The following is a 57,671-nucleotide window of genomic DNA, read 5'->3' as shown; positions in this document are numbered from 1 at the left end:
GAAGGAGATATGGTACTCACGGGACCTGATCTACCACACCTGTGGAAGAATGACAAAGCCTACCATAATCCTGACAACAACCTGAGCGTCCAAGGAATTGTGATCTATTTTCCTGATAATTTTCTGAATAATTCTGTTTTTTCTTTGGTGGAATTTGAATCCATCGCACTGATGCTGAAAAAGTCAGTGCGAGGAATCGAGATTTCTGGTCAAACTAATCAGCTGGTCAAAGCAATGATGATCGAGCTCTTGGACCTGAAAGGGGGATGCAGCTTGATTCAACTGCTAAAAATCCTACAGACCGTGGCCGACTCTACGGATTGCAAACTGATCACCGGCGCTGCCTATATCAATACCAACAAAGAATCCGAACGGGATAGGATGGGGCAGGTGTATGAATATGTCATGCAGAATTTTCAGGGGAAAGTCAGCTTGGAAGAAGCCGCTCAGCTATCAAATCTGTCGGTTTCGGCTTTCAGCAGGTTTTTCAAATCCAGAGTTAATAAATCTTTCTCAGATTTTCTGACTGACGTCCGGATTTCCCATGCCTGCAAATTACTTCACGAAACGGACCTGAATATCAGCGAAGTATCCTATGATTGCGGCTTTTTTACGCTTTCTAATTTCAATAAATTATTCAAGGAACGGATGAACATGACTCCGGTTCAATACCGCAAAGAGTTTCTGAACACATTCGCTGGAGGGTAAAAAAACGACCTAGGTTTTCAAAACAGCGACAACTTGGTCTAAATACGATGAACTCACCGGGACCACAAATCCATTCAAATGGAGTTGGTGTTTTTCTGCCTTTTTCACCAAATTCTTATTCGCAAGAAATGATCGGTGTGTCCGAATAAAGGATGCGGGCAATAGTTTTTCGCATTCGGAAAGGGTCATTCTGGAAATGATTTTTTCTTTTTCCAACTGAAAAGTCACATAGTTCCCTTGCGCTTCGCAAAACAACAAATCACTGAAATCAACCCGGATCTGCCCTTCACTTGTCTTTGCAAAGAGAAAAGTCGGTTCATTTTTGGGCTGGAGCTCAATCCATTCTTGGGCTTTTTGGCAAGCTTTCAGAAAGCGACTGAGATTAAACGGCTTTAGCAAGTAGTCTAAGGCATCAAGTTCAAAACCTTTGACTGCATAATCCGAGTAGGCGGTAGTGAAGATGACGAGGGTTTCTTTGGGGAGTAAAGCCGTCATATCGATCCCTGAAATATCCGGCATATTGATGTCCAAAAAGACCAATTGGATTCCTTCATCTTTCAGATATTCAAGCCCTTGGATAGGATTGGTGAAAGTTGCTTTGAGATCTAAAAAAGGCACTTTGGAAGCGTGCGACTTGATCACTTCCAAAGCGTAGGATTCATCATCAATGGCGATAGCCGATATCATTTATTCTGGAGTTGGATAGAAAGGTGAACAAAGAAATCTGTGTCGTTGGCAATGATATTGAGCTGGTGCCGGTCAGGATATACAAGTTGAAGTCGGCTTTTTACATTCTCCAGACCGATTCCGGACTCTTCTCTGGATTGCTCGGAGGCAGGCTTGTCGGGATGGACGCTGTTGACCAAGTCGAGGTGCACCGAACCGGCAATACATCTTAAATTAAGTCGAATCCATGATTTTTCCTTGGAAGAAATACCGTGTTTGAAGGCATTTTCCACAAATGGAATCAACAGCATTGGAGCGATTTCTCCGGAACATTGGTTTTCATTGATTTGAAAATCAGTTTCAAGATTTGCCTGAGCCCCGAAACGGAGCATCTGCAAGTCAAGGTAATTCTTAAGATAGTCAATTTCGCGTGAAAGGGGAATTCGCGGAAGTTGATTTTCATGAAGCATGAAGCGCATCATATCTCCGAGTTTCTGGATGCCGTCGGAGGTTTTCTCCGCATTTTCAATCAAGGAACTGGCATAGAGCGTATTCAGCGCATTGAAGAGAAAGTGCGGATTGATCTGCGAGCGCAGGAAATCCATACTGGCATTGCCGTGATTGACCTGGCTGGAAAGCGAGGTGATCTGGCCGATATAGGAATCGTATTTTTTGAAAATAAGTGATGTCAAGGGGAAAAAGATCAGTTGGATAAAAGCCACCGTTCCCAGGCCTCCAATGAAAAATATCTCCTCCTGGTTAGATTCTGCAGAAATGATAAAGAAACCTATCAGAATTACCGCCATCAAACCCCAATTGTACCAACGGGATTGCTTGATTTTTCCGGCTTTTCTTTTTCCATAGACCAGGTAAAAATTAATCAAGCTAGCGCTGAATATGACTGGAATAAAGAAGGCGAAAATAATCGCTGGACCATGACTCGCAATAGGCTCGATCTGTATCAGACAAAACAAAGTGAACAAATAGGCGATAATCAACCTAATGATATTGTAGAGCTGAAAATCCCGGACATTGGGAGGAGTAAGGGACTGGGACAGGACATGAGAGGCCAAGAAATAACAGATATACAAGACCACGATTCCCAAGTAAAATGCGGGAAATGGAGCATTGATCAGCTCAGTATTGAATCCGAATAGCGCTATAATCCCGAAGGAAACCATTCCTGTCAACAAGGTCCAAATTATGATCAGCCACTTTCGGGAGGCAATTTCATACTTGGGAATCAGCACCATATGAATCAGGTGAAAAGCCCCGTATATCGTAGCCAAAATGAGCAAACGACTGGAAAATCTAAATATGGCAAAACCTGAATCATCATAGAATGAAGGTCGGTGGCCGAAAAGCACAAAGAGAAATGCGGTCAAAATTGCAGTGGTGACCATCCACCATTCGACTTGTCGAAAATCTAAACTTTTGGATTGCATGGTATAAAGTAAGGAGGATTTGGGTTGGGAGATTTTATTTTTTTGATGGAAAAGAAAACTTCTTAGCCAAATACCAAAATCAGATTATAAACAATCCCTGCTGCAATAAGGATGTGATAGGCTGTTTTTCGGTTCATGTTGTGCTCAGAAGTTTTCAAAAGTTGGTTTAGTTTTTAGGTTGTCTAAAACTTGAACCAAGATTAGGGTAGCTTCCAACGGGTATCAAAAAAATGTGACGAATGAGCTGGTTTGAGGGGTGGAAAATGAAAGAGGGTTTGAAATTTGAAATTTGGGATTTGAGATTTTGGGCTCCTTCAGTCAAACTGGATAGGTAGTTGTGTTAGACTAAGTGAAATTACATGTCAGGTTGAGCACCTGAGCGACGCGAGTCGTGAAGTACGATACCAGACTTCGACTACGCTCAGTCTCACACCATCAAGCAGCTTAACCTGACACACATTCCAGCATTCTAACTTTAGCTTTCTGACTTAAAAAGGATATTTCTCCAGCTCAATACCCCAAATCAAAGGCAGAATGAAGTACACCATAAGAGTGATGATGGCAATGGAGACTAAGTTGAGGCGGAAGCCCGCCTTCACCATATCTTTCATCTGAAGATATCCCGAACCGAAAACCACGGCATTTGGTGGGGTAGCTACAGGTAGCATAAACGCACAACTGGCAGCCAAAGTAGCCCCAATCATCAACCCAAAAGGATGCAAATCAAGCTTGAGTGCAACGGAGGCTAATATCGGAAGCAGCATCGAAGCGGTCGCAACATTGGAAGTGACTTCGGTGAGGAAATTGACCGAGGCCACGATAATCAGCAGCAAAACGATAAATCCAATGCCGTCAATCGATTCAAATCCGCCGCCAATCCACTCTGCAAGGCCTGTTTCCTTGAAGCCTTCGGCCAAAGCCAAACCACCGCCAAAAAGAATCAAAACGCCCCAGGGAATCTTTTCGGCAGTTTTCCAGTCTAGGATCCGCTCGTTTTTCTGAGAAGAGGGGAGTATAAAAAGTAAAACCACTCCAACCAATACGATAATCGTATCATCAATTTGAGGTAGGATTTTAGCAAGTAAAAAGCTTCGGGTGATCCAAGCGAAACAAACCATTCCAAATACTGCCAAGACTACTTTTTCCTCGAAACTCATCCTTCCGAGAGAGTTTAGTTGATTTGCAATCACGGATTTGATATTTTCCAGATTCAGCTTTTTGGGCAATGGATTGGCACTTTTTACCAAATAAATCCAGCAATAGACCAGAAGAAGTACTGCAAAAGGAAACCCAAAAAGCATCCATTCATTAAACCCAATGGAATAGTTATAGAGTTCTTTCACGACAGCAGCCAAAATTGCATTGGTAGGGGTTCCAATCAGCGTTGCCATACCACCAATCGAAGCAGAATAAGCTATTCCCAGCATAATATTTTTTCCCAGATTGGAAGCAATGCTGTCATTCTCGGGACCAAGTTGGGCCTTAAACTGATTAACCACGGCCAAACCAATCGGCAGCATCATCAGGGCTGTGGCGGAATTGGATATCCACATGGAGAGAAATCCTGTGGCCAAAATGAAACCCAAAACAATCCTCCGAAGATCTGTACCCATCAGATTGATGATATTCAAAGCAATACGTCGATGAAGGTTCCATTTTTCAATTCCTGTTGCCAAGAGAAATCCACCCATATATAGGAGAACTGTGGGGTGCATGTAATTATCCGAGACAGATTCAATAGTCAGGATTCCTAGCAAAGGCATCAGGATCAGTGGCAAAATCGCCGTGGCTGCAATGGGTATCGCTTCAGTGATCCACCAGATGGCCATCCAGCAAGCCAAACCCAGCATAGCTTGAGCCGCTGGGGTCAATCCCACAGACTGCACAAAAAAATAAATCAGCAGAAATGAGATCGGGCCGAAGAATAAACCAAGTCGGGGAAGCCAATTCGACATGTAGGAGGATATAGTGGGTTGGAGGATTAATTGAGAAGGAAAGATAAAAAAGAATCCCGAAAGGACTTCGGGATTTTATATTTAACATAATATAAATTATGTAACTCTATTGTGGTCAGTTGGAACAGAGATCAACCAGGGATTCATCAATTCTTGGAAATTGAAACTTATAACCTTCATCCAGTAACCTTTTTGGTATCACCTTACGACTTTTCAAAACCAATTCAGTTTCGGTTCTAATAATAACGGCACCAATCTCTAATAACCATCTAGGCATAGGAATACCAAGTCTAACTTTATAAACCTTTCGTAATTTCATCATAAACTCCTCATTTGGGATAGGATTTGGACTACTCACGTTTATTGCTCCATGTATTTTTTCATTCTGCATCACGAAATCCAAAATATTCAAAAAGTCTTTTTCATGTAACCAGCTAAAAAATTGATTTCCCTTTCCCTGCTTACCACCCAAACCAAGTTGAGCAAGTGTTTTCAACGGTGAAAGAGCCCCGCCATTTTTGCCTAAAACAATTCCTGTCCGGATTGCAACTTTCCTAGTATCCTGCAAATGGAAAGAATTGAATACATCTTCCCATTTTTTGCAAACATCTACTGAAAAACCGGTACCAAATTCTCCAGTCTCTTCATCCATGGATTTATCGAGGGAATGCCTGTAAATAGTTGCTGATGAAGAATTGATCCAGAGTTTGGGTGGGATTTTACATTGTTGAATTGCCTTTCCTAAAACTTCGGTGGAATCTAATCGAGTTGAATATATCAAGTCCATATTTTTCTGGGTATATCGACAATCCACTGATTTACCATTCAAATTTATTAATACATCAGCATTTTCTAATGCAGTGCTCCAATTACCCAATGTCTTCCCATCCCAGTTTAAATAGTGGACATTATTAACATTACGCGTTGCTCCCCTAGTGAGGACAGAAATTTTGGAATCACTTTTATGATGATCAATAATACATTGTCCTAGGAAACCTGTGCCACCAGCTAATACTATATTTTTCATAAATATTTAAGCTATATGTTGTTTGGAGTTTCTTCTCAATTTGAAAAAGACAAATAGGTTAAAGAAATGCATAGCTCCAAGAATAAGAATTATACCACCTATTTTGAGACTCAAACTTTCTATCACTTCCTGCACTGAATTGATTTCCGAATAAATCTGGAGGGTATATACTGCGTATCCAATGTTAATCAGATAGAAACCGACCACAAGTAATTTGTTAACACTGTCGGCCATTTGTTCATTTTGATGGAAAATATCTATTAAGAAAACTCTTCCATTGTTAAAGAGGGTTTTTGCTACCCAGATAGTCAAGGCTATCGTGACTAGTAAATAGATTGTGTAAGAAACAACAATGTAGTTCATAATTTTTGGGATTAAGTTGAAATATTTGTTTTCATTATTTTCAAATCGTTCAATAATTTTTGAAAGTTAAAAATCAAAAAAAATTATATTTTGAGTAATAATTTAAAAAACCAATTCTGATCCGAATTTGTAAATTTAACTAAGGTGTTATCAACCTTCTGAGAAAAGTCAAACAACTCAGCAGTTACTTTTTTAAATTCTTCTACTTCCTTTTTATTCTCACCTGAAACTCCCTGAACTTCTTTTAAAATACTCAGAATTGGTTCTATTTCTCTTCGTCGTCTTTCTCTAGAAACCTGTTTAGCTAGCTCCCAAACGTCTTTACTTGTGGAAAAGAATTCTTTACGTTCTCCAACTTTAAACTCCTTTTTTACAATACCCCAGTCCATCAATGCGCGGAGGTTCATGTTTGCATTTCCCCTAGATATTTGAAGTTCTTCCATTATTTGCTCAGCAGAAAGTGGCTCTGTGGCCAACAATAAAAGCGCATGGATTTGAGCCATAGCTTTATTTATCCCCCAGTTAGAGCCTAATGTTCCCCATGCCTGGATAAACTTATTTTTCCCTTCTAAATATTCCATATTTCAAATGTATTCTATATTTCTATACTTTCAAATATTATTGAAACTTATTTTTCATTCTAGGGATCGAATCAAAAAAAAATTGTCTTATTTATTTCCTACCAAATCTTAATCCTTTCACCTTCTGCCTTGAAATTCTTTTCTCCTGGCTGCACATTGAATGCGGTGTAGAATGGATCAAAGTTCATCAGCGGGCCATTTACACGCCAGATTGCTGGTGAATGGGAATTGGTCGTGACATAGTTGCGCATGTACTCATCCCGGGTTTTTACTCTCCAGATCCGGGCAATGGATAGACAAAAGCGTTGATCCGGTGTGTAGCCGTCGATTTTGGTGGTGTCTTGTCCCTGTTTGGTCAGCTTGAAGGCTTCGTATGCGATATATAGCGCGCCATTATCGGCTGTGTTTTCACCGATGGTCATTGCACCTTTCAGCGGTACGCTATCCAAGACGGTAAAGGAATCGTATCGCTCGATCAGTTGCTGGGTTTTGCCTTTAAACTTCGAATAATCGGCATCAGTCCACCAGTTTTTGACGTTGCCGTCTTTGTCATATTGCGCACCCTGATCATCAAAGGCGTGTGTCAGTTCGTGGCCTATGACCATGCCGATGCCTCCATAATTGATCGCGTCGTCCGCATAGAGATCAAAATATGGGTATTGCAAGATGCCGGCAGGGAAGACGATTTCATTCAGCGAAGGATTGTAATAGGCTGTCACTGTCGAAGGCGTAGTCCCCCACTCGTCCTTGTTGGGTGCTTTTCCGAGTTTGTCAGCTTGGTACCGATAGTCGTTTTCCATCAGTGCGACGACATTTTCGAAGTACTTTTCACGGTCGATCGTCACGGCATCATAGGTCCTCCAAACATCCGGATAGCCCACTTTCTTTCGGATGGCGTAGAGCTTTTCGATGGCTTTGGTTTTGGTGCTGTCGCTCATCCAGTCCAGCTGTTTGATGCGGGTTTCGAAGGCCCTCTGGAAATTGTCCACCAGTTCGGAAATCCGCTTTTTGGCATCTTCGTTGAAATAGCGTTTTACATACAATTGACCCAGTGCAAATCCCAATTGACGATCCACTTTGCTGACCATTTGCTGTGCTCGGCTGAGTTGCTTGACTTGACCCTGGACTACTTTTTCGTACTCAAAACTCGCTTTTTCGAATGGCTCACTCAGGACATTTGCATAAGTATTGAGTGAACTTGCTTTCAAATACATCTTCCAATCGGCCAATGAACCTGTCTGAATAAGTCCATTCAGCTTTTCATAGTAGGCAGGCTGACGCACATCCACCGAATCAGCAGCCAGATTCAGTTGCTTAAGCATCTTCCCAAAGCCGATATTCGGCATTTTTGAATCCAGTTCAGAAACTGCCATTTTGTGGTAGTTTTCTTTCACTACCCGACGTTCGATTCTTGTTTTGTGAGATTCGGCCAAAGCTTTTTCAATCCCATAAACTACTTCAGCGCTCTTTTGGGCATCTGTTTGATTTGATCCCGTCAGTGAGAAAAGTGTGGCAATGTAGGTTTTGTAAGCTTTTTGGATGCCTAAAGTGGCAGAATCGGTTTTGAAGTAGTAATCCCGATCCGGTAAGCCCAATCCCGATTGGCTGAAATGAAGAATATTAATGCTGCTGTTTTCCTGATCTGGGGAGACATTCATTCCGATGATGGAATTATTGCCACGGCTGATCTGCTCTGCTACGAATTCCAGCATCGCAGCCTTATCTTCGATCGCCTCAATCTTTTGCAAAAGTGGCTGAATGGGCTCAAACCCTCTGGCATTGATCACGTCTGTCGCCATGCCAGATGCGTAGAAATCCCCTACCTTCTGCTCATTGCTGCCCTTGGGATGCGATTGTGCAGAGACTTCTTCGAGGATATTTTCCAAAAGCTGTCGCTGTGGAATATTCAAAAACGAATAGGACCCCACTCCTACCTGATCATCAGCGATAGTCGCTGTATCGTACCACCTGCCATTGACATGCATGAAAAAGTTGTCGCCGGGCTTGATACTAGGATCTATTCCAGAAACATCGACAAATTGGCGATTGGGTTGCTCTTCTTTGGTTGCAGATTTTTCGCAAGCGGAAAGGGAACAAATCAACAGTGCTAAAAACAGGTAATTCTTCATGTGAACGATTGGGGTTTGATTGAATTTGGTTAAAAAATTTTGAGCTTCAAATGCCGTTTTGGGATTTTTCCAATTATTCTTTCAAGTGGATGAATTGGGAGTTGAGAGGTCGGAAAGTTTCTCAGTTGATCTCTAAATCTTCTCAATCTTTAAGAAAATACATCTCCCAAGTACCTCGATTTTTGATGTCAATACTGCCACGGAATTCGCAGTCAAATTCATCCTGAATCAGCTTATAGGTGGTCTCTGACAAGTTGATTTTCCCGGGAACGGAGTTAGACTCCATGCGCGACGCGATATTGACCGTGTCTCCCCAGATGTCGTACTGCCACTTTTTGATGCCCACGATACCAGCTACCACCGGTCCGGTGTGAATCCCAACTCTCATCTCGAACGAACAAATCCCTTCTTCCTTTTTACCATTGACAAAGGCCATCATCTCTTTAGCTGCCAAGATCACATCACGCGGGTGTGTATCATTTTGCTTTGGCAAGCCGCCCGCGCACATGTAAGAATCTCCGATCGTTTTAATTTTTTCCAGATTGTGACGGGTACAGATTTCGTCGAATTCTTTGAAATAAAAGTCCAAACTGCTGACGAGCTGCTCAGGTGAAGTGTTTTCAGCGACCGCTGTGAAATTTTTAAAGTCAGTAAATAAAACGGTCACAGATTCTGACCGTCTAGCTTTCACTTTGCCGTTGAGTTTAAGTTCTTCGGCGGTTTCGTGAGGTAAAATATTCAGCAAAAGTTCTTCAGATCGATTCTTTTCCTCTTCTATTATTTTCTTGGTCTGAGCCTCATAGCGATAGCGTCTGTAAGCGGCAAATGCCAGAGAGGCAATCAACAACATCGCCAACACCACACCATAGATGATAAACTGCTGTCTTTTGGTCTGCAAATCCTTGATGAAGGCTTCCTTTTCCAGCAGGTCTACTTCAATCTGTTTTTGAGAAACTTCGTAATCTGTTCGCAGATTCGCCATCTGCTGTACGGCACTTATATTATTGACACTGTCCCGATAGATGATGTGTTTTTTGTAGAATTCCAGTGCTTTCTCCGAGTCCCCTGCTCGCTCATAGATTTTGGAGAGAATCAGGTTTGCATTACTGATTTGGTCTTTGAGACCATAGTGATTGGCTAGTTCCAAGCTTCGATTGGCATAATTCAAGGCCCGGTTACGGTCTCCATTTTCGAGGTAGATCGAAGACATGAATTCCAGATAGACGGATATGGGATAAAACTCCCTGTACATTTCCAGCATTTCGATCGCAGTATTGAGATTTTCTTCTGCGGCTGAATTGTCCCCATTTTGTGCATAGATCATACCCAGATTCCCAAAACAATATGCTTCACCGATTCGGTAATTCACCTTTTGGAAGATTGTTTTAGCTTCCAAAGTATAAAGCAGGGCGGAATCCAGTTTACCCAAATTCAGGTATTCGTCTCCGGCATTGAATATGCCACTGGCCAACGCTAGGGAATCCTTGCCGTTTCGGAGAATTTCAATACTTCGGCCGTAGTAAATGGCCGCGTTCTGACTGTTTTGGCTTTGGGAATAGGTGTCAGCTATCGCCAAAAAGACCTTTCCTCTCCCCTCTTGGTAATTGGCTCGGTCTGCGAAAGCCAGACTTTGGAAATAGTAATCCAATCCTTGAGATAGTTCCCCTCGTAAGACGTGCCCGTTACCCAGCTGCAAATACCCGTAATAGGCCCCGATGAAGGCAGAGTCGGTCAAGGATTTTTCTACTAGGATTTGTGCATATTTTAGGATACTGTCCGGATTGGGTTCGTTTTGAAGGATGTGCTCCAATAGCATTGGATCCTTAGAATCCTGCTTGAAATAGCGTTCTTTTAAACTATCCAAAAGGGTTTCCCGCTTTGCCAGATCAATCTCAGTCTGCGAAAATCCGCAATGGAGATTTAAAAAAAAGAAGAGAACAACCAGGAATCTTTTCAAATCCTATTTTCAAAAGAATGTAAAAATCAAATTACCCTAATTTTTGGATCGATTTTAAATTTCCGCTCAACGCCTCCGGAATTGACCAAAAAGTGTATTCGGTATTCCTCCTCAGAGCCTGATTTTGCCTTGTTGACATAGCCATCTTTATGGGTTTTGCCCGAGCTCTTTCTAGAATCATAGATTTTGATCATCGATTTCTTCTTTTTCACCAGAATCTTGGTGATAATCACAAAATCCTGAACACTATCCATGATGTACATCGCAGCACCCACCCAAGCCAGTTTGGATCGGTCATGGATTTTACTGGTAAAGTCTTCTCCTTTTGGTAGATCGTTGTGATTATCTCCAAGCAGAATACAGCTCAATACTTCTTCAGGTGATGGTTTTTCAGGTAAACCTATGATTTTAACAGTATCTACATACAAGGTGATGATGGTATCCTTCATGATGTTTTGATTTTGGGGTTCGATGGGGAAAAATTCAATTTGGTCAAAAGTGTAAGTCCTTATCTCAAAGTACGGGTAAAATTGGTAAAATACAATAAATCAATTTTTTACATTTGAATAGTGATAGAATCATCAAGATTGCATATTATCTGATTTTTAGGCTTCCTACATAATAATCCGGATCAATGATGAGCTCAGTTTTTCGGTCTACAGCTACTTGAGACCATTTGGTACTTGGTTTTATTCTCAGCTTCTTTTCGCCCATTTCCACATCTACCGGCATAGTAAAATCAGCATTGCAATTAGCCCATCGGAAGTTCAGAGTCTGATCATCAGAAAAGTAGTATTCCAGTATCGGCACCGTATTATTCCTCAGGTATTGATCAAAAAATGGTCTCAGGTCCATTCCTGACTTCACAGCGATGTAATGCTCAATTTGATCTGTGCTGACGGTCTGGTGATAAAACTCTTGATTGAGCCCCCGAAGGATCATTCTCCACTTTTCGTCGTCATTGAGTATTTCCCGGAGGGTATTGAGCAGGTTACCGCCTTTGTAATACATATCTCCCGAACCGCGCTGATTTACCCCATAAGTTCCGATGATGGGTCTATCATTTAGAATGTTCATTCGCGTGCCACGAACATACTCCTGACCGGCCTCTTTTCCATAGTGGTATTCCAAAAAGAGGCTTTCCGAATAATTAGTAAAACTCTCATGAATCCACATGTCAGCCACGTCTTTGTAGGTGATGTTATTGGCAAACCACTCATGTCCAGCTTCATGGATGATGATGAAATCAAATTTCAAACCCCAGCCCGTTCCACTCAGATCCCTACCGAGATAGCCGTTTTGATACCCATTGCCATAAGTCACCGAACTCTGATGCTCCATTCCTAGGTATGGCGCTTCCACCAGTTTGAACCCGTCTTCATAGAATGGATACGGCCCAAACCAATGCTCAAAAGCCTCCATCATCCGTCTGGCATCCTGAAAATGGACTTTTGCTTTCTCCAGATTATCTCTCAGGACAAAGTAATCCATGTCCAGCGTGCCTTTCTCTCCTTCGTATTTCTCCCCAAAAGTCACGTAATCTCCAATGTTGATATTGATTCCATAGTCATTGATGGGATTCACAACTGACCAGTGAAAGGTATCGGCGGTACTTCCGACATCAATTCCCACCAAGCGCCCATTTGAAATATCCATCAGGCCTTTTGGGACAGTCACGCTGATTCGTGCACTATCCACTTCATCTGCCGGATGGTCTTTGCTTGGCCACCAGATGCTTGATCCGATTCCCTGATTGGAAGAAGCGATGAAATGATTCCCATTGCTGTCCTTTTGCCAAGTGATTCCTCCATCCCAAGGTGGTCGGATGGCTTCTTTGGGTTGACCTGAATAGCTGATGATGACTTCTTCGAAATTGCCCGGCAGCTGCTTTTTCACCAATGAGATAAAGTGAGCGGCTCCATCTTTTCGGATTTTCAACTCTTGGCCGTCTTGGGTCACTGAGGTAATTTTCAATGGTTCCTGAAGATCAATCTGTAAAACCTGAGCTTCATTTATAACTTTGTATCTTACAATATTTGAACCTTTTATAGATTTTGATTCGGGAAAAATTTCTACGTTCAATTGATAAAAATTCAAATCCCACCACCCTCGCTCTGGTGTGATACTACCACGCAGTGTATCGGCACGGGTGAATTTCTGCTGGGAAAATACAATTAAGGGAAACAGGGAAATCAAGAATACTAGAATAGATTTAATCGAAGTGTTCATGGTATGAATCGGAGTTCTAATTTTTCTGTCAGAAAAGTATACCTAAAGTATATAATTGAGCATACAAGTTTCTACAGAATCGGAATAGTTTGGATTTTTATCAAAGGTCTTCTATACGGACTTCAAAATCGCTCTGAAGATCTTCGTGAAGCGTGGAAATCAGCTTTTTCGATTTTCCAATTTGAACTTCATAGAGGTTGGAAATCACCGGATAGCGGAAACTAAGATAGCTGTACTTTTTCATCAATTCGCAGAAGTACACTATCAGCTCAGCCTGATCTGCTTTGTTTTTACTCAGTTTGAGTGCTTTGTTGAGTTTTCTTCGGGTAGTTTGAGCAGCCTTTTTAGCCAGGTGATAGTTTCTGGTATTTGCAGTTTGGAATGCTTGATCCAATTCCTCTTTGACCGAATCCACAAAGAGATTGGGCTGATCTCGTTCGTTGAGTTTGAAGTAAAGAAAAGCCTTATTATCTCTAGAAAATTTGGCTAAATCAACGATCACTTCGGTCAGTTCTTTCTCGGAGAGGTAGCTGAGGTCTTTTTTGAGTTGGGCTAAACTGGGGATTTCCATGGAGTGAGGCTTAGATTTCAAAGATATAAGATCAGGTACAAAGCGTTGTAAAAACCAGTGGCTTTGATTCAAATCAAATAGTTTGCCTTTGAAAGCTGATTCGAGTCATTTTAAAATATCTTTTTGATTTGATTGGGGTTAATTTTTAAGTTTAATGCAAGAACAATAAACCCGATGGAAGCTTACGGACAAATCTTATTAATCGCCATGCCAGCCTTTTTTGTTCTGGTCCTATTCGAGAAATTTTGGGGAATATGGAAAGGCAATGACACCGTGCCACTCAATGATATGATTTCCAGCTTGAGTTCGGGCATCACCAATGTGACCAAAGATGTGCTAGGTTTAAGTATTGCAATTATTTCCTACGATTGGCTGGTGACCAAATTTGGTCTGGTCCAGTTTGAGGCCACATGGATTACGTATGTGATTGCCTTTATTGCATTGGATTTTGCGGGATATTGGACACATCGTATTGCTCACGAATACAATATTTTTTGGAACAATCATATCATCCACCACAGCAGTGAGGAGTTTAATCTAGCCTGTGCACTGCGACAAAGCATCTCTTCCATTGTTCGGATTTTTGGGATTTTCCTTTTGCCGGCAGCACTGCTTGGCGTACCTCCTGAAGTAATCGCTGTGGTAGCCCCTTTACACTTATTTGCGCAGTTTTGGTACCATACGCGCCATATTGGTAAAATGGGTTTCTTGGAAAAAATCATTGTTACTCCCTCCCACCATCGGGTTCATCATGCGATCAATCCACAATATTTGGACAAAAATTACGGTCAGATTTTTATCATTTGGGATAAAATCTTTAAAACCTATCAGGACGAATTAGACGATGTGCCCGCAGTCTACGGAGTCACTAGACCTGTGCAAACCTGGAATCCTGTCAAAATCAATTTTATGCACCTTTGGCTGCTGATCAAAGATGCCTGGCGGGCAAAAAAATGGTCTGACAAAATCAAAATCTGGTTTATGCCGTTAGGTTGGCGACCTTCGGACGTTGCTGAAAAATATCCCGTGCACAGAATTGAGGACGTATACCACTTCGAAAAATATAATCCTCCTTTGACCAAAGGAATGGTCATTTGGAGTTTTGGTCAGCTGATTGCCTTACTTCTATTGCTTAGCTATTTATTCGGCAACTTAGCTGCGATCGGGGCTCCCGGAATTTTCTTTTATGGCGGCTTTGTTTTCCTAACTGTCTATTCGTACACAGAACTCATGGACCGAAATCCTAACGCATGGGCATGGGAAGTATTAAAGACTGCCTATGCGATGTATTTTATTTTGACTTCCGGTGATTGGTTTGAGATGAATACCTTTTTGCCGGGTTCAATCTATATTTTGGTAGGGTACTTGGTGATTTCCGCCGTATTTTCGGTTTGGTTTTCCTTCAAAAAGGAAAAGGTTGAACTCACCAATAATCTCCGAATGCAATAAATGAAAGAGCTCCAAGAGATCATCAAAGCCTACGAAGTATGTAAATCCACTAGAGAACCTATAGCTTTGGCCACGGTAGTGCAGGTAGATGGATCAGCCTATAGGAGGCCTGGAGCCCGAATGCTGGTCACTCAGGAGGGCAAGCTTACGGGTGCGATCAGTGGAGGTTGCTTGGAAGGCGATGCGCTGCGCAAAGCCCAAACGGTGATTTTTCAGGGAAAATCCATGCTGGTCACTTACGATACGACGGATGAAGACGATCAGAAATTTGGGGTCGGGTTGGGTTGCAATGGCATCATTCACGTCTTGATCGAACCCATTGATTTTGAAAATTCGGAGAATCCCATTGAGTTGATCAAAGCAGGATTTTCGGATCGGCAAACTTCGCTCCTGCTCACGATTTTTTCAGTTAAACATTCCAAATCAGAGCAGATCGGCACCATCTTCCTTCAAAAAGGTGAAAATGACTTTGGATCTTTTTCAAAAGTTCCTGAGGATTTCAAATCAAAACTACAGCAAGAAATTCAGGCTTTCGATAGTCCACAAAGCCAAATTCGGGCCTATGATGAATTTGACCAACTTTCAGTTTTCTTCGAAATTCTAAAACCGGCCACTCGGATTTTACTTTTTGGGGCGGGAAATGACACGATCCCTTTGGCTAAAATGGCTGATATTCTGGGTTTTGAATTGATTTTGATTGATGGACGAAAAAATCTGGCCACACCAGCAAGATTTCCTTTTGCGAAGCAGATCATTCAAGGTCCTGCAGAGGAGGTGATCGATCAGATCCAGTCTGATCTAGCCACAGTTGCGCTGCTGATGACACATAATTTCGAGTATGAAGCGGTAGTCCTTGAAAAGTTGTTGACCTTTATGATTCCGTATATCGGGATTTTGGGACCAAAGCGAAAGACTGAAAAACTGATTCAAAGACTAGAATCAAAAGGAATTCAAGTTCACATCGACAACATTTATGCACCGGTAGGTATTGAGATTGGAGCCGAGACCTCTGAAGAAATTGCCCTTTCAGTTTTGGCAGAAATCAAAGCTGTGTTGAATAAAAAACAGCCCATTTTCCTACGGGAAAAAATCGGTCCTATACACTAAAAAATCTGAAATGAAGACTGGAATCATCATATTGGCAGCCGGCGAATCAACCCGACTTGGCTACCCCAAACAAATCGCCAAATACAAGGATAAAACTTTGCTTCAGCTGGCAATAGATGCTGCAAATGGATGTGATGTACATAAACGAGTGCTTGTACTCGGTGCAAATCGGGATGAAATCAAAAAGACTTTTCCAGGAGCCAGTATCCCAAATATTCCCAATCCGAACTATCAAAAAGGAATGTCCTCCAGTCTTAAAATAGGCCTGGAATACATGCTCAAGTTCGATGCCCCGGATCAGATCATCATCATGCTCTGTGATCAGCCTTTTGTGGATGCGAAGATATTGAACAAGTTGATTGCAACTCAGGAGAAAGAAGGAAAAGACATTGTAGCATGTGCCTATTCCAAAACGATTGGAGTGCCTATTCTTTTTGGAAAAGCGTATTTTCAGGAATTGATGGAGCTAAAAGGGGATGAAGGTGCCAAGAAAATAGCGCAAGCACACGAAGAGGGTTTGGTGACAATCTCTTTTCCAAAAGGCAAAATCGATATTGATACGGAGGATGATTTGCAACAATTAAAAAATTGAGGCCAATAGCTTTTCAATATCCTCCGAAACCAACTTAACCTATATTTTCCTTAAATCGGCATTGTTTGATATAGACTACTATTCCAAAATGAAATTCTTCTTTGCTGCATTAATTCTGCTTTTGTCATTCAGTTGCAAAACGACAACTGAACCGGAAGATTTCAAAATTATTTCAACTGTGCTTTACGAGCTTGAACAACGCGAATGGTTGGCGAAAGATATTTACCCAATTATGCCCCCACCGCCAGAATCAAGAAAATATTTTATAGAATCACAAGACGATTTAACACCTGGAGTAGCTAGTGTTCGTTTTGACACTCTCGTGATAAGATATCAACAATACCTGACTCGAATCTCTCAACGTATTGTGGATAGTACATGGATATTCATGGCAACTTCAAACTACCTAACCGGTGGACCTTGCAAGGGATGTAGAATCTCACCAGATTCTTTAAAGTCCAAACCAAATTATAAAAGATATGAAAAGGTACTTTCAGACTTCCAGACGACCGAACTAGCGGAACTTGAAATTTCGTTTGAGCAAATTGAGTATTTCGGAAAATATCACTTAAAGTCAATCGATGATTTCCCTCCAAGAGAAGACATGTACAACGGGACTCTGAACTTTTTGAGTGGTGGTGAACTTGACTTTACTAGATTTTACCAACAAGACAACCTAGGTTTGATTTACTTTTCAATATCCAATTGTGAAATGGACTGTGGCGCAGGTTATTTGGTACTCCTTGAACGAAAGAAGGGAGAATGGAAAATCTTCGATATAATACTCCAATGGACATCATGAAAGACCCATAATTTCATCTAAGAATGAATGTCACTTCAGTAATGTAAATCAGCGGCTCTTGGAAAGTCCACAACTAAGTGTAAACTAAAAATCAGTTTGGCTATGTGAAGATTGAAAAAACAGTACTTTTTTATCCGAACTCATTATAGCCAAGCGATGTAATTCTCTGACTTCTCAATTCCAAAACTACTCTTTTCACCCAACCCAAAGTCAAGTCAATATCGGATTCAACTGTACTTTTCCCCAAGCTAAACCGAATTGAAGCCCTTCCCAAATCAGAACTTAGTCCCATCGCTGCAAGTACATGACTTGGTTTGGGAGAGATTGAAGTACAGGCCGAACCCGAACTCACAGCGACTTTCTGATTGACTTTTTTGAGCAACTCCTCTCCTTCTACTCCACCAAAAGTAATATTGCTCACATGTGGCAATCGGCATACTTGACTTCCGTTCAAAAACGTGTCGGGGATTTCTAGAAGCCCATTTTCAAGTCGGTTTCGAAGGATTTCCAATCGTCCTCCTTCCGATTTCATATCGGCTAGCCGAAGTTCTGCAGCCTTACCAAAACCGACGATTCCAGGAACATTGAGTGTTCCTGATCGTAACCCTTTTTCATGTCCTCCTCCATGGATCTGAGCCAGAGGTTTGGGCAAGTCATGATTATGGCGCACATAGAGCGCCCCGATTCCTTTTGGTCCGTAAAGCTTGTGCGCAGAAATGGCCATCAAATGAATACCCTTTGTCGAAACTGGGATTTTCCCAGCAGCCTGAACTGCGTCAGTAAGGAAAATGATATTTCTCGATTCGGCTAATTGTGCGATTTTTTCTATCGGGTGAATGATCCCGGTTTCGTTATTGGCCCACATCAGGCAAATCATTTTTGTATGGGGTAGAATGGAGTTTTCCAATTCATCCAAACTGATATTTCCTCCAGCATCTACTGGCAAAAAAGTGACTTCAGCACCTCTTTTTTTAATTTCAGCAAAGGTATCCAAGACAGCTTTGTGCTCGGTTTGGCAGGTGACGTAATGTTGCTTTTCTCCCAAATACCTTTCAAAAGTTCCTTTGATGCCCAGATTGATGGATTCGGTGGCACCTGAGGTAAAGATGATTTCCTTGGTTTTGGCTCCGATCAAATCTGCTACTTTTTCCCGAGCTTCTTCGACAGCATTTTCTGCGATCCAGCCATAGGGATGGCTTTTGCTAGCGGCGTTGCCAAAATGATCTCCAAAGTAAGGAAGCATGGCCTCTATGACTTCAGGAGCACATGGGGTGGTTGCGTTATAATCTAAGTAAATGGGGTAATTCATGGGATTAAGTTGCTCATTTTTTCCCACCCACACCAAACTCTTCCATCAGCTGAAGGCCATAATTCCGGATGGTTTCAATAATCGGAATGGCCGAAAGTCCCCGCTCGGTAATGGAGTATTCCACTTTAGGAGGAACTACAGGATAAACTTTTCTAGTGATAAATCCTTCCTCCTCCAATTCCCGCAACTGACTGGTCAGCATCTTGTGGGTGATATGCGGAATGTCTTTTTTCAATTCCCCATAGCGCATGATCCGGTCTTGAAGTCTCCATAAAATTGGCATCTTCCAAGTACCTCCAATCCGATCCATCGCAAACTCAACTGGATTGTAATACAGCTTTTTGTCAAATAAGAAATCAGGCATAGCAGTTCAGTTTTCCATTTCTTACCAAAAGGTGCATATCATAACATTTGGTAAGTATATTTTCAAAGATAGCATTCATTTCAATCTTTGATTCAATCAACTATTCCAAGACAATCATGAATCAGATTTTAGAAAAAAACGATTACGTACATTTTCACGGGGCACCCAGCAAAGGAAAGATCATGATGGTGGCTAGCTCTCCAACTGTTTCTAAGCAAACCGGTTGGCCGATCGGTTTTTGGGCTGCCGAGTTGACCCACCCACTATGGGTATTTCAAGAGGCGGGTTATGAAGTAGAACTGGTATCCACCGATGGAGGAAAAATCGAAATGGATGCCTACTCCAATCCCACCGATCCAAGCGGATATTCCGCCCATGATGTGATTTCTCTCGGCTATCTGCAACAGCCTCAATTTGTAGCCATGCTAGAAAATACAAAAAAACTGACCGAAGTAAATCCAGAAGGTTACGCAGCAATTTTCCTGGTGGGAGGCCAGGGTCCTATGTATACTTTCCGGGGAAATAAAGAATTGGAACAGCTTTTTGCTTCCTTCTATGAATCCGGAAAACCCAGTGCTGCAGTTTGTCACTCCACAACCCTGCTTTTGGAAGCCAAAAAATCAAACGGAGAACTATTGGTGGCAGGCAAAACCTGGACAGGTTTCGCCGATTCAGAAGAAGAGTTTGCAGATCAGTCAGTTGGAATGAAAATCCAGCCTTATCGCATTGAAGATGAAGCTAAAAAATTAACTGGGACCACTTTTAAAGTGGCTGCTCCATTTTCTTCTTACGCCATTCAGGATGGAAATTTGATCACGGGGCAACAGCAAAACTCAGGGGCCGCTGCTGCAGAGCTTGTGGTGAAATCCTTGAGTAAATAACAGAATGCCGGGATGAAAAGGTGGAAGAAAAGAGGAAAAGTCACTTTGCCAAAAGCTAGTCTGCTACTTTTATTATTCCACTTTTTTACCCTTTCTTCTTTTGCCCAATTGAATGAAAGCGATACATCAAGATTTCAGTTGAGAGCTGGATTCACTGCTGTAAATCAAAAGGGAAATGTGGACTTATTTGTGATTCGGGGTAGACTGGAGATCGTCAGCAATTCGCAAAATGCCTTTGTTTTCAAGTCCCAAGCCAATAGCCTGTATCAGGAATTCGGCGGATCCAAAGCGGACAATGACCTAAACAGCAGAAATTACCTCTATTACAGGCCATTCCGAAAATTCTATCCTTTTTCCATGCTCTATGTTCAAACTAACTTTCGCAGGGAGATCGATTTCAGGTGGTTTACAGGGCTGGGGTACACCTGGCAACTGATCCAAAAGCCAAGAACTACGCTCAAACTATCCGGAAGTATGGTTTATGAAACGACCCGATTTCAACAGAACCAATACAGTGAAGCCAAATACAATGGCAGTAATACCATTTCTCTTCCCCGCGCTACACTCTATTTGACTGGATGGCACAAGTTATTGGATTCCAAATTGAGACTGTTTTACAGTGGGTATTGGCAGCTAGGACTGGATATCACACCAAATAACCGCTTTCAAATGGATTTGGGATTGGATTTACCAATTTGGAAAGGGTTAAATGCCTCTGTTCAATACAGTTATAGCCGGGAGCAAGTGGTGGCAATTTCAGTACTTCAGGAAGACCGGATCTTAACTTTTGGGCTTAGCTATCAACTCAAGCAATAGATTATGATCATTAAACGAAATTTCAATCCCATCAAGGTGGTCCACTATGTGAAAACTAAGTTGCTATTCTCAGCGCTTGTTTCTTTAGGGGTTTGGTGGACGTATACACATGAAATAGCCCAAGTGCCCCTGCCTTTTTCCATCGTAGCGATTTTGGGGAGTGCTTTGGCTATTTTTATTGCCTTTCGAAACAACAGCGCCTATGGACGCTGGTGGGAAGCCCGGACTGTTTGGGGTGGGATTGTCAATTCCAGCAGGGTTTTGGCCAGATTGATTATCACGTTTACCGACAGCCATGCCCACCAGGTCAATTATGAGCATGAGCGAAGTGAAGGGTTTAAACGGCAGCTGGTTTATATCTGCATCGCTTGGGTACATGCGTTGCGAATCCAGCTTCGGAATCAGGATACTTGGCAAGAACTCAATTCATTCCTTACAGAGTCGGACTATTCAGAAATGGTTCAAAGCCAAAACAAGCCCAATTTTCTCCAGCTTCTGATCGGGAAAAAAATCTACCAAGCCATGGCAAATGGCACATTGGGAGGTTTTGATTCTTTCCAAATGGAAGGCCAGTTGTTGGCTTTGGCCAATTATCAGGGAAGTTGCGAGCGAATCAAAAACACCCCCCTTTTGCGCCAATATGATTACTTCACGAGGCTCTTTTTGTACGTTTTCATCTTCCTCTTACCGATTGCACTAATCGACGATTTTAGCCGTATAGAAATTGCCGGCTGGATGATACCGGTTTCGGTTCTGATTTCTTTCGTATTTTCCATTCAGGCCAAAGTTGGGGAAGTCAATGAAGATCCCTTTGAAAACCGAATCACGGATGTCCCACTTTCTGCACTCTGCAATACCATTGAGCGGGATCTGAAAGAGATGCTTGGGGAAAAAGAATTGCCTCAAAAAACTGAAGTAATTGAAGGATATTTATTCTAATCAATTTGTAAACAGGAAATTATGAAAATAGCAATCATCGGAACAGGAAATGTTGGTGGTGCCTTGGCTACGCAATGGGCCAAAGCAGGACATGAGATCCATCTCGGAGTAAAGGACCTTTCTAATTTCAAAGGTAAAGAGTTACTAAAAAATCCCAATACGCAGGTTTTTCCGATAATTGAAGCAATACAAAAATCAGACATAATCCTTATGGCCACACCTGCACCTGCTGCGGTAGAAGTAACCAAAAGTCTGGGTGACACTACAGGCAAAATAATAATTGACTCCATGAACATCGTAATGGGAAGAGGTCCGGTTGGTTTCAAAACTACCGCTGAAGCCATCTTAGCCCACACCCAAACCACTGATGTAGTCAAATGCTTCAACACCACCGGTTTTAATAACATGCAAAACCCTAAATATGGTGAGACCGATTTGGATTCGTTTGTAGCCGGAGACAGCAAGTCAGCAAAGGAAGTCACTAAGCAATTGGCCAAAGACGCAGGATTTGGGGAATGTTATGATATTGGAGGAAATGACAAATTCGAGTTAATGGAACAGTTTGCCTGGTTTTGGATCAACCTGGCTATGGTCCAAGGTCAAGGAAGGGAGATAGGATTTAAGTTGCTCAAACGGTAAATTTGAAATCACCTAAGCCAACCCAGTATGCAAGAAACCTGGACTTTTGATTTTCCAACACCACAAAACTCAGAAAGGGATTTAGAACTTCTTTTATCACAAAAAGAAAAAGATCTTGGCATCTTCCTCTCCTACTACTACAAAAAAGAAGGAGCGGTCGCAGAAAAAGTTCAACTAAAATCCGGGCCTGAATTCGAGTCAAAAACTGCTGGTTCACTCATACTCAGTTTCGATTTGGTTCACTTTAACGCTTGTCTGGCGATTCACGAGCAGGCGAGAGAAGAAATGAAAATTACTTTTGAACTGGATGAGGCCAATGAAAAAGTGAAATTAACAGGTGCCTATTGGCCTGAGCGGGGTATGGATGAGATTTAAAATGACCGAATCATGAAATAAGATCAGGCAGGCTCCTTCCTTTTTTAATTGCAAATCCTATCAATTGAAGTATTTTTGGGCCTTTAATCTGATTATGAAAGAATCCACCGAGTCACTGAATTTTATTGAACATATCATTGAGGAAGATCTGGCAGCGGGCTTTTCTCAGGAAAACCTTCGCTTTCGTTTTCCTCCTGAGCCTAATGGCTACCTACATATCGGACATGCAGCCTCTATTTGTCTCAATTTCGGATTAGGTGAAAAGTACAACGCTCCCGTCAACCTCCGCTTTGACGACACCAATCCTTCGAAAGAAGAACAAGAATACGTAGATGCCATCAAGCGGGATATTGCTTGGTTGGGTTTCCGTTGGGCAAATGAATGCTATGCCTCGGATTACTTTCAGCAACTTCATGACTGGGCTGTACAACTGATTAAGGATGATAAAGCCTACGTCGATCAGCAGTCTTCTGAGCAAATAGCTGCGCAAAAAGGTACGCCTACCACTCCCGGTACTGACAGCCCTTTCCGAAATCGACCAGCGACAGAAAGCCTAGCGCTTTTTGAGCGGATGAAAAATGGGGAATTTGCTGCTGGAAGCTATGTCCTTCGTGCCAAAATAGATATGGCTTCACCCAACATGCATATGCGTGATCCGATTCTTTATCGAATCATCAATGCACATCATCACCGCACCGGGAACAAATGGTGCATCTATCCGATGTACGACTGGGCACATGGCGAGTCGGATTATATTGAGCAAGTGTCACACTCTCTTTGTACGCTGGAATTTAAAGCCCACCGGGAACTGTACGATTGGTATCTGGATCAAATCATCGATCCTACCAAGCTTCGACCAAAGCAGCGTGAGTTTGCTAGAAGAAATCTGAGCTATACCGTGATGAGCAAGCGTAAACTTCTAGAACTGGTCCAGAATAAAGTCGTGTCAGGATGGGATGATCCTCGCATGCCCACTATCTCAGGTCTCAGAAGAAGAGGCTACACTCCCACCTCCATCCGTAAATTCAGCGATTTGGCTGGGATTGCGAGACGGGACAATGTAACTGATGTTTCGCTCTTGGAATTTTGTATCCGGGAAGATCTGAATAAGACATCCACTCGGGTAATGGGAGTCCTGAATCCGGTCAAGCTGGTCATCACAAACTATCCCGAAAACCAATCAGAAATTCTTCATCTTGAAAATAATCCCGAGGATCCCAATTCTGGAACGCATGAAGTGCCTTTCTCCAGAGAATTGTATATCGAGCAGGAAGATTTCAAAGAAGACGGAGGTAAAAATTTCTTCAGGCTTTCCCTGGGTAATGAAGTTCGTCTGAAAAGTGCCTATATCATCAAAGGCGAGACTGTGGTTAAAGATGCGGCAGGAAATATCATGGAAATTCACTGTACTTATGATCCGGAAACCCGATCCGGTAGTGGTACCGAAGGTAGCGAGCGCAAGGTGAAGGGAACATTGCATTGGGTTTCGATAGCTCATGCGATTCAAGCAGAAGTCAGAGAATACGATCGTTTGTTTTTGGATGAAGCACCTGACGCACATGAGGAGAAAGGTTTCATGGAGTTTATTAATCCTGAATCGCTCAGAGTGATCAAGTCTGCCTATCTGGAGCCTTATCTAGCCAAGGCAACTCTCGATGATAAGTTTCAATTCCAGCGCTTGGGATATTTCACTTTGGATCCGGATTCCAAAGACGGCAAGTTGATTTTCAACAAAACAGTCGGACTGAAAGACACTTGGGCTAAGCAAAATACCCAGGCACCAACTCAGAATCAACCAAAACCTCAGGCCCAAGCAGCTCCACAAGGCCAGAAAAAAGCCTTGAACGAGATTCAGCAAATAGGTAAAAAACTGACCAACTTTTCAGGAGATAAGTTGGAAACAGCAATGGATTCGATCCGTGAATTTGCAGAGGAAGTAAGCTATGAGGAATTGGAACCACTATTTGGGACAGCCGCGAAAAAAACTGGAACCCGAATCGGAGTAATGATTGCTTTGGGGGTTTTGCTAAAAAATGGACAAGAAAAAACTCAAGCTGCCATGGATTTTATTGCTGCTGGAAAAGCAGATGAAAACGAGATCCTAAGAGCTGAAGCGGAAAAGATTGATTGAAAGTTTGGAAGATTATACTATTGAAAAATTAGCTATCCTTTAGTTTTCGATATTTGGATTTTAAAAAAAAGCCTCTAAAATGAATTTTAGAGGCTTTTGTTCATTTTATTGATTCCACTAGATCGAATCAATTTTCAAATTTTTCAATTTTAAGCTCTTCGAATCTCCAGCTTGATATCTGAAAACTCCTTCTGCTCAATAAATGGCTGACTTCTCAGTCTTCTTCCTGTTGCAGAGAAAATCGCATTGGCAATCGCTCCTCCTGTTGGTGGAAGCGCCGGCTCGCCCAATCCAGTCGGATCAAATCCGGAGTCCAGGAAGTGCGTATCGATCTCAGGCACTTCTTTCATTCGGATCAAGCGATAGGAATCGAAGTTTTTCTGCTTTGGAACTCCGTTTTCAAAGGTCAGGTTTCCATACATTGCATGGCCCATACCATCCACAATACCGCCTCTGACTTGGTGATTTGCACCAGTTGGATTGACCACCATTCCGCAATCAGTTACCGCAGTGACTTTTTTGAGTACTGGAGAACCGCTCTCCATTTCAATATCCGCTACCTGCGCTACGTACGATCGATGTGAATAATACACGCTGAAACCTTGTTTCACATTTGGATTTTTACCCCAATTTGATTTTTCTGCTGCGGCTTTTACCACATTAATCATTCGATCTACATCGTAGCCTAACTCTCCTCCGACTGGTGAGTTTTTAGCCTGCTCAAGTAAATCCAAGCGGAATTGAACCGGATCTTTGCCTGCGGCAAGGGCTACTTCATCCAAGAAACTTTGCTCAGCATAAGCCAAGAAATTGGTAATCGGCGCTCTCCAAGCATTGGTTGTGATGCTTGACTTGTGTTCAATACTTTCGATCAAGACATTTTCAACAGCTCCGGAAGGGAAGTTATTTTCACGGGTGCAATTCCCTGCATTCATTCCCACCCCTTTCAATTTGTAAGCGATCATTTTTCCCGATGCATCCAATCCTGCTTCAAATCGATACCGTACAGCAGGTCGATAGGCTCCACCAGTTAATTCATCTTCTCGACTCCAGGTTACTTTTACAGGTGCATTCATTGCTCGAGAGACTTCCACTGCTTCTTCTACATAATCAGCTCGAAGTCTTCGGCCAAATCCACCACCCAACCGGGTGATTTCAACCGTAATATTTTCTGGTGGAATACCCAAAAGTTGTGCTGTTGCCTGTCTTGCACGATCCGGTGTTTGAGTTGGCCCGATCAGCTCCACTTTATCTCCCTGTACATGGGCGAAGAAATTCTCCGGTTCCATTGGAGAGTGTGCCACAAATGGACACTGATATTCAGCAGCGATTACTTGTGCGGCTCCTTTAATTGCCGAAGCAAAGTCGCCGTCTTTTCGCTTCACATCTCCTTTACCATTAGCCATCAATTCAGCAAAAATCCGGTCGTGATCTGCTGTGCTTTCTACATCACCATCCGGTTCATAGTCAATGCGAAGGAGTTTTTTAGCTTTCATCAAGGGCCAAGTAGATGTACCTACTACTGCCACGCTTGTACCGAATGTAACAACATCCTTCACTCCTGATACACCTCTAGCTTCAGAATCATCCACAGACTTGATTTTCATTCCAAAAGGTGCCCGCTGAATCATGGCATGCAGCATCCCTTCTCTATAAAAATCCAATCCATACATTGGCTTGCCGGTATACATTTCTTTGGCATCCACGTTTTTCACCGCAGTACCAATGATTTTGAAGTCCTTTTTGTCCTTGAGCGTGACTTCTTCGGGAGCAGTCATGGTAGCTGCTTCTGCCACAAACTCGCCGAAATGGCCGCTTTTACCAGAACCTTTGTGAGAAATGATTCCCTTTTCGACTGTAACTTCAGATGCGTCCACATTCCAAGTCTTTGCGGCAGCGGCCACCAAGACATATTTTGCAGTTGCCCCAGCTTTGCGTAATCGCTCCCAGCTATGGGGCATGGCACCGGAACCACCAGTCAACTGGCGGTCGTACTTTTCAGTATCCAGATTTGCCTGTACGACTCTTACTTTTTCCCAGTCCGCCTCTAGTTCTTCGGCAACAACCATCGGGAAAGAAGTCTTGATATTTTGTCCCAATTCCGGATTTGGAGAATAAATCACCACGTCACCTGTTGGAGAAATAGCCAAATAACTGTTGAAAGTTTTAGCCTGAGCAAGGATCTCATCCGTGCTAAGCACTTCCATTTTTGGAGAATCACAGCTATACCAGCTGAATCCGATCACCAATCCACCTACTGAGGTTCCTGCGATTTTGAGGAAGTCTCTTCTGCTTGCTTTCGTTAGTGTTGCCATGATTAGTTGGATTTAGCGGCTAAAGCGACTGCTTCTCGGATCTTGTGATACGTGCCACAGCGGCAGATATTTCGGTTCATCGCATTGTCAATTTCATCCATACTTGGATTCGGATTGTTTTTCAACAAAGCCGCAGCAGTCATGATCTGACCTGCCTGGCAATACCCACATTGCGCAACGTCGACTTCAGCCCAGGCTTTCTGAACAGGATGATCACCGGATTCGGAAAGTCCTTCGATCGTCACCACTTCAGAATTTCCAACACTGGAAATAGGAGTCATGCAGGAAAAAGTAGCATTTCCATTAATATGAACGGTACAAGCACCGCACTGCGCGATACCGCAACTGAATTTGGTGCCGACCAGTCCCAAGTGATCGCGAAGCACCCACAGAAGTGGAGTATCGTCTTCTACATCGACGGATTGGGACTTTCCATTGATTTTCAGATTAAAGTTTGCCATGTGTATTGAGTTTATTCAGACTAGTAATGTAGACTTTTTTTTCTTCATATTGAATTGTAATTCAGCTCAATCCCCATCATTTGGGATGAATTGCAATACAGTTGGATGAGTGAATATTAAAAGATTGAACCTGCGAAAATTGTTACTAAGGTTTTCGATTTTTTTGAAAAAATGAATCCAAACTTGGCTTTCCCATTCCGGTCAAGGAAAGCACTAACCCCATTAAAAAATAGTTGAAAGGCAATTCGGCTTCTGAATAGATCTTTCCCGAATGGGCAAAAATGACAGCAATGCCTAAAGTAAAAGCCATGAGCCAAGCCCCATACCGAATGCCTAACAAGATCAAAATAGCTGCGCAAAACTCAGCGATTTGGGAAGAAAAAGCCATCAACAATGGAAAAGGCCAATTTAATGATTCTAGAAAAGCGGCAAGCTCAGGCACTTTTCCTTGGAAAAGATAAGTTCCGCTGTGTTTCAGCATGACTGTTCCTAGCCAAATTCGAATCAATAAAATGCCAACGTTTGCAAATTCAATTTTTGAGGTTCCGGAAAAGTTTTTCATTTCAAAGCAAGTAGAGGGTAACAATAAAAAGGGTGAACCGATAGATCGTAATGACTAAAATCAAAGAAGAAACCAAGAGAAATCCCCCAAAGACACTTCGCCACCAAGAGAATCCAATTACTCTGTGAATAGCCGGCACGAAATAGCAAAAGATAAGAAGAGCAAGAAATAAAGAATAATAAACATCACCAATTTCACCATTCCAATTGCTATTGATTGATTCCAGAATCACAGAAATTCCTCTCGTAACCAATGACATACCCACCGTAGGAACAATCAGGATAAATGTCACAAACTCCAAGCTGAGGTGAAAATACTTTACAAAGTTGATCCGATCGGAATAATTGGTAAGGATGATAAATGGTAGAAGATACAGGACAAAAAGGAATAAAATCAGTTTGGAATTTCCGGTGGAATTCAGATCATAAATCGAGGAAAAATCTGAAAGACTAATGTTGGCTTTACTTAGGTATTCATCCACTTTTCCCCTCGCAAAACCACTATATGGCATCTTGTTTAGTTGATTGTATAGATTTGTATTGAATGTCTGAATGACCGGAAAGAAAAAATAAATGAAGTTGGCCAAAAAGAAAAAAGAGATCGGCTGCATGTAGGGAACCGTGATTCCCTCTGAAATATCTGAAGTAATTTTCCCTGGTTTTAGTAAAAGTGTACGAAGACTATTGAAAAATTTACCGTCAACAAATGTGTAGGCGTTAAGTAGATTCAGCAGGTAATTTTTAAAGTTTTGGTCCCGTTTCTCAAGAACTTTTTCACCGCAACGATTGCAGTATTTCCCCTGAAAAGTATTTCCGCAGTGTTTGCAGACTCTGCTAATTTGAAAATCAAATTCTGCGGGCTGTTTTCTCCAAAAATTCATTTTTAAAACTTGGTAAAGCTATAAGTTCAGGAATTTTAGGCTCAATTGTTTGATTTTTCAGCCTGATTCTTGAAAATTATTTATTTATCTTCGATCCAATTGTTTTGTTAACAAAACCCTAAACCTATGTCCCAAACGATTAAAGCTGCCATCGTAGGTACCGGATTTATCGGTCCTGCTCACCTTGAGGCACTTAGAAGATTACCGAATGTAGAAGTAGTAGCGCTTTGCGAGGTCAGCCAAGAGCTAGCCAATGAAAAAGCAAAGGTCCTTGGTATTCCAAGAGCTTACACTTTTGATGAAATGTTGAAGCAGGATGACATTGATGTAGTTCACATTTGCACCCCAAATTTCCTGCACTTTGCGCAAGCAAAAGCTGTTCTTGAATCTGAGAAACACGTCATCTGCGAAAAACCACTAGCCGTCAAAATCGAGGAAGCTGAAGAATTGGTGAAAATAGCTTCCGCCACTGGCCTAGTAAATGCCGTCCACTTCAATCTGCGCTATTATCCGATGGTCCGACAGATGAAGACCATGCGGGAAAAAGGAGATTTAGGAGACGTTTATTCAGTAATGGGCTCCTATTTACAGGATTGGCTTTTCTTCCAAACTGACTACAATTGGAGATTGGAGCCAGACAAATCAGGCGATTCCCGTGCAATTGCAGACATCGGTTCTCACTTGCTTGACATCACCGAGTATGTCACCGGTTTGAAAATCACAGAGGTCATGGCTGATTTTTCCACCGTACATAAAACCCGCTTAAAGCCACTGAAAGCGATCGAAACGTATTCCGACACCAAATTGCAAGCTTCAGACTACGCCGAAGTTCCGATCAATACCGAAGATCACGCAACTGTTTTACTTCGTTTTGACAATGGATCCAAAGGCTCAATCACTGTGTCTCAGGTGAGTGCTGGTCGTAAGAACAGACTGAATATCGAGATCGCAGGCTCCAAGTCCAATTTTGAATTCAATTCAGAACGTCCAAATGAACTGTGGATAGGCAAGCGCGAAAAAGCAAACGAGCACCTGCTAAAAGATCCAGGATTGGCTTATCCAGAAGCTTCTGCGCTGATCAGTTTTCCAGGCGGTCACAACGAAGGTTTCCCAGACACGTCCAAACAAATGTTCAAGGAGGTCTATGCAGCGATTGCAACTGGCAAGCAGCCTGAAAATCCTTCCTACCCAACATTTGCAAGTGGTTTGAGAGAATTGATTATCGGGGAGCGAATCGTGGAAAGCAACAAAAAGCAGGCTTGGGTGAAAATCTAAAAACCTTTTGGTAAAATTGTCAGTACCAAGACAAGAATCGAAATCTATTTACCCTTAATTCCATAAAAATTTCACTATGAAAACCATGAATTTGAAAAAAAGTCTATTTGCATTAATTGCAATGGCATTTGTGGCCTTTGCAGCAAATGCTCAGGAAAAAGCAAGTCCAGCCATGACGGCGGAAGGAACCGCAGGTGGTTCAAAAATCACCATTAATTATTCCTCTCCTGCAGTAAAAGGCCGGACAATTTGGGGAGATTTAGTTCCACTTGGCCAAGTATGGAGAGCAGGAGCCAATGAGGCAACTACCTTCACCACTTCTAAAGATATCAAAGTAGAAGGCAAAACTTTACCAGCCGGAACGTACAGCTTCTTCATTATTCCTGGTGAAACTGAATCCACCTTTATCTTCAACAAGGTAGCCAAGCAGTGGGGAGCTTTCAATTATGACGCTAAAGAAGATGCCCTTCGAGTAAGCGTGCCTTCGATGCAAACTTCCACGATGGAAGAGCGATTGGTTTACGAAGTGAAGCCTGACGGCTTTGAAGTAAGATGGGAATACGGAAAAGCTGCGGCTAAAATCGGTTCTTGATTTTGAATGACAAATCATGAAGCCACCAAGAGAAATCTTGGTGGCTTTTTTTTGTTCTTTTTTCGGAGGATTTAGATACCGAGCGCTGATCGATTAAATTTGTGGTCCATGTCTGAATTCAATCCTTATTCCTTCGATCTTCCTGTAGCGGAAATCATCCCTCAGGTCATCAGCCACCTCTCCGAAGCAAATTCCCTGATAATTCAAGCTCCTCCCGGGGCTGGGAAAAGTACACTTTTACCTTTGGCACTATTGGAGCAACCCTGGCTGGAAGGCAAGAAAATCATTATGCTCGAGCCACGCCGATTGGCTACCAAAAGTATCGCAGAGCGAATGTCGAGCATGCTTGAAGAAGACCTTGGAGGGACAATAGGCTATCGGATTCGCTTCGAATCGGCCATTTCTGCCAAAACCAAAATCGAAGTCATCACAGAAGGAATCCTGACCAGAATGATGCATTCGGACAATGCGCTGGAAAATATCGGCTTGGTGATCTTTGACGAATTTCATGAGCGAAATCTCCATTCGGAAGTTGCTTTGGCACTTTGTCGGGAAATTCAGCAAGTGTTGAGACCCGATCTGCGGATCCTCCTGATGTCTGCGACTATCGATGCTGATCAGCTTTCCAGCCTTTTGGGTGCCAAGGTCATCCAAAGTCAGGGAAGACAATATCCTGTCGAGGTGAATTACCTGAACGAAGTAGATGAATTTGCGATCGGTGAAGATGCTGCAAGACAGATTATCCCATTGACTAAAAAGCACGATGGTGATTTTCTGGTGTTTCTACCCGGTCAGGGAGAAATCAAAAAAGCAGAAGAAATCCTCAAAAGAGCTTTGCCCGACACCGTCGTTTTACCGCTTTTCGGTCAACTCTCACCGGCTGAGCAAAACCGTGCGATACTTCCTCACCCTTCGGGAAAGCGAAAAATCGTCCTTTCCACAGACATCGCAGAGACCTCATTGACCATTGAAGGAATCAAAATAGTCGTGGATTCCGGCTTCGCCAAATCAAACCGATTTGACGCGAGATCCGGACTTTCTCGTTTGGTTCTGCATCGGATCAGCCAGGATTCAGCAGATCAGCGAAGCGGTCGTGCGGGCCGTTTGACCGCCGGTCATTCTTATCGACTCTGGACCAAATCGACACAAGCTCAGCTGACTGAATATCGAGTTCCTGAGCTATTGGAAGCTGATTTGACAGCTTTGGTTTTGGATATGAAAGCCTGGGGAAAGCAAGATATCCGCTCTATGACCTGGCTTACTCCACCTCCTGCGGGTACCTTGGCCTTGGCAGAAAAAACACTGGAATCACTCGATGCTATCATCGATGGAAATTTGACAGAGCATGGAAAAGAAATTCACCAAGTACCCTGCCATCCTCGGATTGCCCATATGTTGATCTTTGCAAAGCGAATGAATCAACTCGGTCTAGCCACGGATATTGCAGCAGTGCTGGAAGAACGGGACCCACTTCCACAGGATTCAGGAGTGGATTTGAACCTGAGAATAGAAGCGCTTCGAAGATTCCGAAGCAGAGGGGTAAACATGGCGCGAATCAAGAAAATCGAAAAAGTCGCGGCCCAGTATCGACGGATGTTTTCGGTCCAACCAGAAAATGATCCGGTGGATCCTTGGCAGACAGGTTTGCTTTTGGCTTATGCTTATCCAGAACGAATTGCAGCCGCAAGACCTGGAAACAATGCCCAATTCCAACTTTCCAACGGGAAAATAGCCCAAATCGGACATCGGGACGACTTAGCCCATGAATCATGGCTCGCGGTAGCTCATGTGGATGCCAGAGAAGGTATGGGGAAAATCTGGATGGCAGCACCACTGAACCCAAAGGACCTAGCTCCTATGCTTAAGACCCGCGAGGTGCTGGAGTGGGATCGGAAAAAGGGTGGTTTGATTGCAGTTTCTGAAATTCGAATTGGCGCAATCATACTAGGAACACGTCCCCTTCAAAAGTTTGATAAAGGCTCAGCCAAAACCGCGATCCTTGAAGCAATTGCATTGGATGGAGAAATGCTCCTTGATTTCAGTGAAAAGGTAGAACAGTTGATCTTTCGGGTTCAATCCCTCAAAAAATGGAATCCCGATCAGGAATGGCCTTTTTGGACTACGGAATCCTTGTGTCTGAGTGCCAAAGACTGGCTGGAGCCATATTTGGAAAATATCTCCAAAAATGAAGATTTGAAAAAACTTGATTTGAACTCGATTCTACTTCAAAGTCTTTCTTTTGAACAACAAAATCTCCTGAACGATTTAGCGCCTACCCACTTAAATGTCCCCTCGGGAAGTCAAATCGCTATTGAATACAAGTCAGAAGGAGAAACTCCACTCCTATCGGTTCGGCTCCAGGAGCTTTTTGGACTTTTGGAAACGCCAAGAGTGAACGGAGGGAAAATCCCCATTTTGATCGAATTGCTCTCTCCTGGATACAAACCGGTACAATTGACTCAAGACTTGCGAAGTTTCTGGGCGAATGGCTATTTCGAAGTTAAAAAAGAGCTCAAAAGACGCTATCCCAAACACGAATGGCCTGAAGATCCGATCAGTGCTGAAGCAGTCCGAGGCGTAAAAAGGAAATTTTGATCACACCTCTAGATGATCCAAATAATTCAGAAGCTGAAGAAATGAAGCTATGGTAAATGGTGTCATTTCGCGCTGCCGGATGGTTTCCAGATAGATTTGACGAAGAATAGGATAATCGGATGGATTGTAAAACTTTGCCAAAGTGGCTCCCCGAAACGAATTATAGACAAAATTCTGGGTTTTAAAGGCTTTGTCCTTTCGCTCTGCAAAAGCCCTTTCCAATTTCTTGGGTTGGATCATTTCGTCCAACCAATGAAACCCATGCATCACGAAGAACTTCTCCGCGGCCATGATCGCCTCTGCCAATTGCCCGTCATTTTCGAGAACAAAACGTTTGGGAATCATTTTTCCGATTTTGTCAGGAGTCTGGATCAAAGTGATCGATCGGTCTGAATAATCACTCAAAGTGGGCAAAAATCGATGGATAATCTCCTCTACTTTATGAATCCGGATTCCCAAATTATACTCCAGATAGCAAGCATCAGGATATTCTACAAAATGGACGAACAATACCTGCCTTCCGTGTTGAAAATCCTTTTGGAATAGCAAATTGGAAGCATGGAACTTAAATCCAAAATCATCAAAAAATTGATGGTGCAGTTCAATGACTTCCAGCTTCCTCATAACTTTTTAAACTGAGGAAATGAAAATTTGTTGTATCAACCTAGGAAAATAATTCCCTCATTTCCTGCAACATAGGCTCCACTTCTGACTTTTTTACCGCTACGCTACCTTCATCCTCAGGATTATGCAGGTAATGATTCCAGTGTTTTTCAGCCTTTCGGATAGTCCTGGGACTGACGTCAAATTCCACTTCATCCAAATAGACTTTTGCCAAGGTGGAAGCCTTGTAATTGCCAAAAAGAAACACCTTGAAAATATCCACAAATCGTCGGCTCAAGTCAAAATGTTCTAAAATCTGCACAAAAGCCCCCTGAACTGTTTTGTTCTTTTTATCAAAAATAGTCTCGAAAATCACATCCAAAGCTTCCTCTTGGAACTTAGTCTTGGAAAGTGATCGACACGCCAAATAAGCCAACTCCCAATTATCTCCCCTCACCAATTCCAGAAGCTTGTCTTTGGCTTCCTCATCTGCCAAAGTGCCAAGTTTGTCAGCGAAAAAGTACGCCTCTGATTCCTTGGGGTCGCACATTCGGTCAAAAAGTTTTTGAATATCTTCCTGCATGATTTTTTCTTTATTTGCGTAAAGATAGCCAATAGTTTTTTCCCAGAAATGAATATTCCCCAAGCCCGGATCATCAACCGTCAATTTGCTGAGGAGCTTCTTTCGGATTCGATTAAAAAGGACTTTACGCTGATTTTTGATCCAAAAAAGCACCAACTCCGCATCGAAGACAATCAGGAATGGCTTGCAAAAATCTATCTGCCCTGGACGATAAATTGGTCGGAAGGAGCTGGTCTTGCGGATAATTCAGACTCCCATTTTTCATTGGCACTGATTCGGGCAGGACAGGCTGTGACTGGCTATTTTCATCAGGGAGTTTTGATGGACCATAAGGTATTTCGCGCTTATATGGTAAGGCAAAAGCAGGGAAAATCTCAAATTAAACACCTCAAAACCAAGGGGAAATCACGGGCTGGCTCACGCATCAGATTAGCTGAGACCAATCAGTTTTTTGAAGAAATCAACGAGCGCTTGACGAGCTATGCTGATCAGTATCCGATAGATTTTTGGGGAATCAGCTGCGCAAAAACGATGTGGCCCTTTTACTTTTCCTCGGCCATCGCACCTCCTTTTTCACCTAAGTCGAATAACCTGATCGAAGTCCCCTTTCACATTTCTCAGGCCTCTTTTGAAGAATTGAAAACGTCAGGGGAATTAGTGCAAAAGTTTCATCTTATCTTTTCAGAAAAGGGAAAAACCGTAATGCCATCTTTCGGTGGTGAGGAACAGGAATCAATGAACAATGAGAATTGGTGATAAACACATGGCATAAAAAAGCCCCGATTTCTCGAGGCTAGTTTTGCTTATAATATTCAATTAACTGAATGAACTTCCTCCTCCCATATTTGGAAAATGATTGGAAATCATTGCTAGGGTCTCATGTGCCATTTTCACGTTGTATTCGTAGGCTAGGCTCTTATAATTCACCAAATCGACTATCGTACCGATGAAACAAAGACCTATGGTGAGGATATAAAGAATACCCAAGCCAATCTGTCCAAGAATGAATCGGTGAAGGCCTGCAAATCCGAAGAATCCAAGCAGTGTCAATATCAGGATCATTTGGGAGTCTTTTCTTCTGGCACGGTAAACCTGTGCGAAAAGTGATGCTTGGTCGTCATCCATGTTTTTCAATAGACCCTGAATATACCCGAGTTCCATTCCTTCCAATTCTGGAAGGTGTCTTAATACATTAGCCATAATTGTGTGTTGTTTTTAGGTTTTTTATAAGATTCCAGATTCTGTGAAAGATCACCACATATGCTACCATTCCTAATGGGTGCATGGACCAAGAGGCCTTAAAATCCCCGTGCGCCAAGAGATTCATCGACCGACCCAATCCACAACCCGGACACCAATCGAAGCCCAATTGATTGAGTGGACATAAGCTGAAGTGGCTTTCTGCATGCGGTTCCAGCATCAAAATGGCCACTAAGCTTCCTATCCAGAAAATCAATTCGAGCGGGATACGATTTAGCAATGCGGTAATCTGCTTCATGGCTCTGAAAGTACGAAAAAGGTGCCATCTGGCAAATGTGGCTTAAAAACGCCAAAATCCGCACTCCTGTAATTTTACTGCATGATAAATGAACAAAAAAGTGTTCGCTTATGAACGCTTCATCTCAGGAAGGTTAATCGTCAGTACCTTTCCAAACTGTTGAATCTGCTGTTGGTCCAAGTTCCTTTTCAGGTTGGAATAACTCTTTTTCTTTCCAAAATTCTTAAATCCATTCAACTTGAAAACCAATCCCAATAAATCTCCCTGAATCCTTTGGTTGGATTGAAGATTAAGCGCGGTGGATGCATCTTTCCCCAGAAAAAATGAAATAATCCCTTCGACCTGACTTGAAAGCACAGGATCTGGGATGCTTTTACGATAAAAATTCATCAAAGCAAGGATCAATTTTTGGCCAGCATCAGAAGCCCGAATATGTCTCCGGCGAATGTGCTTGTCCAATTCAAAGGCTTCCTTAGAGGTCTCGGGCCAATAACTAACATCAATTCCTATCAGCTCCCCGATCCATTTCCAGTAGGCCAACACAGTCTGATGCTCCTCCTCACTTATGGTTATTCCCAATTTCAATAATCCTCGCAAAACAATCTGACTAAATGCAATATTGGTTCCTAGCATATCTTCCTGATTGACCGGCTTGCCAAAATCCGTATTCCAGTCTTTGGCATAATTCACAATGAAATACCTGCTGAAGGCATGAATCAAGCGGACTTTGGCACAAATCAAAAATGCGGATTTAGCGGTGAGAAATGCGCCGGGTTTGAAAATTTCCATCACAAAACTCCCTGTTTCTCCCAATCGCTCTCCGATAGCGTCAATGATCCGCTTTGACCTGACCAACACTTCCGCGCCATCTGCAAACGCATAGCAATAAGGCAGTGAATAGAATCCTAGCATAGCGGTATACATGTCTCCATTTTTCTCAAAGAAATCCTGCCCCCGCTCTAGTGTGATCGGATCAAATGAATCTTCCTTTTGCTGAAAGAATTCAAAAAAAGAAATCAATTCCGTGGGAAATGTAGCGGGAAGCTTATCAGGAATGACGTCCCAGGTATTGATCAATGGAATCAAGTCTGGCGCTTGAATCAAGCTTGTCACTGCGTCATCTGCCAAAGAATCTTGCCTTTGCCGAAGTTGGTCAAACAAAGAATCGGTATATAGATGTAATTTCTCCACGCCATTCTAACCTTGATTTTGTAATTTGGTTGGCTTAGAACTTATTTTGATGAAGAAATTAATTTTCGCGCTTTCGTTTTCCCTTGGTATTTTCTCTCAAACTACTCTGGCTCAGGGTGGTTTTGATATTTGGGTGATGGATACTCAGGGGAAAGGCAAAAAATTTAAGGTACTTACCGAAACTGCTAACCCCCTAACAAACCGTCCTGAATACGACAATCAGCCAAATTTCATCAACGAATACCAACTGGTCTTCTCAGCAGCGGATGAAAAGGGCAACCATGATATCATCGTATATAATTTCAACTCAGAAAAGTTCACCAATCTGACCAAAACCTCAGATCGAAGTGAGTTTTCCCCTACACTTACAGATTGTGGACAGTATGTTTCGGCAGTGGTCATGGAGCCGGACAGCACGCAGCGACTATGGCTGTATCCCACCAATTTTGGAGAACCTGAGCTACTTTATGATGATATTGCTCCTGTGGGATATTATGATTGGTATGACAACAAAGCGGCAATGTTTATCCTTGGTTCACCGAATAAACTTATCTATGCCAGAGGCAAAGGGAATCTTTTGGAGATCGATGAGCATATCGGTCGGGCTGTAAAGCGAAGACCAAAAACATCTCAAATCAGCTATTTGTCCATGAAGTCGCCGAAAGAAACCGCTGATGGTAGCGAGTTGGCGATAAGAACGTATGATATTGAAAACGGCTCCACTGAGGTATTGGGATTTGGATTGGCCGGATCTCTGGACTTTATTTGGCAGGATAATAATTACCTGCTGATGGCCCGAGGCAATTCAATTTTCCAAAAAAAATCAAATGCCTCCGAATGGGAACTGCTCGGGACGATAAATTCAACTACCCATCAAAATATCACGAGAATGGCCTATAGCCCAGATTTGAAAAAGCTGGTGGTCGTCATGAATCGAAAATAACCCCTAAAACCTACGATAATGAATTTAAAAAGTATTCTTACCCTATCGGGAGTTCTCCTTGCTTCAGTTTCGCTCTTTGCCCAAATTGAAGACAAACGTGGAATTGTAGCCAAAAACGCTGAGCTGGTCAAAGTCCAGGATGGTTTTAGCTTTACCGAAGGGCCTGCGGTCAATCGAATGGGTGATATTTTCTTTACCGATCAGCCCAACGACAAAATCTACAAATGGTACGCGGGAAGCAATAAAATCGAACTATTCAAAGAAGGTGCTGGTCGATCAAATGGATTGTACTTCCAGCTAGATGGGACGATGATTTCAGCAGCGGATTTGAAAAATGAGTTGTGGGCTATTGATCAAACCACAGGTAAGGAAAAAGTCATTGTTCCTTCATTTAGGGGAAAAAGACTCAACGGACCAAATGATATCTGGATAAAACCAAGTGGTGGTTTGTTTTTCACCGATCCGCTTTACCCAAGGCCTTATTGGGAAGGTATCAGAGGCAAAGAAATGGAACAAGACGGTCAGCATGTGTACTTCCTCTCTGCCGATCGATCGGAACTCTTCAGAGTCACAGAAGATTTGACTCAGCCAAATGGTATCGTAGGGACTCCTGACGGAAAAACACTCTACGTGGCTGATATCGGAGCAAAAAAAACCTGGAAATATGACATCAATGAGGATGGCTATCTGACCAATAAGACCCTATTCTGTGAGATGGGTTCAGATGGAATGACCATCGATGAAAAAGGCAATGTTTACCTCACAGGAAAAGGAGTTACAGTCTTCGATAAAAATGGGGAGCAGATCGCTCATATTCCTGTTCCTGCAAATTGGACTGCAAACGTGGTCTTCGGAGCATTGGACCGGAAGACGCTATTCATCACTGCTATGGATGCCGTCTATACACTGAAAATGAAAACGAGAGGAGTTTGGTAAGAAAAAATTTGGCTCACAGATGACACCGATGAACACAGATTATGAAAAATCTGTGCGAATCAGTGAAATCTGTGAGCACTTTTTAAAAACAATTTTTGCCATCCACATCACAGCTCTCCGCATCGGAGTCACCAGCCATGTCAAGGACAGGATTATTTTTCGCAAATTCAGCCCAGGCTTTCTCCAAAGTCTGATCAAAAACCTCATCTGGCTGAGCTCCTGAAATCCCAAACTTTCGGTCCAACACAAAGAAAGGAACTCCTCTTACACCAAGCTGTCTGGATTCATAAATATCCTGTTCTACAGTATCTTCATACTGATTAGATTCAAGCATTGCTTTAATTTTTTCTTCTTCTAGCCCGACTTCTTTTCCTAAAGCAATCAAGGTAGAAAAGTCATCCACATTTTTTCCCTCTGAAAAATAGGCCTTAAGCAAAGCTTCTTTCATCACATCTCCTTTTCCTGAAGCTTTAGCCAGATGAATCAGTCGATGGGCATTTTTGGTATTGGCTACTACTGCCTTTTCGAAGTCAAATTCCAGCCCTTGAGCTGCAGCCATATTCACCACATTGGAGGTGATCTCACGGGTTTGCTCCATTGACCAGCCTTTAGAATTCGCTAGATGCTCCAAAGTGCTAATGTTTGGATTTGTTTCTTGCTCAGGATTAAGTTGAAAGCTTTTCCATTCGATTTGTACTTTGTCTTTGAAGGGAAACTTAGCGATTGCCTTTTCCAGCTTTCTTTTCCCGATATAACAAAAAGGACACACCACATCAGACCAAATCTCGATTTTCATATTACTTAATTTTTTTGATTTTAAGCGAAATGAAATCATCCTGTATTCTTTCTATTCGGCACTTGCCAAAGGGAAACATGCATGATTTCACGGTATTTTTTATTTACTTAAAACACAAATGAGATTTTAACCCAAAGAGTTCAAGTCCAAACCGTGAAAACTAAAGAATGTCCCTCCTGTGCGATGGAAATTGATTCCAAAGCTTCGGTATGTCCGATCTGCAAATTTGAGTTTCCGCAACGAAAACCCTGGATCGCTTGGACAGCTATCTTACTGGTCATCATTTGGTTACTTTCTTATATTCTCTAAAAAACCACCCAACACATGAATAAGCGATCATTTATCAAATCTCTGGCAGCTCTGGGAATAGGGAGCGCTTCCATATTCCAATCTAAGGCCAAACCACTGATGCTGGAAAATCTGGATTTTTCTGCGCCTGATATTTGGGATCAAATTCGTGCCGGGTATCGCTTGAAGCCAGATTATATCAATTTAGAAAACGGGTACTATTGCTTTCTGCCAGAGGAAACCCTAGAAAAGTATATTGAGCATATTCGTGCTGTAAACTACCAAGGAGCCTTCTACATGCGAACAGTGAAAGTAGCGGACAAAGCTAATTCCGCTGCCAAAGTTGCGGAGCTGGTAGGTGCAGATCCTGAGGAGGTAGTGCTGACTAGAAATACCACTGAATCACTTGATTTGATTATTTCGGGATATCCTTGGAAAGCAGGTGACGAAGCAATTTACTCCAATCAGGACTATGGCAGTATGCAGACGATGTTTGAATTGGCTTCAAAACGCTGGGGAATCAAAACCGTCAAGATCGACATTCCGCTCCATCCTGAAAGTGATGAGGAAATTGTAGAAATCTACCGAAAGGCGATCACTCCCAATACCCGATTGATGATGGTGCCGCACATCGTGAATATTACCGGCCATATCCTACCTGTGCGAAAAATTGCCAATATGGCCCATGAACATGGAGTGGAAATTATGCTCGATGGTGCGCATGCAGTGGGTCATTTTACCTTTGATCTGCACGAATTAGACTGCGATTACTACGGATCCAGTCTTCACAAATGGCTAAGTGTTCCGCTGGGCTGTGGAATGCTCTATGTGAAGAAAGATAAAATCGGCAAACTGGAACCGCTCTTGGCTCCTTTTGACCTCAAGTTGAAAACGATGGATTACCTCAACAATACAGGAACCCATCCCGTGGCGACGGATTTGGCCGTATTGAATGCGATAGAATTTCAAGAAAAGATCGGCGGAAAGCGAAAAGAAGATCGACTAAGATACATTCAGCGATATTGGAGTGATCAGGTGAGAGATATTCCAGGCTTGACAGTAAATACTCCAAAAGACCCAAGTCGATCCTGTGGCATCGCAAATGTGGGCGTGGACCAAGTCACACCAGCAGAAATGTCCAAAATTCTCATGGACAAGTATCAGATTTTTACTGTAGCCATAGATGGCGCCGGGGTGAGAGGTTGTAGGATCTCACCGAATATTTATACATCCACAGTAGAGCTAGACAAGTTCGTTTCTGCATTGAAAGAAATGGCGAGGTAGATCCGAACACGGAATAAAATTTCAATATTTCTGGATTTTTAAAATCTTCATTGGAAAGCCTAGTTTAGAGTGGTTTAAATCCACATTTCAGGTAAATTTTTATACTGTTTCCTTGTAATTTGTTTATTGAGGTATAACATTTGCATCCTCAAAAGCATGACAAAGAATAATTACATAGCTGCAGTAGTTTTTATTTCCTTCGCTAAGGAAGTGAAAAGCCGTGCTGTGTCATTTTTTGCTCCTTCAAGGAGAAATAGGTTTACCTATAGGGTTTGACCCTGTAATATTTTCTGTTTTCCTACGTGGAAAACGTTCTCCGCACATTCCTTGAATTCCTAGTTTTAATCTTCACCCTCCATTTCATTATGGAGAAAATTCATGCAGTCCATTATGGAAGACATTTCTTTCAAAATCATTGTAGCAGATTCATCTCACAAGCAGTTTTCCTCCATCATTGCTGATGAAATGGAAAATTCCGCCAAAGCCCGCGGAACTGGAATTGCTAAGCGAAGCCCAGCCTATTTGGAAACAAAAATGGAAGAAGGAAAGGCTGTCATTGCATTGACTACTGAGGGGGTATGGGCTGGATTTTGCTATATCGAGGCTTGGGGACATGGGAAGTTTGTGGCCAATTCTGGCCTGATCGTCTCTCCTGAGTTTAGAAAGTACGGTTTGGCCCGCAAAATCAAGCGTGAAATCTTCAAACTCAGCCGTACCAAATACCCGGAATCTAAGATTTTTGGCCTGACTACAGGAGCTGCAGTGATGAAAATCAACTCTGAATTGGGCTACATTCCGGTATCTTATTCCGACCTTACAGACGATGAAGAGTTCTGGAAGGGCTGTAGAAGCTGCGTGAATTACGAGATTTTGATGGCCAAAAACCGTCAAAACTGCCTCTGCACCGCAATGCTTTATGATCCGAATGCCAAACGAAATCATACTGAAGAATTGGCGCTTCGTGATGATTTCAAAAAGGAAATCAAACTATTTGACCGATGGGTCAGACTCAAAAAATATGTAATGCTCAAATTGAACAAATCCAAAGATTCGATCACGAGCATTTTTCTTTAATCCTATCCTGCGGGATATAAACCTCATTATTCCATGAAAAAAGTTGTTTTAGCCTACAGTGGAGGCTTGGATACCACATTTTGCGCGCTTCACCTTACCAAGGATCTTGGTTATGAAGTCCATGCCGTAATTGTAAATACTGGAGGCTTTTCTAAAGAAGAGCTGGCAGCCATCGAGGCTAGGGCAAATACACTTGGAGTAGCATCTTTCCATATTTTGGAAGTTCTTGACACCTATTACGAAGAGGTGATCAAGTACTTGGTTTTTGGGAATGTACTGAAAAATGCCACTTATCCTCTCTCTGTTTCTGCAGAGCGAATCCTTCAGGCAAAATCTTTGGCAGAATACGCAAAATCCATAGGTGCCAAAGCTGTAGCGCATGGCTCGACTGGAGCTGGAAATGATCAGGTGCGTTTTGATATGATTTTCCAGACGATTGTACCGGATATCGAAATCATCACCCCGATTCGTGATCTGAAGCTTTCCCGTCAGGAAGAAATCGAATACCTGAAAAAGCACGGTGTTTCGATGAATTTTGAAAAGGCCGCCTATTCTATCAATAAGGGAATTTGGGGAACCTCCGTCGGAGGAAAGGAAACGTTGACTTCTTCAGATTTCCTTCCGGAAGAAGCTTGGCCAACCCAGGTGACTGAAACTGAAGCCAAAGAAATAAAATTGACCTTCGTTCAAGGTGAGTTGAAAGGTGTTGATGGAGAAATTTTTGAAAATCCGGTACATGCCATTCAAAAGGTTCAAGCTTTGGCCGGACCTTATGGAATTGGTCGGGACATTCACGTCGGAGACACCATCATCGGGATCAAGGGTCGTGTGGGTTTTGAAGCTGCTGCCCCGCTTATTATCATCAAAGGACATCAACTTTTGGAAAAGCATACTCTGACCAAATGGCAAATGTTCTGGAAAAACCAGCTGTCGGAGTTTTATGGTAATCACCTGCATGAAGGTCATTATTTGGATCCTGTCATGCGGAACTTGGAAGCATTTCTAGCAGATACCCAGAAATTTGTTTCGGGTGATGTTCGAGTCATGCTCCAACCTTATCGATTTACCCTGCTTGGAATTACTTCCGATCATGATTTGATGTCATCCAAATTTGGAAGCTACGGCGAAATGAACAAAGGATACACCGGAGAAGATGTCAAAGGATTTACCCGAATTTTGGGCAATCAGACGGCCATTTTCCACAAAGTAAACAGCAATGACTAAGATCAAAACGGCGGTTATCGGAGCAGCTGGCTATACCGGAGGCGAACTCCTTCGCATCTTGGTACACCATCCTGCCTGTGAACTGGTCTGTGTTCATTCCAATTCCCAAAAAGGAAAAAATGTAGCAGAAGTTCATCCGGATTTGATTGGTGATTGTGACTTAGTTTTTACAGACCAAGTTCCTGCTGAAGGGATTGATGCTGTTTTTTTGGGTTTGCCTCACGGCGAAACCAAGGGATTTCTCGAGGCCCATCCTTTCTCTCCAGAAACTGTCATCATCGATCTTTCCACTGACTTTCGCAATGAATCTGATGGATTTATCTATGGCCTTCCTGAGGTCAATGCAGCCAAAATCCAATCCGCAAAGCGCATCGCAAATCCAGGATGTTTTGCCACAGGCATTCAGTTGGCTTTAGCACCCGCAATCGCAAAAGGTTGGGCGAAAGACACTGTCCAGATTTCCGGAATCACAGGAAGTACTGGTGCTGGTAAAAAGCTGGGAGAAACGTCCCACTTCAGCTATCGAACGGGTAATATGTCTGTTTACAAGCTATTTACCCATCAGCATCTCAAGGAAATTGGGCAGACTTTTAGGCAGATCAATCCTGACTTCGACTCCGAACTTCTATTTGTCCCATATCGAGGGAATTTCTCAAGAGGTATTTGGATCACCGCTCATTTTCCTTTTACAGGAACTGAGGAAGAAGCATTAAAGGCCTATCAGGAGTTCTATCAAGATGCCGCTTTCACCTTTGTCTCCACACAGGATATAGACTTGAAGCAAGCGGTCAATACCAATAAATGCTTCCTCTTTGTCCAAAAAGAAGCGGGGCAATTGGTGATTTATTCGGCAATTGATAACCTTCTAAAAGGCGCCTCCGGGCAAGCAGTCCAGAATTTCAATCTCGCCTTTGGGCTGGATGAAAAGATGGGCTTGAATTTGAAGTCAATCGCGTTTTAGAAACGAGAGCCAAGACACAAGAAGCAAGACTTTAGACAAAGAAAAAATCAACAATCGAATTTGAATTTAGCGACTGAAATCAAAAAAGAGGTCGTAAATCGTTATTCGTAAATCAACAATCGAAATGAATTTATTCGACGTATATCCCTTGATTCCCGTCACTTTGGTCAAGGCCGAAGGTTGCAAACTTTGGGACGATCAGGGTCAGGAATATTTGGATCTCTATGGCGGTCATGCGGTGATTTCCATTGGACATACCCATCCACACTATGTAAAGCGAATCAAAGATCAACTGGATCAAATCGCTTTTTACTCCAATTCCATCCAGATTCCTATCCAAAAGGAATTTGCAAACAAACTTGGTCACCTGTCTTGCCTGCATGACTATGCACTCTTTCTCTGCAATAGCGGAGCAGAAGCAAATGAAAACGCAATCAAAATGGCTTCGTTTGCAACAGGAAAAGCCGGTTTCATTGCCTTTTCGGGATCATTCCATGGGAGGACTTCCGGTGCGGTTGCTTTGACTGACAATCCTAAGATAGTGGCTCCAAGCAATGCTCGATCCGATTTCCATATTCTTCCATGGGGCGATTTGGCGGCTTTAGAACAGGCCCTACAAACGAATACTATTGCCGGCGTCATCATCGAAGGAATTCAAGGTGTTGGCGGGATTCAAGTGCCTTCAGCGGAATTCTTACTCGGAATTTCGGACTTGGCAAAAAAATATGGTGCCAAACTGATCCTTGATGAAGTTCAATCCGGATTCGGTAGAACAGGCCGATTCTTTGCACATCAGTGGGTTGATGGCATCATGCCGGATCTGATCTCGATGGCTAAAGGCATGGGAAATGGCTTTCCGATTGGAGGATTGTTGATTTCCCCTGAATTCAAAGCAAGCTACGGGTTACTTGGAACCACATTTGGTGGCAATCACCTGGCATGTGCAGCTGGGCTGGCTGTATTGGAGGTGATGGAATCTGAAAATCTTCAGGCAAAAGCGCTAGAGCTCGGTGAAAAATTGATTCAGGAGCTTAAGCAAATTCCCGGCATTATTGATGTCCGAGGAAAAGGGTTGATGATCGGGATTGACCTAGATCGGGATGCGGGTCCAGTTCGATCAGAAATGGTTAAGAAATACCATATTTTCACAGGTTCAGCTGCAAAAAAGGAAACGATTCGATTGCTTCCACCTTTGTCCGTAGAATGGAATCAGTTAAATTCGTTCTTGTCCGCTGTTAAAGAGATTCTTAGTAATTAAGCTTTTTAATCCCCTACTCTAGTTTCAATGAATCATTTTACACAATTCGAGTCGAAAGAACTCGGTCAGGAATTAATCGATCTGGCGATTTCCTACAAAGCAAATCCGAGTTTGGATATAGCCAAAGGCAAGGGAAAGCGCGTAGGATGCATCTTCTTGAATCCCTCCCTGAGAACCCGAGTAAGCACACAGATCGCAGCACAAAACCTAGGCATGGAAGCCATAGTCCTAAATATGGACAAAGAAGGTTGGGCCCTCGAGATGAAAGAAGGTGCCGTGATGAATAAAGGGACTGTAGAGCATGTCAAAGATGCCGCAGGAGTTTTGGGTTCTTACTTTGATATTTTGGCGATCCGTGCTTTTCCTTCCCTGACCAATAGGGACGAGGACATCAATGACTTTGTGTTTGGTCAGTTTGTCAAATATTGCGGAAAGCCGGTAGTTAGTTTAGAATCTGCAATACGCCATCCCCTTCAGAGCTTGGCAGATCAGATCACGATGCAGGAATTTTCCGAAGGAAAGAGAAAACCGAAAGTCGTTCTGACCTGGGGACCACATATCAAGGCTATACCGCATGCAGTAGCAAACAGCTTTGCAGAATGGACACTGGGAATGGGTCATGACCTGACCATTACACACCCTGAAGGGTATGAATTGGATGAGGTTTTTACTAAAGGAGCCAGTATAGAATATAATCAAAGCAAAGCACTTAAAGATGCTGATTTTGTGTATGTTAAGAATTGGTCTTCTTTCAATGACTATGGAAAAATTCTTTCCACTGATGCCTCTTGGATGCTGACCGAAAAACATTTGAAACATGCGGAAAATGCAAAAGTAATGCACTGCCTGCCGGTGCGAAGAAATCTTGAACTTTCGGATGAGATTTTGGATAGTGCACGTTCTTTAGTACAAAATCAAGCAGAAAACAGAATCTATGCTGCCCAGGCAGTCCTAAGTAAAATTCTGGGATAACCCCTTTTTTAGCTGGCAAACCTATGAAGATTTCAATTATCAAAATCGGCGGAAACGTCATCGACTTTCCAGAAAAGCTGGACGAATTCCTGGCCTTATTCGCCAAATTTCCCGGTCCGAAAATCCTTATCCACGGAGGCGGAATCATGGCTTCCCGATTTGGTGAGTCTATGGGAGTGATGCCAGAGATGGTCGATGGGAGACGAATCACGGATAAGGATACGCTGGATATTGTGACGATGGTTTACGCCGGTCTGATCAACAAAAATATGGTAGCCAAGCTTCAGGCCATGAAAGTAAATGCCATCGGAATGACTGGCGCTGATGGAAACCTCATCCGATCAATCAAGCGACCGGTGAAAGGGATAGACTATGGGTTTGTAGGTGATATTCAGGAAATCAACACTGAGTTGATTAAGACATTGCTCAGTGCAGGTCTATTCCCTGTAGTCAATGCCATTACACATGATAAAAAGGGCCAATTGCTCAATACCAATGCAGATTCCATTGCTTCTGCCCTCGCTACCAGTTTGGCCACTGAGCATCAGGTGAATTTGTATTTCTGTTTTAATAAAAGTGGGGTGTTGGTGGATGAAAAAAATGAAAACTCAATCATCCCCTTAATTAATGAAGACATTTACGCAGAGTTGCGAAAGGAAAGCGTGATCCATTCCGGAATGATTCCCAAGTTGGATAATGCCTTTGCAGCGCTCGAAAAAGGTGTTAACCATGTCTGGATTGGCAAAGCCGAAAATCTCCTACTGGCTGCCAAAGGAAAACTCTCGGGTACCACCATTGAACGTAATCGATACGATCTGTACTGATGGAAAACCTGAAAATATTTTTTGAAGAGGCAGTTCAATTGCTGAAGGAGCTAATAGAGATCCCCTCGTTTTCCAAAGAAGAAAACCTGACAGCAGACCTAATTGAAAAGAATCTGATTAAAAAAGGAGTAGAAGTCAATCGGGAAGGAAACAACGTCTGGGCTTTTGCCAAGGAATTCAATCCTTTCTTGCCTACGGTCTGGCTTAATTCACATCATGATACAGTAAAACCAAATGCTGGCTACACCAAAAATCCACATCAGGCCATCGTGGAAGATGGAAAGCTTTTCGGGTTAGGAAGTAATGATGCAGGGGGGCCTTTGGTAGGTTTATTAGCCACATTTTGTTATTTCATCCAGCAAGAGCTTCCCTTTAACCTGCTTTTTATTGCCTCTGCCGAAGAGGAAATTTCCGGTCCAAATGGCATTTCCTCCATCATTTCAAAACTTCCCGAGGCGGAACTTGCCATCGTCGGTGAACCTACCCTGATGAAGCTTGCCGTCGCCGAAAAGGGATTGTTGGTGATTGATGCCAAAATCCACGGTAAAGCAGGACATGCTGCCCGTGAGGAAGGTGTCAACGCAATTTATTTGGCTTTGGAAGATTTAGATGAAATCAGAAATTTCCAATTCATGAAGTCTAGCCCTTTTTTAGGCCGAACGAAAGTTACTGCTACTGTAATCAAAGCTGGACAGCAGCATAACGTTGTTCCGGATCTGTGTGAATACACCTTGGATGTGAGGGTAACAGATGCTTATACGCTTCAGGAGGCCTTTGAAGAGCTGAAAGCCAACCTTAAAGCTGAACTTACTCCCCGGTCCATGCGTCTTCAGTCTTCTCACCTACCTGCAGGTCATCTGATGAATCAGGTAGCGACTAGATTGGAGCTGGAAAAATACGGAAGCCCTACCCTTTCTGATCAGGCTTTGATCCCTTGGCCATCCGTCAAAATCGGTCCTGGTGACTCCGCAAGATCACATACAGCTGACGAGTTCATCTTTTTGGAAGAAATCCAGAAAGGAATCGAAGGCTACATCTCTATCATCAACAAATATGCTGAACTCAGCTAACCAATAATCATGACGAAACTCTGGCAAAAAGCCACCGGCAGCAAAAAGGAAGTAGAACAATTCACTATTGGTCGCGATCCTGAATTTGATAGTTTACTTGCCCCGTTTGATGTATTGGGTTCGATGGCTCACGCCAAAATGTTGGCAAAAATTGGCCTTCTGACTCAGGAAGAAAATGAGATCCTCCAGAAAGGTCTTAAAGAAATCTATTTTGAAATCGAGCAAGGCCAATTCAGTATTGCAGAAGGTGTAGAAGACGTCCATTCACAAGTTGAGTTTTTGCTAACCGAGCGTTTTGGAGAAGTTGGGAAAAAGCTTCACAGCGGAAGAAGCCGAAATGATCAGGTTTTGGTTGATCTAAAACTTTATTACCGAGCTGCAATCCGGGAACTAGTGGAAGACACTCAGGAACTTTTTAATCAATTGATTTCCCTTTCAGAAAAGCATAAAAAAGATCTGATGCCGGGATATACCCATACACAGTTGGCGATGCCTTCGTCATTTGGACTTTGGTTTGGCTCATTTGCGGAAGGTTTGACCGAAGATTTGGGTTTGCTCAAAGCAGCTTTTGACTTAAGCAATAAAAACCCGCTAGGTTCTGCTGCTGGATATGGATCCAGTTTTCCATTGGACCGGACAATGACTACTACCCTTTTGGGTTTTGAAGATATGCATCACAATGTGATCAATGCGCAAAATAGCCGCGGAAAAACCGAGCGGACTTTGGCGTTTGCGATGGCTGGAATTGCTGCTACGCTCAATAGACTTGCCACTGATGTGTGCTTGTTTATGAACCAGCATTTTGCTTTTATCAGCTTTCCGGATGATCTGACTACCGGAAGCAGCATCATGCCCCATAAGAAAAACCCGGATGTATTTGAGCTGATCCGCTCCAAAACCAACCAAATCCAAGGAATTCCTACCACGGTGAGCTATATGCTAACCAATATGTCTACCGGCTACCACCGAGATTTACAGCTAATGAAAGAGGAGATTTTTCCCGGAATAGATACCTTGAAGTCCTGCCTAAACATGACCACATTCATGCTGAAATCCATCAAAGTCCGGGAAAATATTCTAGATGAGGTATTCTACAAGCATGTATTTTCGGTAGAAGTAGTCAATGAGCTGGTACTGAAAGGCGTACCTTTCAGAGATGCCTACAAGCAAGTAGGTCTGGATATTGAAGCGGACAATTTCACTCCCGATCAGAAGCACCTAAATCACACCCATGAAGGAAGCATTGGCAACTTGGGAACTGCTGAAATTCAGAAAAAAATGGAAAAGGCGACAGGAACATTTGATTTTGGAAAAATAGATACCGCTTTTGCTCAGCTTCTAAAATAATTTGCCAGCATCCCTCTATTTAATTAATAACATTCATAAGAGAATCTTACTTTTGATTCTGATCATGGTTTTTATTTGGCCATTTTCATTTCAAAAGCACTATGGATAAACTTGTTGGAAGCACTTTAAAATATGATCTGAAGGCGAGTTTAGTCGTGTTTCTCGTCGCTCTTCCCCTGTGCCTCGGCATAGCCATTGCCAGTGGAGCCCCTCCTATGGCTGGATTAATCGCCGGAATAATCGGAGGTATCATAGTTGGTAGTCTTTCCGGATCTCATGTAAGTGTGAGTGGTCCTGCGGCCGGGTTGACTGTAATAGTCCTGGATTCAATTTCCTCTCTTGGTACATTTGAGCTTTTCCTAGGGGCTGTGGTCATTGCAGGACTGATCCAAATCATTCTAGGATTTTTGAAGGCCGGGATTTTAAGTTATTATTTTCCTCACGCCGTGATCAAGGGCATGCTCAGTGCGATAGGTTTGATCCTGATCCTAAAGCAAATCCCACATGCTTTAGGTTATGACAAAGACACCATGGGTGACGAGACCTTTTTACAAGCAGATCAGCACAACACCTTCTCGGAGATTTGGTATGCTTTCCAGTATTTCAGTCCTGGGGCAATCCCGATTGTAGTGATCGCATTGTTGATTTTAGTAGTATACGAACGGCCATTTTTGAAAAATCACAAGATTTTCGGCGCTGTTCCGGGAGCGCTTTTGGCAGTTATTTCAGGAATAGTGATCAATGAATTTTACGGAGCATTCTTGCCTCAATGGCAATTAGAAGGTGAACACCTCGTTAATATTCCAGTTCTAGGTTCGATTTCAGAGCTAGGAAGTCTACTGACTTTTCCAGAATTCGGGCTGGTAGCCAGCACTGAGTTTTGGATAATTGCTTTTACACTAGCTGTGATAGGAAGTATCGAAACACTATTAAGTATAGATGCCGCTGATAAAATGGATCCTTACAAAAGGATTACCCCTTCCAGCCGGGAATTGGTAGCGCAAGGAGTCGGAAATACCCTTTCTGGTTTGGTGGGTGGATTGCCAATTACCGCCGTGATCGTTAGAAGTTCGGCAAACATTGCTTCTGGAGGAAAAACTAAACTTTCGGCAATTTTCCATGGAATTTTACTCGCAATTCTGGTTTTGACAATCCCCGGAATACTGAATATGATCCCCTTAAGTTGCTTGGCCGCAGTATTATTCTTGGTTGGGTATAAACTTGCAAAGCCCTCAATTTTCATATCTACCTATTCAAAAGGTCTAGATCAATTTATCCCATTTATTGTCACTATTGCTGCAATCCTTTTGACTGATCTATTGATCGGAATCGGGATTGGAATGATCTTCGGGCTGTATTTTGTAATCAAAACAAACTTCAGAAGAGCAATTTCAATTACTGAATTGAATGGAAATTACCTCGTAAAGCTTCAGAAGGACGTTTCATTTCTCAACAAAGCGATACTTTTAAAAAGTTTGGGAGAAATTCCTGAGGGTAGCAGGGTGATTTTGAACGCCCAAAAAGTCAACTTTATAGACCATGACATTCAGGAAGTTTTAAATGACTTCATTGCCTCCGCAGGATCCAAAAACATTGAAATTACGATAGAAGGTTTCTCTTACCACCTAACACAAAATTCATGAACCCATACGAAAAACTCTTACTTCAGAATAAAGCTTGGTCGCAGGAGAAAATCCAACAGGATGAAAAATACTTTTTTAGACTAGCTCATCAGCAAAAGCCCAAATTCCTGTGGATTGGATGCTCCGATAGTCGTGTCCCTGCAAATGAAATTACCGGAACGGATCCAGGTGAGGTATTTGTTCATCGAAACATTGCCAACATGGTCGTTCATACGGACTTAAATCTCCTTTCTGTATTGCAGTATGCTATCGAATATTTGAAGGTGGAGCATGTCATAGTCTGTGGTCACTATGGATGTGGCGGTGTAGATGCAGCTGTTTCCAATAAGTCATTTGGTCTGATCAATAAGTGGCTTCGCAACATCAAGGAAGTCTATAAAACCTACCAAAGCGAAATCGACAGCGAACCCAATCATGAAGAACGAGTCAATAAACTTGTAGAATACAATGTGTTGGAGCAATGTCAGGATTTGATCAAAACTTCTATCATCCAAAAATCTTGGAATGAGCGAAATGCTCCAGAAATCCATGGATGGGTGTATGGGCTTTCCAATGGACTGGTCAAAGAACTCATTACCATCAAGCCCGATATCAATGCGATTCATCCAGTATTCAGATATTCTGATGGAGAACTTTAATTGAAATTTTCCCGGAAGCTGTCATTCCATTTTGAATTCTCAGTTTCCGGGTTTTTATTTGCATATCCTTTCACTTTTTGAGTGCAAGGATTTATATAGAAGAGGCGAGAGACAGGCTCATTGACCCTCTGGCAACCTGGAAAATCCAAGGTGCCAATTCCTGCCGGCTGAGCTATTCTCTTTCGGACCTATAAATTCCTTGCAAAATGAACAAGCAATTTACTCCTACTTTTCTAGCCTCTCACCACCAATTTCTTTATGGTTTTGCTTTTGCCCCTGTCAGGCATTTCAGGTGTTTTTGTATCTAATTCAACTTCAACGATTGATTTCTCTTGGGATTATTCCCGTTTTTCTAACCCTTTAACCTATCAAAAAAATGTCAGCAAATTATCGATTCGAGACCCTACAGCTACATGCCGGACAAACTCCCGATCCTACTACCAATTCCCGGGCTGTGCCGATTTATCAGACTACATCTTATGTATTTAACAGTGCAGAACATGGCGCAAACCTTTTTGGACTGAAGGAATTTGGCAACATCTACACGAGGATCATGAATCCGACCACGGATGTATTTGAAAAAAGAATTGCCGCACTAGAAGGCGGGGTAGCTGCTGTGGCTACATCTTCGGGCCAAGCCGCTCAATTTTTGGCTTTGAACAATATCATGGAAGCAGGCGACAACTTTGTCTCCACCTCATTTCTATACGGCGGTACATACAATCAATTCAAGGTAGCATTCAAGCGATTAGGTATTGATGCACGCTTCGCAAAAGGAGATTCTCCAGAAGCCTTTGAAAAATTGATCGATTCCAAGACAAAAGCCATCTATCTGGAAACCATCGGAAATCCTGAATTCAATATTCCTGACTTCGAAGCGATTGCTGCTTTAGCAAAGAAACATGACATCCCGCTCGTAGTAGACAATACTTTTGGTGCGGGCGGCTACCTCTGCAGACCCATTGAGCACGGAGCAAATATTGTCACCTCCTCTGCGACCAAATGGATCGGCGGTCATGGCACCTCTATCGGTGGGATCATCGTAGACGCCGGAAATTTTAACTGGGGAAATGGTAAATATCTTCAATTTTCTGAACCATCTGCCGGATATCACGGCTTGAACTTCTGGGAAGTCTTTGGTGACAACAATCCACTAGGACTCCCAAACATTGCTTTTGCGATTCGGGCAAGAGTAGAAGGATTGAGAGACTTTGGCCCTGCGATCAGTCCGTTCAATTCGTTTCTATTGCTGCAGGGTATAGAAACATTGTCTCTTCGTGTCCAACGAACAGTAGAAAATGCGCTGGAAGTCGCCAAATGGCTCGAAGCACACCCGCAAGTCTCGAAGGTGAACTACCCAGGCCTTCCCTCCTCTGCTTACCATGGATTAGGCAAAAAATATCTAAAAAATGGCTTTGGGGGAGTATTGAGTTTTGAGATCAAGGGAACCAAAGAGCAGACCTCGGCTTTCATCAACAACCTTGAGCTCATCTCACACCTAGCTAATGTAGGGGATGCCAAAACACTGATCATTCAGCCCTCAGCTACTACCCACCAGCAATTATCTGATGAAGAACAAAAAGCTGCGGGTGTCACCCCAAACCTGCTTCGGATTTCTTTTGGAATCGAGCACGTAGAAGACATCAAAGCTGACCTACAGCAAGCATTCGATAAAATCTGATTACCAATACCAATGAATTTGACTAGCCCATACGCTGATTTGACTATGACTCAGGAAGTTTTTCATTCCAACGAACCACTACATCTGGAATCAGGTGAAAAATTGGAAAGTTTTGACCTTGCTTACACGACTTATGGTCAATTGAATGAAGATAAATCCAATGTGATCTGGGTCGTCCATGCACTGACTGGGGACTCCAATGCTGCAGAATGGTGGAATGGATTGATCGGCGAAGACAAATTCTTTGATCCTAATCGAAATTTCATCATCTGTGCTAACCTCCTGGGAAGTTGCTATGGATCCACAAATCCTTTCAGTATTAATCAAGCATCAGGATCTCCCTATTTCTATGACTTTCCCCAACTAACCACCCGAGACTTGGCCGCAAGCTTGGAAAAACTGAGAGTGTATCTCAGAATTGACAAGATTCAGACACTGATCGGAGGATCGCTGGGTGGTCAGGTGAGCTTAGAATGGGCCTTGACCTTAGGTCAAAGACTGTCAAATGCGGTGATTTTGGCTTCAACCTCCAAGACATCCCCTTGGGTAATCGGTTTCAATGAGACCCAACGAATGGCTATTGAATCAGATTGTACTTGGGGAGAATGTACTGAGTCAGCCGGGGCAAAAGGATTGGAAACTGCAAGGGCAATTGCTATGCTGACTTACCGGCATCCCGATGATCTCGCCATCAAGCAAAGCGATAGCGAAGAAAAACTGGACGGCTATCGGCCTGCCTCCTACCTTAGATACCAAGGCAAGAAATTGGCAAATAGGTTTAATGCACTATCCTATTGGACGCTGTCCAAAGCAATGGACAGCCATGATGTAGGAAGAGGACGAGGTGGCGTAGTCGCCGCCTTAGAAAAAATTGAGGCAAAAGTATTGGCCATTGGGGTTAATTCAGATCAGCTCTTTCTTCCAAAAGAAACCCAATATATCAGTCAAAAAGTGAAACGAGGTACCTACAAGGAGATCAATTCTACCGCTGGGCACGATGCGTTTTTGATTGAATTTGAACAATTGACTTATTTCCTAAAGTCATTCTATCTTCAGCAATAATACTAAAGCGGGAACCCAACCCGCTTTTTTTTATTTGATCCGGGTCCATTCTACCGTTCTCCCCACAAAAGAAAATCCCACGTAACCCTTTACCTCTAGAATGGAATTTGTCTTGAGCTTCAGTTCGCACGAATAGGTCTTCCCTGATACTGGATCATAGATTTCACCGTTTTTCCACATTCCATCGTCATATTTCAACCCATCCAAGATTGCCAATCCCATCAAGGGTCTAGTTCTCAATTTGGGATTGGAATTTTGCTTGTCAATCGCAGGTTTTCCATCCGGATTTGGCTCTTTTAGCCAAACAATTTTTCCCTGATAAGTAGATCCACTTTTTACAATTTCAACCTGAGCGGTTTTTTCTGTGTTGTACCAAAGTCCTAGAATTGCGCTTTCAGTTTGTGCTTTTGCCTGCAGGACTAAACCGATAAAAAGCAATCCAAGAATTGAAGCAAACTGTCTCTTTTTCATTTTTATTTAATCTGTTCTTTCAAATAGAATATGGAATTTCGCAAGAATACGGATCAACTTAATTTTTGTCACAGATGGAGTTCATGATTTCATAAAAATTAAGTTTTGATATCCTTAAATACGAATAGCTTTGAAATTGTTATGCAGGAAGTGAAAAAATTGAATACTACCCTCACGCACCATTCGATAGAATTCTCAGGCCTCAGTTTGGTTTTATTAAAAGAAAAAGCACTCTGGATTCCTGACTTTCAAATCCTTTTGCTTGCGGATCTTCATTTTGGAAAAGCCGCTCACTTCAGAAAGTCCGGTATTCCTATTCCCGAGCCTATACATGATGCCGATCTTTTGGTTTTGAAAAAACTATTTGAGGACTATCAACCCCATTCTGTCTACTTTTTGGGAGACCTTTTTCATTCAGATTGGAATAGTCAATGGGATTATTTTAATAATTTCCTGACTGGGTTTCCTACTTGTGAGTTTCATCTCGTCAAGGGAAATCATGATGTATTGGCTCCACTGGCTTATCAACAATCCATGTTAAAAATCCATAATGAACCCTTGCAGGTTGGACCCCTCTTGCTCTCGCATGAGCCCATGGAGGTCTATGGGGAGGGATTGATTAATATCTGTGGACATATTCATCCGGGGATTCGACTCGTCGGAAAAGCACGTCAATCTGTACGGATTCCATGTTTTTTTCTATCTCGGTCCCAGCTTATCCTGCCTGCTTTCGGCAATTTCACTGGGCTGGCCTTGGTTAAACCAAATGATGGCGATTGGATTTGGGGAATCACCCCAGAAAAAATCATCCCGGTCCTTTCTGGCACATCGATTGGTTAAATCCGCCTAGCTTTCCTATTTTTGATCAGAATTACCCAACTATGGCGAATCCGTCCCGCAAGAAAAAAACACTTGGACATTTTAAGTTTGGCAGTGTCCTCTTTAGTACCACCTTGTCTTTGTTTATCGTAGGTCTTTTTGGGGTGATTTTGATCCAAGCGCGTAGCTTGACCAAAATGATCCGGGAGAATATTGAAATCCAAGTATTTTTAGACAAGGGATTACCTGAGAATCAACTGAAAGAGATTCAAAAGAACATTTCAGGACGACCGTTTATTCTTACCCGTTCGGATTCGGTCAATCTGAGATTTATTTCCGATGAAGAGGCTGCAGCTACTTTTATTGAAAGCACAGGGGAGGATTTCACCAAGTTTCTTGAAGATAATCCATTGCGTGACAGCTATGTCCTGGCTGTAGCCGAAGAATTTCAAACCTCAGAGCAATTGGAAACCATTGCAAAAGATCTCCAATCAATACCTGGAGTATTTGAGGTTTCCTATATGACCGATTTGGTAGATTCTATCAATAAAAATCTGTTGAAAGTAAGTCTTGTCATGGGTGGTTTTATATTAATTCTGATCATCACCGTGGTCATGTTGATCAACAATACCATTCGGTTGGCCTTATTTTCACAGCGATTTCTGATTCGTTCCATGCAACTCGTCGGAGCCACTAGAGGATTTATCAGAAAACCATTCCTGATGCGAGCACTGCTGTTTGGAATGACGGCTGGAGCGGTAGCTTCTGTGATTCTATTTGGATTAGTGCA

Annotated in this window: 56 protein-coding genes and 1 riboswitch (2 of these 57 cut by a window edge); of the genes, 33 read left to right on the top strand and 23 right to left on the bottom strand. The window is 42.6% G+C overall.

Annotation, left to right across the window (positions count from 1 at the left end; all coding sequences use genetic code 11):
* A protein-coding gene (locus tag DK188_RS05460) for an AraC family transcriptional regulator (RefSeq protein ID WP_111669786.1) crosses the window boundary here: on the top strand, nt 1-708 show its 3' portion. The gene continues 174 nt to the left of window position 1, outside the view; only the last 708 of its 882 coding nucleotides appear in the window; the start codon falls outside the window, past its left edge; it ends in the stop codon at nt 706-708.
* Between the two features lie 9 nt (nt 709-717).
* Here DK188_RS05460 and DK188_RS05455 read toward each other — a convergent pair whose 3' ends face one another.
* The 10 genes from DK188_RS05455 to DK188_RS05405 form a co-directional block, all read right to left on the bottom strand.
* A complete protein-coding gene (locus DK188_RS05455; protein ID WP_111669785.1) occupies nt 718-1,395 on the bottom strand; it encodes a LytR/AlgR family response regulator transcription factor in 678 nt (225 codons plus the stop codon).
* Nucleotides 1,392-2,819, bottom strand: a complete 1,428-nt coding sequence (locus DK188_RS05450) for a sensor histidine kinase (protein ID WP_111669784.1) — start codon at nt 2,817-2,819, stop codon at nt 1,392-1,394. The genes DK188_RS05455 and DK188_RS05450 overlap by 4 nt, the downstream gene beginning before the upstream one ends.
* Before the next feature lie 488 nt (nt 2,820-3,307).
* Complete coding sequence (locus DK188_RS05445) at nt 3,308-4,774, bottom strand: SLC13 family permease (protein ID WP_111669783.1); 1,467 nt, start codon at nt 4,772-4,774, stop codon at nt 3,308-3,310.
* 115 nt (nt 4,775-4,889) lie between these two features.
* Entirely contained in the window at nt 4,890-5,801 is a 912-nt protein-coding gene (locus DK188_RS05440; RefSeq protein WP_111669782.1) for a TIGR01777 family oxidoreductase, read from the bottom strand.
* Nucleotides 5,802-6,247: 446 nt separating this feature from the next.
* Nucleotides 6,248-6,745 carry a GbsR/MarR family transcriptional regulator gene (locus DK188_RS05430; RefSeq protein WP_111669780.1) on the bottom strand — a complete coding sequence of 166 codons (498 nt, stop codon included), beginning with the start codon at nt 6,743-6,745 and terminating at the stop codon, nt 6,248-6,250.
* A gap of 98 nt (nt 6,746-6,843) precedes the next feature.
* Nucleotides 6,844-8,874 carry a M13 family metallopeptidase gene (locus tag DK188_RS05425; protein WP_111669779.1) on the bottom strand — a complete coding sequence of 677 codons (2,031 nt, stop codon included), beginning with the start codon at nt 8,872-8,874 and terminating at the stop codon, nt 6,844-6,846.
* A 142-nt stretch (nt 8,875-9,016) separates the two neighbouring features.
* On the bottom strand, nt 9,017-10,831 hold the full coding sequence (locus DK188_RS05420) for an adenylate/guanylate cyclase domain-containing protein (protein ID WP_111669778.1): 1,815 nt from the start codon (nt 10,829-10,831) through the stop codon (nt 9,017-9,019).
* Nucleotides 10,832-10,857: 26 nt separating this feature from the next.
* The gene (locus tag DK188_RS05415; protein WP_111669777.1) at nt 10,858-11,280 is read right to left on the bottom strand and encodes a hypothetical protein; all 423 of its coding nucleotides are present in this window, start codon (nt 11,278-11,280) and stop codon (nt 10,858-10,860) included.
* 145 nt (nt 11,281-11,425) lie between these two features.
* On the bottom strand, nt 11,426-13,060 hold the full coding sequence (locus DK188_RS05410) for a M1 family metallopeptidase (protein WP_111669776.1): 1,635 nt from the start codon (nt 13,058-13,060) through the stop codon (nt 11,426-11,428).
* Between the two features lie 100 nt (nt 13,061-13,160).
* Entirely contained in the window at nt 13,161-13,631 is a 471-nt protein-coding gene (locus DK188_RS05405; protein ID WP_111669775.1) for a hypothetical protein, read from the bottom strand.
* 174 nt (nt 13,632-13,805) lie between these two features.
* Between DK188_RS05405 and DK188_RS05400 the strand changes: the two genes are divergently transcribed.
* The 4 genes from DK188_RS05400 (at nt 13,806) to DK188_RS05385 (ending at nt 17,581) form a co-directional block, all read left to right on the top strand.
* Complete coding sequence (locus DK188_RS05400; RefSeq protein ID WP_111669774.1) at nt 13,806-15,080, top strand: sterol desaturase family protein; 1,275 nt, start codon at nt 13,806-13,808, stop codon at nt 15,078-15,080.
* Complete coding sequence (locus tag DK188_RS05395) at nt 15,081-16,187, top strand: XdhC family protein (RefSeq protein ID WP_111669773.1); 1,107 nt, start codon at nt 15,081-15,083, stop codon at nt 16,185-16,187. It abuts the gene before it with no gap.
* Between the two features lie 10 nt (nt 16,188-16,197).
* Nucleotides 16,198-16,779 (top strand): nucleotidyltransferase family protein, encoded by a 582-nt coding sequence (locus DK188_RS05390; protein ID WP_111669772.1) that lies wholly within the window; start codon nt 16,198-16,200, stop codon nt 16,777-16,779.
* A gap of 88 nt (nt 16,780-16,867) precedes the next feature.
* Nucleotides 16,868-17,581 (top strand): hypothetical protein, encoded by a 714-nt coding sequence (locus DK188_RS05385; RefSeq protein ID WP_157963168.1) that lies wholly within the window; start codon nt 16,868-16,870, stop codon nt 17,579-17,581.
* Nucleotides 17,582-17,711: 130 nt separating this feature from the next.
* Here DK188_RS05385 and DK188_RS05380 read toward each other — a convergent pair whose 3' ends face one another.
* Both DK188_RS05380 and DK188_RS05375 read right to left on the bottom strand, forming a co-directional pair.
* Nucleotides 17,712-18,890: a cysteine desulfurase family protein gene (locus DK188_RS05380; RefSeq protein WP_111669833.1), complete on the bottom strand. Its 1,179-nt coding sequence runs from the start codon at nt 18,888-18,890 to the stop codon at nt 17,712-17,714.
* A 13-nt stretch (nt 18,891-18,903) separates the two neighbouring features.
* Nucleotides 18,904-19,254 carry a winged helix-turn-helix transcriptional regulator gene (locus DK188_RS05375; protein WP_111669770.1) on the bottom strand — a complete coding sequence of 117 codons (351 nt, stop codon included), beginning with the start codon at nt 19,252-19,254 and terminating at the stop codon, nt 18,904-18,906.
* A gap of 116 nt (nt 19,255-19,370) precedes the next feature.
* Between DK188_RS05375 and DK188_RS05370 the strand changes: the two genes are divergently transcribed.
* From DK188_RS05370 to DK188_RS05345, 6 genes are all read left to right on the top strand, one after another.
* Entirely contained in the window at nt 19,371-20,135 is a 765-nt protein-coding gene (locus DK188_RS05370) for a type 1 glutamine amidotransferase domain-containing protein (protein WP_111669832.1), read from the top strand.
* A gap of 12 nt (nt 20,136-20,147) precedes the next feature.
* Nucleotides 20,148-20,951: a DUF481 domain-containing protein gene (locus tag DK188_RS05365; protein ID WP_111669769.1), complete on the top strand. Its 804-nt coding sequence runs from the start codon at nt 20,148-20,150 to the stop codon at nt 20,949-20,951.
* Between the two features lie 3 nt (nt 20,952-20,954).
* Nucleotides 20,955-21,890: a bestrophin family protein gene (locus DK188_RS05360; RefSeq protein WP_111669768.1), complete on the top strand. Its 936-nt coding sequence runs from the start codon at nt 20,955-20,957 to the stop codon at nt 21,888-21,890.
* 21 nt (nt 21,891-21,911) lie between these two features.
* Complete coding sequence (locus DK188_RS05355; protein ID WP_111669767.1) at nt 21,912-22,529, top strand: NADPH-dependent F420 reductase; 618 nt, start codon at nt 21,912-21,914, stop codon at nt 22,527-22,529.
* A gap of 27 nt (nt 22,530-22,556) precedes the next feature.
* Nucleotides 22,557-22,904, top strand: a complete 348-nt coding sequence (locus tag DK188_RS05350) for a hypothetical protein (RefSeq protein WP_111669766.1) — start codon at nt 22,557-22,559, stop codon at nt 22,902-22,904.
* A 94-nt stretch (nt 22,905-22,998) separates the two neighbouring features.
* The gene (locus DK188_RS05345) at nt 22,999-25,035 is read left to right on the top strand and encodes a glutamine--tRNA ligase/YqeY domain fusion protein (RefSeq protein WP_111669765.1); all 2,037 of its coding nucleotides are present in this window, start codon (nt 22,999-23,001) and stop codon (nt 25,033-25,035) included.
* Between the two features lie 149 nt (nt 25,036-25,184).
* Here the strand turns inward: DK188_RS05345 and DK188_RS05340 are convergent, their stop codons facing one another.
* From DK188_RS05340 to DK188_RS05325, 4 genes are all read right to left on the bottom strand, one after another.
* Nucleotides 25,185-27,350 (bottom strand): xanthine dehydrogenase family protein molybdopterin-binding subunit, encoded by a 2,166-nt coding sequence (locus tag DK188_RS05340; protein ID WP_111669764.1) that lies wholly within the window; start codon nt 27,348-27,350, stop codon nt 25,185-25,187.
* A 2-nt stretch (nt 27,351-27,352) separates the two neighbouring features.
* Nucleotides 27,353-27,811 (bottom strand): (2Fe-2S)-binding protein, encoded by a 459-nt coding sequence (locus tag DK188_RS05335; RefSeq protein WP_111669763.1) that lies wholly within the window; start codon nt 27,809-27,811, stop codon nt 27,353-27,355.
* Nucleotides 27,812-27,956: 145 nt separating this feature from the next.
* Nucleotides 27,957-28,292 carry a DoxX family protein gene (locus DK188_RS21830; protein ID WP_394335836.1) on the bottom strand — a complete coding sequence of 112 codons (336 nt, stop codon included), beginning with the start codon at nt 28,290-28,292 and terminating at the stop codon, nt 27,957-27,959.
* A gap of 82 nt (nt 28,293-28,374) precedes the next feature.
* Complete coding sequence (locus tag DK188_RS05325) at nt 28,375-29,253, bottom strand: DUF3667 domain-containing protein (RefSeq protein ID WP_111669761.1); 879 nt, start codon at nt 29,251-29,253, stop codon at nt 28,375-28,377.
* A gap of 126 nt (nt 29,254-29,379) precedes the next feature.
* Here DK188_RS05325 and DK188_RS05320 point away from each other — a divergent pair, with 126 nt between their 5' ends.
* The 3 genes from DK188_RS05320 (at nt 29,380) to hrpB (ending at nt 33,715) form a co-directional block, all read left to right on the top strand.
* On the top strand, nt 29,380-30,528 hold the full coding sequence (locus tag DK188_RS05320) for a Gfo/Idh/MocA family protein (RefSeq protein WP_111669760.1): 1,149 nt from the start codon (nt 29,380-29,382) through the stop codon (nt 30,526-30,528).
* A gap of 76 nt (nt 30,529-30,604) precedes the next feature.
* Nucleotides 30,605-31,120 carry a DUF2911 domain-containing protein gene (locus tag DK188_RS05315; RefSeq protein ID WP_111669759.1) on the top strand — a complete coding sequence of 172 codons (516 nt, stop codon included), beginning with the start codon at nt 30,605-30,607 and terminating at the stop codon, nt 31,118-31,120.
* A gap of 108 nt (nt 31,121-31,228) precedes the next feature.
* Nucleotides 31,229-33,715, top strand: a complete 2,487-nt coding sequence (gene hrpB, locus DK188_RS05310; RefSeq protein ID WP_111669758.1) for an ATP-dependent helicase HrpB — start codon at nt 31,229-31,231, stop codon at nt 33,713-33,715.
* Here the strand turns inward: hrpB and DK188_RS05305 are convergent, their stop codons facing one another.
* On the bottom strand, nt 33,716-34,339 hold the full coding sequence (locus DK188_RS05305; RefSeq protein ID WP_111669757.1) for a hypothetical protein: 624 nt from the start codon (nt 34,337-34,339) through the stop codon (nt 33,716-33,718).
* 40 nt (nt 34,340-34,379) lie between these two features.
* Nucleotides 34,380-34,901 carry a HEAT repeat domain-containing protein gene (locus DK188_RS05300; protein WP_111669831.1) on the bottom strand — a complete coding sequence of 174 codons (522 nt, stop codon included), beginning with the start codon at nt 34,899-34,901 and terminating at the stop codon, nt 34,380-34,382.
* 48 nt (nt 34,902-34,949) lie between these two features.
* Here DK188_RS05300 and DK188_RS05295 point away from each other — a divergent pair, with 48 nt between their 5' ends.
* Entirely contained in the window at nt 34,950-35,657 is a 708-nt protein-coding gene (locus DK188_RS05295) for a hypothetical protein (protein WP_111669756.1), read from the top strand.
* 60 nt (nt 35,658-35,717) lie between these two features.
* Here the strand turns inward: DK188_RS05295 and DK188_RS05290 are convergent, their stop codons facing one another.
* The 3 genes from DK188_RS05290 to DK188_RS05280 all read right to left on the bottom strand — a co-directional run bounded on the left by DK188_RS05290 (nt 35,718) and on the right by DK188_RS05280 (nt 37,590).
* Nucleotides 35,718-36,101, bottom strand: a complete 384-nt coding sequence (locus DK188_RS05290; RefSeq protein ID WP_111669755.1) for a TM2 domain-containing protein — start codon at nt 36,099-36,101, stop codon at nt 35,718-35,720.
* Complete coding sequence (locus DK188_RS05285; protein ID WP_111669754.1) at nt 36,094-36,399, bottom strand: DUF2752 domain-containing protein; 306 nt, start codon at nt 36,397-36,399, stop codon at nt 36,094-36,096. Before DK188_RS05285 ends, DK188_RS05290 begins: the two co-directional genes overlap by 8 nt.
* Nucleotides 36,400-36,507: 108 nt before the next feature.
* Nucleotides 36,508-37,590 (bottom strand): oxygenase MpaB family protein, encoded by a 1,083-nt coding sequence (locus DK188_RS05280; RefSeq protein WP_157963167.1) that lies wholly within the window; start codon nt 37,588-37,590, stop codon nt 36,508-36,510.
* A gap of 49 nt (nt 37,591-37,639) precedes the next feature.
* Between DK188_RS05280 and DK188_RS05275 the strand changes: the two genes are divergently transcribed.
* Both DK188_RS05275 and DK188_RS05270 read left to right on the top strand, forming a co-directional pair.
* Nucleotides 37,640-38,533: a TolB-like translocation protein gene (locus tag DK188_RS05275; RefSeq protein ID WP_111669752.1), complete on the top strand. Its 894-nt coding sequence runs from the start codon at nt 37,640-37,642 to the stop codon at nt 38,531-38,533.
* An 18-nt stretch (nt 38,534-38,551) separates the two neighbouring features.
* The gene (locus DK188_RS05270; protein ID WP_111669751.1) at nt 38,552-39,469 is read left to right on the top strand and encodes an SMP-30/gluconolactonase/LRE family protein; all 918 of its coding nucleotides are present in this window, start codon (nt 38,552-38,554) and stop codon (nt 39,467-39,469) included.
* Between the two features lie 82 nt (nt 39,470-39,551).
* On the opposite strand, the gene DK188_RS05265 is transcribed toward DK188_RS05270, so the two are convergent.
* Nucleotides 39,552-40,265 carry a DsbA family oxidoreductase gene (locus DK188_RS05265; protein WP_111669750.1) on the bottom strand — a complete coding sequence of 238 codons (714 nt, stop codon included), beginning with the start codon at nt 40,263-40,265 and terminating at the stop codon, nt 39,552-39,554.
* Nucleotides 40,266-40,418: 153 nt separating this feature from the next.
* On the opposite strand from DK188_RS05265, the gene DK188_RS21430 reads away from it, so the two are divergent.
* The 14 genes from DK188_RS21430 (at nt 40,419) to DK188_RS05200 (ending at nt 55,591) form a co-directional block, all read left to right on the top strand.
* Nucleotides 40,419-40,574, top strand: a complete 156-nt coding sequence (locus DK188_RS21430) for a hypothetical protein (protein ID WP_157963166.1) — start codon at nt 40,419-40,421, stop codon at nt 40,572-40,574.
* A 15-nt stretch (nt 40,575-40,589) separates the two neighbouring features.
* Nucleotides 40,590-41,837, top strand: a complete 1,248-nt coding sequence (locus DK188_RS05260) for an aminotransferase class V-fold PLP-dependent enzyme (protein WP_111669749.1) — start codon at nt 40,590-40,592, stop codon at nt 41,835-41,837.
* 390 nt (nt 41,838-42,227) lie between these two features.
* Nucleotides 42,228-42,911, top strand: coding sequence for a GNAT family N-acetyltransferase (locus DK188_RS05255; protein WP_111669830.1), 684 nt, complete (start codon nt 42,228-42,230; stop codon nt 42,909-42,911).
* A gap of 33 nt (nt 42,912-42,944) precedes the next feature.
* Nucleotides 42,945-44,135, top strand: a complete 1,191-nt coding sequence (locus DK188_RS05250; protein WP_111669748.1) for an argininosuccinate synthase — start codon at nt 42,945-42,947, stop codon at nt 44,133-44,135.
* Nucleotides 44,128-45,096, top strand: a complete 969-nt coding sequence (gene argC / locus DK188_RS05245; RefSeq protein WP_111669747.1) for an N-acetyl-gamma-glutamyl-phosphate reductase — start codon at nt 44,128-44,130, stop codon at nt 45,094-45,096. The genes DK188_RS05250 and argC overlap by 8 nt, the downstream gene beginning before the upstream one ends.
* A 124-nt stretch (nt 45,097-45,220) precedes the next feature.
* On the top strand, nt 45,221-46,354 hold the full coding sequence (locus DK188_RS05240) for an aspartate aminotransferase family protein (protein ID WP_111669746.1): 1,134 nt from the start codon (nt 45,221-45,223) through the stop codon (nt 46,352-46,354).
* 27 nt (nt 46,355-46,381) lie between these two features.
* Nucleotides 46,382-47,326 (top strand): Rossmann-fold NAD(P)-binding domain-containing protein, encoded by a 945-nt coding sequence (locus tag DK188_RS05235; RefSeq protein ID WP_111669745.1) that lies wholly within the window; start codon nt 46,382-46,384, stop codon nt 47,324-47,326.
* Nucleotides 47,327-47,349: 23 nt separating this feature from the next.
* A complete protein-coding gene (argB, locus tag DK188_RS05230) occupies nt 47,350-48,150 on the top strand; it encodes an acetylglutamate kinase (protein ID WP_111669744.1) in 801 nt (266 codons plus the stop codon).
* Entirely contained in the window at nt 48,150-49,220 is a 1,071-nt protein-coding gene (locus DK188_RS05225; RefSeq protein ID WP_111669743.1) for a M20 family metallo-hydrolase, read from the top strand. The genes argB and DK188_RS05225 overlap by 1 nt, the downstream gene beginning before the upstream one ends.
* Before the next feature lie 9 nt (nt 49,221-49,229).
* A complete protein-coding gene (gene argH, locus DK188_RS05220) occupies nt 49,230-50,567 on the top strand; it encodes an argininosuccinate lyase (RefSeq protein WP_111669742.1) in 1,338 nt (445 codons plus the stop codon).
* A 101-nt stretch (nt 50,568-50,668) separates the two neighbouring features.
* Nucleotides 50,669-52,210: a SulP family inorganic anion transporter gene (locus DK188_RS05215; RefSeq protein WP_111669741.1), complete on the top strand. Its 1,542-nt coding sequence runs from the start codon at nt 50,669-50,671 to the stop codon at nt 52,208-52,210.
* On the top strand, nt 52,207-52,848 hold the full coding sequence (locus DK188_RS05210; protein WP_111669740.1) for a carbonic anhydrase: 642 nt from the start codon (nt 52,207-52,209) through the stop codon (nt 52,846-52,848). The genes DK188_RS05215 and DK188_RS05210 overlap by 4 nt, the downstream gene beginning before the upstream one ends.
* A gap of 88 nt (nt 52,849-52,936) precedes the next feature.
* A riboswitch (SAM riboswitch) is annotated at nt 52,937-53,045 on the top strand.
* Nucleotides 53,046-53,224: 179 nt separating this feature from the next.
* Nucleotides 53,225-54,529, top strand: coding sequence for an O-acetylhomoserine aminocarboxypropyltransferase/cysteine synthase family protein (locus tag DK188_RS05205; RefSeq protein ID WP_111669739.1), 1,305 nt, complete (start codon nt 53,225-53,227; stop codon nt 54,527-54,529).
* A gap of 12 nt (nt 54,530-54,541) precedes the next feature.
* Nucleotides 54,542-55,591 (top strand): homoserine O-acetyltransferase family protein, encoded by a 1,050-nt coding sequence (locus DK188_RS05200; protein WP_111669738.1) that lies wholly within the window; start codon nt 54,542-54,544, stop codon nt 55,589-55,591.
* A 30-nt stretch (nt 55,592-55,621) separates the two neighbouring features.
* On the opposite strand, the gene DK188_RS05195 is transcribed toward DK188_RS05200, so the two are convergent.
* Complete coding sequence (locus tag DK188_RS05195; protein WP_111669737.1) at nt 55,622-56,062, bottom strand: DUF2147 domain-containing protein; 441 nt, start codon at nt 56,060-56,062, stop codon at nt 55,622-55,624.
* Between the two features lie 141 nt (nt 56,063-56,203).
* Between DK188_RS05195 and pdeM the strand changes: the two genes are divergently transcribed.
* Complete coding sequence (pdeM, locus tag DK188_RS05190) at nt 56,204-56,902, top strand: ligase-associated DNA damage response endonuclease PdeM (RefSeq protein ID WP_111669736.1); 699 nt, start codon at nt 56,204-56,206, stop codon at nt 56,900-56,902.
* 41 nt (nt 56,903-56,943) lie between these two features.
* Nucleotides 56,944-57,671, top strand: the 5' portion of a protein-coding gene (locus DK188_RS05185; protein ID WP_111669735.1) for a cell division protein FtsX. The gene runs 163 nt beyond the window's last position; only the first 728 of its 891 coding nucleotides appear in the window; it begins with the start codon at nt 56,944-56,946; its stop codon lies off the right edge, out of view.

The organism is Algoriphagus litoralis (assembly GCF_003259255.1).
In the GTDB taxonomy this organism is placed as follows: domain Bacteria; phylum Bacteroidota; class Bacteroidia; order Cytophagales; family Cyclobacteriaceae; genus Algoriphagus; species Algoriphagus litoralis.
This window is presented reverse-complemented; position numbering and strand designations above follow the sequence as displayed.

Bases quoted from the DNA above. Each gene is read 5' to 3' on its own strand.
- DK188_RS05210 (WP_111669740.1), top strand. From the start codon at position 52,207: ATGAACCCATACGAAAAACTCTTACTTCAGAATAAAGCTTGGTCGCAG.
- DK188_RS05290 (WP_111669755.1), bottom strand. From the start codon at position 36,101: ATGGCTAATGTATTAAGACACCTTCCAGAATTGGAAGGAATGGAACTC.
- DK188_RS05365 (WP_111669769.1), top strand. From the start codon at position 20,148: ATGAAAAGGTGGAAGAAAAGAGGAAAAGTCACTTTGCCAAAAGCTAGT.
- DK188_RS05340 (WP_111669764.1), bottom strand. From the start codon at position 27,350: ATGGCAACACTAACGAAAGCAAGCAGAAGAGACTTCCTCAAAATCGCA.
- DK188_RS05410 (WP_111669776.1), bottom strand. From the start codon at position 13,060: ATGAACACTTCGATTAAATCTATTCTAGTATTCTTGATTTCCCTGTTT.
- DK188_RS05205 (WP_111669739.1), top strand. From the start codon at position 53,225: ATGTCAGCAAATTATCGATTCGAGACCCTACAGCTACATGCCGGACAA.
- DK188_RS05440 (WP_111669782.1), bottom strand. From the start codon at position 5,801: ATGAAAAATATAGTATTAGCTGGTGGCACAGGTTTCCTAGGACAATGT.
- hrpB (WP_111669758.1), top strand. From the start codon at position 31,229: ATGTCTGAATTCAATCCTTATTCCTTCGATCTTCCTGTAGCGGAAATC.
- DK188_RS05405 (WP_111669775.1), bottom strand. From the start codon at position 13,631: ATGGAAATCCCCAGTTTAGCCCAACTCAAAAAAGACCTCAGCTACCTC.
- DK188_RS05255 (WP_111669830.1), top strand. From the start codon at position 42,228: ATGGAAGACATTTCTTTCAAAATCATTGTAGCAGATTCATCTCACAAG.
- DK188_RS05235 (WP_111669745.1), top strand. From the start codon at position 46,382: ATGAATCATTTTACACAATTCGAGTCGAAAGAACTCGGTCAGGAATTA.
- argC (WP_111669747.1), top strand. From the start codon at position 44,128: ATGACTAAGATCAAAACGGCGGTTATCGGAGCAGCTGGCTATACCGGA.
- DK188_RS05445 (WP_111669783.1), bottom strand. From the start codon at position 4,774: ATGTCGAATTGGCTTCCCCGACTTGGTTTATTCTTCGGCCCGATCTCA.
- pdeM (WP_111669736.1), top strand. From the start codon at position 56,204: ATGCAGGAAGTGAAAAAATTGAATACTACCCTCACGCACCATTCGATA.
- DK188_RS05270 (WP_111669751.1), top strand. From the start codon at position 38,552: ATGAATTTAAAAAGTATTCTTACCCTATCGGGAGTTCTCCTTGCTTCA.
- DK188_RS05265 (WP_111669750.1), bottom strand. From the start codon at position 40,265: ATGAAAATCGAGATTTGGTCTGATGTGGTGTGTCCTTTTTGTTATATC.
- DK188_RS05295 (WP_111669756.1), top strand. From the start codon at position 34,950: ATGAATATTCCCCAAGCCCGGATCATCAACCGTCAATTTGCTGAGGAG.
- DK188_RS05355 (WP_111669767.1), top strand. From the start codon at position 21,912: ATGAAAATAGCAATCATCGGAACAGGAAATGTTGGTGGTGCCTTGGCT.
- DK188_RS05325 (WP_111669761.1), bottom strand. From the start codon at position 29,253: ATGAATTTTTGGAGAAAACAGCCCGCAGAATTTGATTTTCAAATTAGC.
- DK188_RS05275 (WP_111669752.1), top strand. From the start codon at position 37,640: ATGAAGAAATTAATTTTCGCGCTTTCGTTTTCCCTTGGTATTTTCTCT.
- DK188_RS05430 (WP_111669780.1), bottom strand. From the start codon at position 6,745: ATGGAATATTTAGAAGGGAAAAATAAGTTTATCCAGGCATGGGGAACA.
- DK188_RS05370 (WP_111669832.1), top strand. From the start codon at position 19,371: ATGAATCAGATTTTAGAAAAAAACGATTACGTACATTTTCACGGGGCA.
- DK188_RS05285 (WP_111669754.1), bottom strand. From the start codon at position 36,399: ATGAAGCAGATTACCGCATTGCTAAATCGTATCCCGCTCGAATTGATT.
- DK188_RS05350 (WP_111669766.1), top strand. From the start codon at position 22,557: ATGCAAGAAACCTGGACTTTTGATTTTCCAACACCACAAAACTCAGAA.
- DK188_RS05260 (WP_111669749.1), top strand. From the start codon at position 40,590: ATGAATAAGCGATCATTTATCAAATCTCTGGCAGCTCTGGGAATAGGG.
- DK188_RS05320 (WP_111669760.1), top strand. From the start codon at position 29,380: ATGTCCCAAACGATTAAAGCTGCCATCGTAGGTACCGGATTTATCGGT.
- DK188_RS05360 (WP_111669768.1), top strand. From the start codon at position 20,955: ATGATCATTAAACGAAATTTCAATCCCATCAAGGTGGTCCACTATGTG.
- DK188_RS05390 (WP_111669772.1), top strand. From the start codon at position 16,198: ATGAAGACTGGAATCATCATATTGGCAGCCGGCGAATCAACCCGACTT.
- DK188_RS05450 (WP_111669784.1), bottom strand. From the start codon at position 2,819: ATGCAATCCAAAAGTTTAGATTTTCGACAAGTCGAATGGTGGATGGTC.
- DK188_RS05385 (WP_157963168.1), top strand. From the start codon at position 16,868: ATGAAATTCTTCTTTGCTGCATTAATTCTGCTTTTGTCATTCAGTTGC.
- argH (WP_111669742.1), top strand. From the start codon at position 49,230: ATGACGAAACTCTGGCAAAAAGCCACCGGCAGCAAAAAGGAAGTAGAA.
- DK188_RS05375 (WP_111669770.1), bottom strand. From the start codon at position 19,254: ATGCCTGATTTCTTATTTGACAAAAAGCTGTATTACAATCCAGTTGAG.
- DK188_RS05215 (WP_111669741.1), top strand. From the start codon at position 50,669: ATGGATAAACTTGTTGGAAGCACTTTAAAATATGATCTGAAGGCGAGT.
- DK188_RS05425 (WP_111669779.1), bottom strand. From the start codon at position 8,874: ATGAAGAATTACCTGTTTTTAGCACTGTTGATTTGTTCCCTTTCCGCT.
- DK188_RS05380 (WP_111669833.1), bottom strand. From the start codon at position 18,890: ATGAATTACCCCATTTACTTAGATTATAACGCAACCACCCCATGTGCT.
- DK188_RS05345 (WP_111669765.1), top strand. From the start codon at position 22,999: ATGAAAGAATCCACCGAGTCACTGAATTTTATTGAACATATCATTGAG.
- DK188_RS05455 (WP_111669785.1), bottom strand. From the start codon at position 1,395: ATGATATCGGCTATCGCCATTGATGATGAATCCTACGCTTTGGAAGTG.
- DK188_RS05250 (WP_111669748.1), top strand. From the start codon at position 42,945: ATGAAAAAAGTTGTTTTAGCCTACAGTGGAGGCTTGGATACCACATTT.
- DK188_RS05315 (WP_111669759.1), top strand. From the start codon at position 30,605: ATGAAAACCATGAATTTGAAAAAAAGTCTATTTGCATTAATTGCAATG.
- DK188_RS05240 (WP_111669746.1), top strand. From the start codon at position 45,221: ATGAATTTATTCGACGTATATCCCTTGATTCCCGTCACTTTGGTCAAG.
- DK188_RS05305 (WP_111669757.1), bottom strand. From the start codon at position 34,339: ATGAGGAAGCTGGAAGTCATTGAACTGCACCATCAATTTTTTGATGAT.
- DK188_RS21830 (WP_394335836.1), bottom strand. From the start codon at position 28,292: ATGCTGAAACACAGCGGAACTTATCTTTTCCAAGGAAAAGTGCCTGAG.
- argB (WP_111669744.1), top strand. From the start codon at position 47,350: ATGAAGATTTCAATTATCAAAATCGGCGGAAACGTCATCGACTTTCCA.
- DK188_RS05335 (WP_111669763.1), bottom strand. From the start codon at position 27,811: ATGGCAAACTTTAATCTGAAAATCAATGGAAAGTCCCAATCCGTCGAT.
- DK188_RS05200 (WP_111669738.1), top strand. From the start codon at position 54,542: ATGAATTTGACTAGCCCATACGCTGATTTGACTATGACTCAGGAAGTT.
- DK188_RS05400 (WP_111669774.1), top strand. From the start codon at position 13,806: ATGGAAGCTTACGGACAAATCTTATTAATCGCCATGCCAGCCTTTTTT.
- DK188_RS05415 (WP_111669777.1), bottom strand. From the start codon at position 11,280: ATGAAGGATACCATCATCACCTTGTATGTAGATACTGTTAAAATCATA.
- DK188_RS05225 (WP_111669743.1), top strand. From the start codon at position 48,150: ATGGAAAACCTGAAAATATTTTTTGAAGAGGCAGTTCAATTGCTGAAG.
- DK188_RS05395 (WP_111669773.1), top strand. From the start codon at position 15,081: ATGAAAGAGCTCCAAGAGATCATCAAAGCCTACGAAGTATGTAAATCC.
- DK188_RS05300 (WP_111669831.1), bottom strand. From the start codon at position 34,901: ATGCAGGAAGATATTCAAAAACTTTTTGACCGAATGTGCGACCCCAAG.
- DK188_RS05195 (WP_111669737.1), bottom strand. From the start codon at position 56,062: ATGAAAAAGAGACAGTTTGCTTCAATTCTTGGATTGCTTTTTATCGGT.